Origin of the sequence: Demequina litoralis, assembly GCF_030418455.1 — a bacterium.
GTDB lineage: Bacteria > Actinomycetota > Actinomycetes > Actinomycetales > Demequinaceae > Demequina > Demequina litoralis.
Map to the genome: position 1 here is coordinate 1 of NZ_JAUHPW010000011.1, position 56,537 is coordinate 56,537.

Consider the following 56,537-nt stretch of genomic DNA (forward strand, 5'->3'; position numbering starts at 1 on the left):
GGCCGGGGGGGTCCCCTGGGGGGGGGGGGGGGGGGGGCGGCGCGCGCGGCGCGCGCCGCGCGGGGCCTCCGTGGAATTTACATCGTTTACCGAGGCGGCACAAAAGCGGAGGGACCACGGTCCTCCCACGCATGCGCCGCGGCACGCCCGGCCGCCTCGAGCCACCGGTCCGGCTCCCGCATCGCGGCCTCCCGCGAGCCCGCGAGCGCCGTCAGCGACGCGGACCACACCCCGGGGTCGACCGCCACCTCGCCGGCCACGACCGCCACCCGTGGGAAGGCCGCGAGCGCATGCCCGGTCACCTTGCCCAGCGAGGACTGCGAGTCGAAGCGCCCCTCCCCCGTGACCACCAGGTCCGCGTCCCGCCCCGCCTCCTCGAGGCCCGTCAGGCGCGCCATCTCCGGCGCGCCCTCGACGAGCGCGGCGCCCCACGCGAGCAGCGCATAGCCCACGCCTCCGGCGGCGCCGGCGCCCGGCACCGTCGGGTCGGCCCCCAGCCGCGCGGCGACCGCCTCGAGGCGCTCCTCGAGCACGGCCACGTCGAGAGCGGACGCGCCCTTCTGGGGCGCGAAGACGGCGGCCGCGCCCGCCGGTCCGAGCAGGGGCGCGCGCACGTCGCACAGCACCGTGGCGCCGCCCGGGGGCGGCCGCCGGTCGCCGAGCGCCTCGAGCACGGGCAGCCCTCCGTCGGTCGACGCCGATCCCCCGAGGGCGACGACGAGCCGCGTCGCACCCGCGTCGAGCGCGTGCGCCATCACCTCGCCGAGCCCGCGCGAGGTCGCGCGCAGGGCGTCGAGCTCCGGCATCAGGTGCATCCCCGCGACCACGGCGAGCTCGCACAGCGCCGTGCCGTCCCCGAGGTCCAACCATGCGCCCACCACGGGAGCGCCCGCGGGACCCGTGACGAGGCCGCGGCTGCGCAGCTCCGCCTCGGGCCGCGCGTGTCGCACCCCGGCGAGCGTCCCCTCGCCGCCGTCGGCCTGCGGGATCTCGACCACCGCATCGTCCGGCCGCACGGACCTCCAGCCGCGCGCGATCGCGGCGGCCGCACGCTCGGCGGGCCACGTCCCCTTCAACGTGTCCGGCGCGACGACGACGCGCATCGTCACGCCTTGCCGCGCGCCCGGGCGACCACCCGCCCGCGCTGCGAGCGCGGGAAGCGGTCGAGCATCGCGCGGATCTCCGCGGCGGTCGCGTCGGAGCCGAAGATCTCGGTCGGCGGCTCGAACATCACGCCCGCCGCGAGCGGGCCCGCGTCCACCGGGTCGAAGCCGAGCGCGTCGACGAGCGCCGCCACGGCCGCCCTGGCACCCGCATCGTCCGCCGCGACCGCGATGCCGCGGCGGTCCGGGTCGCCCGCGGGCCGCCCGAGGTTCTCGAGCTCCCACACGCTCGCATGGTTGAGCGCCTTGACGACGCGCGCGCCGTCGAGGAAGGCGGCCACGGTCTCGGACGTCGAGGTGGTGGGGTCCTCGAGGTCGGGACGGGCGCCGTCGATCTCCCACCAGTGGTTCATCACGTCGACGACGATCCGGTCGCGCAGCAGGTCCGCCGGCAACGACCGGTAGCGGCCGAGCGGGATCGCGAGGATCACCACATCGGCGGCGCACGCAGCCGCCGGGTCATCGCCGGACGATGCGACGGTCACCTCGATCCCCGCGTCGCGGCACAGCCGCGCGATCGCCGCGCCGAACCGGCCGGCGCCCAGGATGCCGACGGCGCGGTGCGCCGAGGGTGCCACCTCGTCGCGCGCATCGTCCACGCGCACGAGGCTACCGATCCCGGGTCAGGGACGCTCGACCTGGATCACCGCGTAGATGCCGTCCTGCGGCACGAGCGCGAGGGCGTCCTCGCACGGGACGCCGGCCGCCGCGAGGAGCTCCGCGACACCCGCCATGTCCAGGGTCGGCCCCGTGGGCCATCCCAGCGCCGCGCAGCCCGCGCACGGCGGACGGTCGTCGAGCATCACGGAGAACACGAGCGTCCCACCCGGGCGTACCAGGGCATACGCATCCGCGAGCGCGGAAGGCGCCTCGTCCGGCGAGACCGTGGACAGCAGCGCCAGAGCCTCGACGAGGTGCTGCGTGCCCGCCTCGACGACCGCCGCGGGCGAGGCAGGCTGGTCCTCGACGCTCACGAACCGGTGCGCGCCGGGGTCGATCCCGTGCGCGAGCGCCACCCGACGGCTCGCGTCGAGCGCATCCGTGCAGGTGTCGACGAAGGTCGCGGACACGTCCGCCCCGACGCCCCGCGCCCCGGCCATCGCGGCCACGAGCGGGAACGCCGGACCGCACGACAGGCTGGCCCAGCGCAGCGTGCCTGCCACGTCGACGGCCGAGCGCTGCGCGATCCACTGCAGCACGCGGCCGCGGACCCGCAGGGCGCGGGCGTCGGTCGCGGCCGTGAGGTAGCGGCGCGCATGCGCGTCGAGCTCCGGTCCGGTGAACATGTCGTCGCCGTCGGGCCGCGACAGCCGCGGCTCGGACGGCAGGTAGACGTTGGGCAGCGCCCCGGGCGTCCCCAGGCGCGCGACCCACTGCGCGAACGCGCCCGGTGAGACCGGCGAAGGATGCTCGTCAGGCCCCAGCGGCATCGCGTCGTCGGACTCGTCCGACACGTCCAGCCGCACCATCCTCAGCCCCGACGGATCCAGCGCGGCCCCTACTGCTCGCACGTCGCGCGCGATGAAGCGACGAGCGGCCCCCTCAGCCGTGTGCACCATCAGAACCTCCGCATCCTCCGCCGGTCGACGGTCCCCCCAGGACACTTTCCGGCGGGGTGCACCGCCGGCTCAGCATGACGATGTTAGGCACGCCGGGCGAGATCAGGCAATGACTGAGTTATCCACGGTAGTGAGGGCACCCTCACAAGTGGGGGCTCACGCGATGTCCGAGCCCCGCGTCACAATGGAGACCATGTCCGACGACCTGGCGACCACCCCGACCCCCTCCGCCGCGCCCGCGGAGGCCGCTACGAACCCGGCGGACGACGCGGCCACCGTGCGCCGCAACTCGGTGGTGATCTGGGTCCTCATCGTCTCGGCGTTCGTCGTGATCCTCAACGAGACCATCATGGGTGTCGCGCTGCCGCACCTCATGACCGACCTCGGGATCACGGCGGTCGCGGCGCAGTGGCTCACCACGGCGTTCCTGCTGACCATGTCGATCGTCATCCCGGTGACGGGCTTCCTGCTGCAGCGCTACCGCACCCGGCCCGTCTTCCTCAGCGCGATGGCGCTGTTCACCGCGGGCACCCTGATCGCGGCGCTGGCCCCCGGATTCGAGGTGCTGCTGCTCGCGCGCGTGGTGCAGGCCGGCGGCACCGCGATCATGCTGCCGCTGCTCATGACCACGGTGATGCAGCTCGAGCCGCCCGCGACCCGCGGGCGTCGCATGGGCTCGATCTCGGTGGTGATCGCGGTCGCGCCCGCGATCGGCCCGACCATCTCGGGGCTGATCCTCTCCGCCTTCTCGTGGCGGTTCATGTTCGTGTTCGTGCTGCCCATCGCGGCGGCGGTGCTCGTGCTCGGCTGGCGCCTCATGCGGGACGTCAGCGAGACGCGCGAGGCACCCATCGACGGCCTCTCGGTCGTGCTGTCGGCGCTCGGCTTCGGCGGGATCGTGCTGGGGCTGAGCCAGATCGGCGAGGCGCGCGGCGACGGGCTGCCGCTGTCGACGGTGCTCGCCGTCGCGGTCGGCGCGGTCGCGCTCGCGCTGTTCGTGTGGCGCCAGCTGGTGCTGCAGCGCATCGACGACGCCCTGCTCGACCTGCGCACGTTCCGCGCGCGCACGTTCTCGGTGTCGATCGCGATGTTCGTCGTCATGATGATGTCGCTGTTCGGCATGATCATCCTGCTGCCCATCTTCATGCAGGAGGTGCTCGGCCTGTCCGTGCTGCAGAGCGGCCTGCTGCTCCTGCCCGGCGGCCTGCTCATGGGCCTGTGCGCGCGCCCCGTGGGCCGGGCGGTCGACCGCTTCGGGCCGCGGCCGCTGCTCATCCCGGGCTCGGCGATCGTCGCGGCGACGCTGTGGACCCTGTCCGCGATCCTGGACCCGGGCACGCCGTGGTGGGCGCTGCTCGCGTGCCACGTGGCGATGAGCGCGGGCCTCGCGCTGATGTTCACGCCGCTGTTCGCCGCGAGCCTCGGCGCCCTCCCGCGACACCTGTACTCGCACGGCTCGGCCACGGTGTCGACGGTCCAGCAGGTCGCGGCCGCAGCCGGCACGGCGCTGTTCGTGTCGACCATGGCCGCTGTCGCCGCGGGCGAGGTCGCGACCGGCGCCGCGGAGGCCGAGGCCATCGCCGCCGGCATCCGCGCGGCGTACCTCATCTCCGCCTCGCTCGCCACGACCCTCGTGATCGGAGCGTTCTTCATCGAGCGGCCCATCGACTCGCCCGAGCCGGGGCACGCCGCGCACTGAGCGGCGCGGAGCGGGCGGGCACCCTCGGGTCCCGCCGTCCACCAGCTCCCCGCAGGAGTCGCGGATCCCCCGGAACCGTCCGCCAGCTCCCCGCAGGAGTCGCGGATCCCCCGGAACCGTCCACCGGCTCCCCGGAAAGGGCGCGAGCGGATGAAGGGCAAGCGTGCGGAGCCCACCGCCGACGCTCAGACCTCGAAGCGCGTGACCTCGCCCGCCTCCAGCACCGCCGCCACCCGTGCGGTCATCTCGGCGCTGAGCCGCGGCAGGTCGTCCTCGTCGAACCAGCGGACCTCGAGGTTCTCGCCGTCGGCCGGGAACGGCTCCCCGCTGATCCAGCGGAACCGGAAGGTGAGGTCGAGGAACTGCACGTGATCGCCGTTGGGATAGACGGCGGGATCCTGCACATGCACCCACGCGAGGGTCTCGGGCTCCGCCTCGACTCCCGCCTCCTCACGGAGCTCGCGCGCGGCGGCGACCGCGGGCTGCTCGCCGGGATCGATGATGCCGCCGATCGTCGCCCACGTCAGGAAGTCCGCACGATGCGCAAGCAGCACCTCGCGCACGCCCGGCCGCGAGGACGAGGGCCGCACCACCACCGCGGTCGCGCTCATGAGCCACAGCGGAGCATGACCGACCTTCGCCCGCAGCGCGTGGATGAAGTCGGGCGTCGCCATGCGGTCACGCTACCCGGCGCGCCGGGCCTGGACCAGGGGCCCGACCAGGGCCGATGCCCGACGGCCCGTCAGAACGACCAGCGGCACACGTCGCCGGGCGCGAGGCCCGCGGCGACGCGGTTGGCCATCTCCTCCGACATCTCCGGCAGGTCGTCCTCCTCGTACCAGGCGGCCTCGAGGTTCTCGCCGTCAGCGGGGAACGGCTCCCCGCTGACGTAGCGGAAGCGGAACGTGAGGTCGAGGTACTGCGACCGGTCGCCGTTCTCGTAGCGCATCTCGGGCAGCGAGTGCACCCACACGAGCGCCTCGGGCTCGGCGACCACATCGGCCTCCTCGAGGCACTCGCGCGCGCCCGCCACGGCCGGCTCCTCCCCGGGATCGACGATGCCCGTCACCGGCGTCCATGCGCCGTTGTCCGCGCGCCGCACCAGCAGCACCTGCCGCGAGCCGGGCCGCGCGGGCGAGGGCCGCAGCACCACGGCGGTCACGCCGGGCAGCCACAGGAGGTCGGTGCCGATCTTGGACCGCAGGTCGAGGATGAACTCGGGGGTCGCCATGGCGTCACGCTACCGTGCGCCAGCGATGGTCCGGCCGCCGCGCGGCGCCCGCCGCGACCCGCACACCGGGCGGTGGAACGACGGCCCGCACACGGGGATCGCCCCTCTCAGGCAGAGGGTCCCTCGACGGTCGTCCAGCCCGGATGCTTGGGCAGCCGGCCGTCGCCCGACGAGCGCCCCGTGAGCCGGCGGCCGATCCACGGCAGCACGTAGCGCCCCACGTAGGCGGCCTCCGCGAGGACCCCCGGACGGCCCGCGTCGCCCTCGGGCGCGACGGGCAGGTCGGTCTCGACGTCCAGCGCGGCGAGCACCCGCGCGGCGACGCGCGAGTGGCCCAGCGGGTTGAGGTGGATGCGGTCGGTGTCCCAGTAGGCGGCGCGGCGCATCTCGGGGTCGCGGTAGTTGTCGACGAACGTCACGTGGTCGTGCTCGGCCTCGAGGCGGTCGACGATCGCCATGAGCTCGTCCGCGCGCTCCGAGAAGGAGCGCCCGCGCGGGAGCCGCTCGGTCGGGTCGGGACCCGAGAGGATGACGAGCCGCACCCCCGCATCGGCGGTCCGGTCGACGACCCGTCGGGTGAGCGCCTCGACGCGCGCGCCGTCCCAGCCGGGCCGCATCATGTCGTTGCCCGAGCCGTTGAACGTCAGCACGTCCGGCCGCGGGTCGAGCGCGAGCGCGGCGTCGAGCTGCTCGGTGGCGATCGGCTCGATGAGGCGGCCGCGGATCGCGAAGTTCGCGTACTCGACGGAGCCGTGCGCGGCCGCGAGGCCGAGCGCGACGAGGTCGGCCCACCCGCGCATCGTCCCGTCGGGCTGCGGGTCCCCGACCCCCTCCGTGAAGCTGTCGCCGATCGCTGCGTATCTCACGACCATCGACCCTAGACCCTTCCCGCCGGGTGTCCGCGCCCGCCCGAGGCACGGACCCGCGGCGAGGGGTGGGGCGGCGACGCCTCGCGCCACCCCACCCCGCCGCTCACGCGCCGGAACCGTGCTCCGCGGGCTCGCCCACCGCCCGGTCCACGGCGCCCTCGACTGCCAGCTCGGCGGCGCGGGCCGCGGCATGGCGCCCGGCCAGGTAGCCGAAGACGAGCGCCGGGCCGAGCGTCGAGCCTGCTCCCGGGTACGTGCGCCCCACCACCGAGGCCGAGCAGTTGCCGGCGGCGTAGAGGCCCGCGATCACGGCACCCTCGGTGTCGAGCACGCGGGCGTGCTCGTCCGTCAGCAGCCCGCCCTTGGTGCCGAGGTCGCCGAGCACGATCTTCACCGCCACGAACGGACCCTTCGCGATCTCGCCGAGGTTCGGGTTCGGGCCGTGCGTCGGGTCGCCGTAGTACTGGTCGTACGCGTCCTTGCCGCGCCCGAAGTCCTCGTCGACCCCGGAGCGCGCGAACGCGTTGAAGCGCTGGATGGTGCGCTTGAAGGTCGGCTTGTCGACGCCCATCTTCTCGGCGAGCTCCTCGAGCGTGTCCGCCTTGACCGCGACGCCCTCCTCGTAGAGGTGCTTGGTGCCCATGAGGAACGGGTTGTTGAGGTAGCGACGCCGGTGGCGCACGTCGAGGACCATCCAGCTGTGGTTGGTGCGCTCGAGGCCGCGCTCGATCATGGCGTGGCCGAAGTCGACGTAGCTGGTCGACTCGTCGACGTAGCGGCTGCCCTCCTGGTCGACGACCATCGAGAACGGCATCGAGCGCTCGGAGACGATGAAGATCGGCCCGGACTTGCTGCTCGGCGCGACGGAGGGACCCCACCACGCGTCGTCCATCAGCGCGACGTCCGCTCCGTGACGCATCGCGACCTCGATCGCGCCGCCCGTGTTCGCGGGGTTGCCGGACGACTGCTCCTGGTCGAGCCCCTGGTACTCCGCGCGCCATGCGGCGTTGTGGTCGAAGCCGCCGGCGCCGAGGTGCACGCCGACGCGGGTGCGGATGCGGCGCTCGCCGCCCGGCCCACCGACGACCGCCCCGAGGCACACGCCGTCCTCGATCACGAGGTCGACCACGGGCGACTCGAGGCGCACCTCCGTGTGCTGCTCGAACTTCGCGATGTACATGAGGCGCGCCGCGAGGGACATGCCCAGCCCGGTGAGCCGCTTCCCGGTCGCCAGGCCGCCGAGCGCCCGGAACACCAGCGTGGCGCCCCCCACGAAACCGCTCGGCGTCGACCATGCGCGCGCGAGCAGGTACGTGTCGCCCGCGAACAGCGGCAGCCCCGGCGGCAGCGTCTCCCTGGCGTGGCCGTACCAGTCGCCCAGGTCCTTGACGTCGAACGGTGCAGGCTCGACCGTGCGCCCGCCCGCGATGCCGCCGGGCAGGTCCGGGTAGTAGTCCGGGTACTTCTTGGCGGTCTTCCACACCAGGCCGTGGCCCTCGAGCCAGGTGTGGACGGTCGGCGCCGTCCGCACGAAGGCGTGGCGGCGCTCGAGGGACGATGCGGGCCCCACCTCCTCGGGTGTGCCGACGCATGCGTCCAGGTAGGTGAGCACCTTCTCCTCGGAGTCCTCGACCCCGATCTCCTTCATGCCCGGGTGGCCGGGCAGCCAGCACCCGCCGCCGCTCATCGCCGTCGAGCCGCCCCACTCGGGCGAGCCCTCGACCACCAGCACCTCGAGCCCGTCGTCGGCCGCCGCGATCGCCGCGGACATCGCCGCCGCACCCGTCCCGGCGACCAGGAGGTCGACCTCCTCGTCCCACTCCGCCATCGTTCTCCCCTTCGAGTCGGAACCGGACAGCGTTGTCCGGTAGCGAGGTCGACATTACCGGACAACGCTGTCCGGATGAAGGGTGCGACGGCCGCGCGGGGCGCGCGCCGCAGCGATGCGAGGCGGGCTCGCGGAGACCCCGGGTCGAGCCGGTCGGGTGGGGACGCCCGCGCCTCAGCCCATGCGAATCACGAGCGAGCCGCCGGCGCGGCCGGCACGCAGGTCCATCAGCGCATCGTCCACCCCGTCGAAGCCGTACGTGGTGACGGCGGGCGCGAGACGCAGGTTGCGCGCGAGGGCGAGGAACTCGGCGCCATCGGCCCTGGTGTTGGCGGTGACGGAGCGCAGGTCGCGCTCGAAGAAGAGCGACCTGTCGTAATCGATCCCGGGGATCGGCGACATGTGGATCCCCGCGCTCACCACGGTGCCGCCGCGCACCGTCGCATCGAGGGCCTGCGTGAGGATCGCCCCCACCGGCGCGAACACGATGGCGGAGTCGAGCGGCTCGGGCGGGGCGGCATCCTCTCCGCCGACGAAGTCGACCTCGAGCTCGCGAGCGAGCGCCTGATTGCGCTCGCCGCGCGTGATCGCGACCACGGTCGCGCCTGCCGCCTTGGCGAGCTGCGCGGTGATCGACGCGCTCGAGCCGAAGCCGTAGATCCCGAGCACCCCGCCCGGCGGGAGGTTGGCGCGGCGCAGCGCACGGTACCCGATGATGCCGGCGCACAGCAGCGGCGCGAGGCCGAGCGCCTCCTCGTCGCGCGGCAGCGGGTACGCGTACGCCTCGGGCACCGTGAGGAGCTCCGCATAGCCGCCGTCGTGGTCCCAGCCGGTGAACGTCGCCTCGGGGCAGAGGTTCTCGCGGCCGGACCGGCACCAGCGGCACGTCCCGCAGGTCCGGTGGAGCCACGCGACGCCGACCCGGTCGCCCTCGTCGATCGACCGCACCGCCTCGCCCGCGCCGACGACCGTCCCCACCACCTGGTGGCCGGGGATCACGGCGGGACGATGCACGGGCAGGTCGCCGTCGATGACGTGCAGGTCGGTGCGGCACACACCGCACGCCTCGACGCGCACGAGCAGCTCGTCGGCGGCGGGCACCGGGTCGGGCACGGACTCGCGTCGCAGCGCGCCGTCGCGGACCTTCCAGGCGTCCATCGGCACCTCCCCCACCAGTGAAGCACCGCGCCGAGGACGCCGCCCGGGCACCCGGAGGCACCCGCACGCACCAGGCGGGACGCTCCCCGGCGTCGCGCCCGCCACGGATTGCGCGCCCATCTACATCGTTGTACAGTCGCGTCGGCGAGGTCACCGACGTCCTCGCAGCAGTCTCTGTCCAACGATGAACAGGAGATGATGTGGCCCTCAGCCGCAGCACACGCCTCACCTTCGGGGCGATAGCCGCCACCGCCGCCCTCACCGGCGCGGCCGCCGCGACACCCGCGTGGGGCGACCAGCCCGCCACGCCGCCCGTACCGACCTTCGACGAGGTCACCGTCCACGACCCGTCGATCGTGACGTCGGGCGACGAGGTCTGGATCTTCGGATCGCACGGCGCGTCGGCGTACACGACCGACCTCATGCACTGGACCCAGAACTCGATCGACCTGAGCCAGGACGCGGACAACCCGCTGTTCGAGGACATCTACGCGGAGCTCGAGGAGACCTTCGCGTGGGCGCAGACCAGCACCCTGTGGGCCTCCGACGTGATCCAGCTCGCGGACGGCCGCTACTACCTGTACTACAACGCCTGCAAGGGCGACTCCCCGCGGTCGGCGCTCGGCGTCGCGGTCGCCGACGACGTCGACGGCCCGTACGAGGACCTCGGGATCCTGCTCAAGTCCGGCATGTGGGACGAGGAGTCCGAGAACCCCGGCGAGATCTACGACGCCACCGTGCATCCCAACGCCGTCGACCCCGACGCGTTCTTCGACGCCGAGGGCGACCTGTGGATGGTCTACGGCTCGTACTCCGGCGGCATCTTCATCCTGCAGATGGACCCCGAGACCGGCCTCCCGCTGCCCGACCAGGGCTACGGCACGCACCTCGTCGGCGGCAACCACGCCCGCATCGAGGCGCCGACCATCCGCTACGACGAGGAGACCGGCTACTACTACCTCTTCCTGTCGTACGGCGGCCTCGGCGCCGACGGCGGCTACGAGGTCCGCGTCGCCCGCTCCGAGAAACCCGACGGGCCGTACCTCGACGCCAACGGGCACGACATGTCGACGGTCGCGGGCGCGCCCGGCACCATCTTCGACGACGACTCGATCGAGCCCTACGGCGTCAAGATCATGGACGGCTACCTGTTCACGCGCGAGGTCGGCGACCCCGGCACCGGCGAGGGCACCGGGTACGTCTCCCCCGGCCACACCTCCTGGTACGACGACCCCGCCACGGGCGACTCGTACATGGTGCTGCACTCCCGCTTCCCCGGCACCGGCGAGATGCACAACGTCCGCGTCAACAGGATGTACATGAACGCCGATGGCTGGCCCGTCGTGTCGCCCTTCCGCTACGCGGGCGAGACCGACCGCAAGATCAAGCGCGACGAGGTCGTGGGCACCTGGCAGGTGGTCGACCTCGGCACCGAGGTCAGCGCCGCGCCGGATCTGCCGGTCGACGTCACGCTCACCACCAACGGCAAGCTCACGGGTGGCCTCACCGGCACGTGGAAGCTCACCGGGCACGACCAGGCCGAGCTCATCACGCCCGATGCCACGTACACGGGCGTGTTCGCGCCCGTGTGGGACGACCAGCGCGAGACCTGGACGGTGGGCCTCACGGTCCAGTCCTCGGAGGGCGTCTCGCTGTGGGGCCGGCAGGTCGACGTGCTGAGCGGCCAAGCCGCGGTGGACGCCGTCGTCGCCGACCTCACGCTCGGCGACACGTCCGCCGTGGTCGCGGACCTCGACCTGCCCACCACCGGGACCGGCGAGACCACCATCGCGTGGACCTCGTCCGACCCGGCGCACGTGTCCGCCACCGGCGACGCCACCCGGCCCGGCGTCGGGGAGGACGATGCGACGGTGACCCTGACCGCGACGATCGCCAACGGCGCTGCGGTCCAGGCCGTCCCGTTCTCGGTGGTCGTCAAGGCGCGACCCGAGCCCAGCCTCGTGGGCGCATGGTCCTTCGAGGGCACGCTCGCCGACGATGAGGCCGCCCTCGGCACGCCGTGGGTCACGGGCGACCGGGCCGACAACACCGGCGGCAGCGTCTCGTACGCGCCCGACGGCGTCGACGGCGCCGCGCTCCACCTCGACGGCACCTCCGGCGTGCGCCTCCCCGACGGGCTCGTCCAGGGCGACACGTACTCGGTGTCGATGTGGCTCCGTCCCGAGAAGCTGACCGGGTTCACCACCGCCTTCTTCGCCGCGAGCGCGTCGAACAGGTGGCTCAGCGTGGTCCCGCAGGGCTGGAACGGCGAGACGATGCTGTGGTCCAACGACGGCGCCGGCTGGTACGACGGCATCACGGGGCAGCTCGTCCCGGTCGGCGCGTGGACGCACGTGGCGTTCACGGTCGACGCCGGCGAGGTGGCGCTGTACGTCGACGGCACGGATGTGGGCGCGAACCCGGCGTTCACCGATGTCCTCACCAGCCCGTCCGCCACCTTCGCGCTCGGCGTGAACTACTGGGACACCCCGTTCCAGGGCGACATCGACGAGCTCGCGGTGTGGACGTCGGCACTCTCCCCGGAGGACGTCGCCGCGCTCGCCGCCGGCTGACCCCTCCCTTCCCAGGAGCGGGGGCGCCCTACCTTCCCGGGGCGCCCCCGCTTCGCCGTGTCCGGGGACGATGCGCGGGCCGGGGGCGGGTTTGGAGCGCGTGTTTACAACGTTGTACAGTTGCGACCACGTCGGCGCCCCGCGCCGCCCGCTCTGTCCAACGACGCACAGGAGTACCCGCATGAACCGCACCCGTGCCGCCGCCGCGGCGGCCACCCTCGCGACCGCCACCCTCGCGCTCAGCGCGTGCAGCGCATCGTCCGGCGGCCTGCCCGACCTGCCCGCCCCGACCTTCGACGAGGTCACCGTCCACGACCCCTCGGTGGTGACGGCGGGCGACGACGTCTGGGTCTTCGGCTCGCATGCCGCGTCCGCGCACACGACCGACCTCATGAGCTGGACGCAGAACAGCATGAGCGTCGGCGACGCGGACGCCGCGGGGCTCTTCGACGACATCCGCGCCGAGCTCGCGGAGACCTTCGCGTGGGCCCAGTCGGACACCCTGTGGGCGGCCGACGTGGTGGAGCTGCCCGACGGCCGCTACGCGATGTACTACAACGCCTGCGAGGGCAGCTCCGCGCGCTCCGCGCTGGGCCTCGCGATCGCGGACTCGGTCGAGGGCCCGTACGTGAACCAGCAGATCCTCCTCCGGTCCGGGATGTGGGACGAGGAGTCCGAGAACGCCGGCGAGGTCTACGACGCGACGGTCCACCCCAACACCGTCGACCCGGACGCCTTCTACGACGAGGACGGCGACCTGTGGATGGTCTACGGCTCGTACTCGGGCGGCATCTTCATCCTCGAGATGGACGAGGAGACGGGTCTCCCCGTCGAGGGTCAGGGCTACGGCGAGCACCTGGTCGGGGGCAACCACTCGCGCATCGAGGCGCCGTCCATCCGCTACGACGAGGAGACCGGCTACTACTACCTGTTCCTGTCGTTCGGCGGGCTGGACGCCTCCGGCGGCTACGAGGTGCGCGTCGCGCGCTCGGAGAGCCCCGACGGGCCGTACGTGGACGCCGAGGGCAACGCCATGGCGGACGTGGCCGGCGCGCCCGGCACCGTCTTCGACGACGCGTCGATCGAGCCGTACGGCGTCAAGCTCGTGGGCGGCTTCGAGTGGGCGGACGGCCCCGGCATGGGCGGCGATCAGGGCTACGTCTCCCCCGGCCACAACAGCTGGTACGACGACCCCGAGACGGGCGAGTCCTTCCTGGTCTTCCACTCGCGCTTCGCGAGCACCGGCGAGATCCACGAGGTGCGCGTGCACCAGATGTACATGAACGCCGAAGGCTGGCCGGTCCTCGCGCCCGCCCGCTACGCCGGGGAGGGCCTCGCCGCGGTCTCGGCCGACGACGCGGCCGGCACGTACCAGGTGGTGCTGTTCGACAAGGTGATCTCGCCGTTCGTGCCGACCTCGGTCGCGGCGACGCTCGAGGCCGACGGCACCGTCTCCGGCGGCCTCGAGGGCACGTGGGAGCTGGGGGACGATGCGGCGGTCACCGTGACCACCGCCGCCGCCACCTTCTCCGGCGTGGTCGCGCCGGTGTGGAACCCGACCGCGGCCGCGTGGACCTGGGGCCTCACGGTGGTGTCCGAGGGCGGCGTCCCGCTCTGGGGACGGCAGGACGGGGCCGGCGCCTAGGCTGGTCGGCGTGACGGACCCCGCCCCCGCATCGTCCCGCCGCGCGATCTTCCTCGACGTCGACGGCACCTACGCCCACCACGGCCGCGTGCCGGAGGCGCACGCGGAGGCCGTGCGCGCCGCCCGCCGCGCCGGACACCTCGTGCTGCTGTGCACCGGGCGCCCGGTGTCGCTGCTCCCCGAGCACATCACCGCGGCCGGCTTCGACGGCTTCATCGCGGGCGCGGGCGCGTACGCGATCCTCGGCGACGAGGTGCTGCTCGACACCCGCTTCCCCGCCGCCCTCGCCGCCCGTGCCATCGAGGCGCTCGACGCGCACGGCGCGCTGTACTTCCTCGAGGCGCCGGACGCGACCCACGCGCGCCCCGCGACGATCGAGGCGATGTCCGCCTTCCTGCCGCGCCGGAGCGTCCACTCCGACGCCGAGGAGCGCGGGCGTCGCGACGTGACGTCCGCGCTGCGTCCGAGCGAGGAGCTCGCGGGGGTCGAGTTCGGCAAGATCACGAGCGTCCACGCCGAGGTGCCGCTGCCGGAGATCGCCGCGCTCGTCGGTCCCGACGTCGCGGTGATCCCGAGCTCGATCCCCGACCTCGGGCCGGGCGCCGGCGAGATGTTCCTCGCGGACGTGCACAAGGCCGTCGGCATCGCCGCGGTGGTCGAGCGGCTGGGGCTCGAGCGCGCGCAGGTGGTGGCGTTCGGCGACGGCCCGAACGACCTCGAGATGCTCGAGTATGCGGGTGTCGCGGTCGCGATCGAGGGCTCGGACCCGGAGCTGCTGGACCTCGCCGACCACGTGGCCGGACCGCCCGACCGGGAGGGCCTCGCCGCGGCGTTCGCGGAGCTCGGCCTGCTGGGCTGAGCTCAGCCCTCGGCGTGCCGGGCCTCCCGGATCCAGCGCGCGACGTCCTCGGGCGCGTCGCACATGGGGAAGTGGTTGCCGCGCGGGACCACCTCCTGACGCGCGCGCGGGAAGCGGTCGCGCCAGCGGCGCTGGAAGCCGAAGTAGTCGTTGCGTGCGCCGAAGACCGTGGTGAGCGGACGGTCCGCGAGCGCGTCGAGCGCGCGGTCGGCGGCGGCTGGCACGTCGGTCCGAAGGCCGTCACGGAAGTAGTCGTGGGTCGCGCGGGACGCGTCGGCATCCATGAGCCGCAAGAACGCGGCGCGCGTGGCCGGATCCCATCGCCGGCCGGCGCCGAGCCCGGTCGCGGTGGCGCGCGGCAGCCACCTGGACGCGCCGTCGAGCGCGCGCATCGGCGCGGATCCCATCGCGGCGAGGCCGATGCGGAGCAGGGCCGAGTCCGGCGCCCAGCCGAACGTGTTGACCGCGACGAGGGCGTCCACGCGATCGACCCGCTCCCCCGCCGCCGCGAGGGCGGCCGGCCCGCCGAGGTCGTGGAACACGAGCGTGAGATCGTTCAGGCCGAGCCCGTCGATCACGTCGCCGACGGCGCGCGCCGCGCCCGCGAGCCCGGGCGGCCCGCCCGACGAGGCCCCGGTGAGGCCGTTGCCGGGGGCGTCGAGCGTCACGCAGCGGTGGTCCGTCGACAGCAGCGCGATGACGTCGCGCCACACCAGGCTGGTCATGCCGGCATGGACGAGCAGCACGGTCGGGCCCTGGCCGACGTCGGTGACCGCGATCCGTCCGGTCGGGGTGGCGAGGGAGGCGACGGGCCACGGCCAGGCGCCCCCGCGCAGGTGCTCGGGTCGGATGTCTGTGGTCGGGGACATGGTGCCCTCCGTGATTACGGCCGACGTGCGTGGGGCGTCGCGGCGGGCGCGCCGACGCCGCCCGCCGCGAAGGAGACGAGCCGGCGCACCTGCTCGTCGAGGGTGTCCGCGCCGAGGAGCGCGGGCCCGTCGAGGTCCGGCGCCTCGGCGAAGAGGCCCTGCACCACGGCGACGACGAGCCCGAGGCGCAGGCGCAGCTCCGCCGGGGGCACCTCGGGAAGGCACCCCGCCAACCGCGCGAGGAAGGCCTCCGCGACCGGATGGAACTGCGCCGCCATCAGCGCGGCGACCTCGGGCGTGGGGCGGGCGTAGGCCTCGCCGAGGAAGCGCGTGAGCGAGGCGCGCCCGTCGCGGCGCAGGCGGTCGATGAGCTCGAGGTCGGGTCGCAGGAAGGCCTCGAGCACCGCCGCCGGGCCGGCCGCCTCGTCGAGGCCGTCGAGCAGCGCGAGCCGTCGCGCGTTGAGCGGCGCGACGTGACGGTCGAGCATCGCCCGCATGAGGCCGTCGCGCCCACCGAAGTGGTAGTGGATCGCCGCGACGTTGACGCCCGCCTCGCGCGTGATGGATCGCAGCGACAGCGCGTCGGTGCCCCCGCTCGCGGCAAGGCGTTCGGTCGCGTCGAGGATGCTCTCGCGAGTGCTGGACGATGTCATGACGCCACCGTATCAAACACCGTTTGAAACATCGATGGGATTGCGTGTGAACGCGTGCTTACCAGGAAGGTCCCGCCCGCAGCGCGGGCGCGCGACCTCTCAGGACTCCTCGGCGGCCGCCCTCACGAGCGCCGCGAGGGCCTCCGGGCCGAGCCCGAGCGCGCGGCCCCGGGAGGCGAGCGCCTCGGCCTCCGATCGCAGCTCGGCAAGCGCATCGGCGCGCGACGAGACCACGGCGCCGCGCCCGCGGCGCATCTCGAGCAGCCCCTCGTCGCGCAGCAGCTGGTAGGCCTTGAGCACGGTGTGGAGGTTGACGTCGAGCGCCTCGGCGACCTCGCGCGCGGACGGCAGCCGCTCCCCCGCGCCGAGGCGGCCGACCGCGACCTCGCGCCGCACCGAGGCTGCGATCTGGTCGTAGAGCGGCGCGGCCGAGTCGGGGTCAATCCTGAGCAGCATGGGCGTCCTCCGCGACGGCGGCGAGCACGGCGGCGGCCGTGGTCGGGTCGTCCACGGTCACGACGAAGCGGCGTCCGCCGCGACGGGTGACCTCGAGCGCGGGACCCGAGCGCATGATGACGCCCGTCGCCCCGGGGACCGAGCGGATCCCGTAGCCGCCGTACTGCGCCAGGCCGGAGACCTCGGTGGGGGCGGCGACCTCGACGTCCGCGGCGGGCACGCGCATGCGCACGATGCGCGCGGCGGACCGCACGGTGAGGCCCGTGGGATCGATCCGCACGTGGAAGACGGTGAACGATGCGGCGAGGAACGCGAGCAGCACGGCGAGCCCCGTGACGATCCACGCCACGGCCTCGTCCCCGACGAGCCAGTTGGCGACGGCCGCGACGACCGCGACCAGGACCCCCGCCACGATCGCGGCGAGCGCCGGCGGGCTCAGCTCGGCCCTCCCCACCCACACCGTGCGCTCGCCGGGCTCGCGCGACAGCGGGCGTGCGGCCACCGCCTCGCGGCGGCGCTCCTCGTGGCGGGGCTGGACGAGCCAGCCGAGCGCGCCGACGACCAGCGCCGAGCCGAGCCCCCACCACATCGTCGGCAGGACGGACGGCGCCTGCGCGGCGTCGTCGAGGCCGCGCTGGATCAGCAGCGAGCCGACCATGAGGACGGCCATGAGGGTCGCGAGGCCGGCCGCCACCGCCGGCATGAAGCGGAGCACGAAGCCGCGCTCGCCGCGCCGGATCGAGCGCAGGCCCGAGGCGCCGAGGACGATCGGGAGCACGCCGCCGACGACCACCGTCATGACCGGCACGAGCGCCGGGGACGCGAAGCCGTCGGGCGAGCTGCCGCTCCAGTGGGTCGCGACCGGGTCCGGGACGTCCCCGATCACCGCGAGCTCGAGCCCCACCGCCACGGCGCACAGCACCGCCGGCGTCACCACGCCCACGGCCGTCGCGCGGCCCAGGGCGCCATCGTTCGTCGTCATCGCCACTCCTCGGCAGTTGTTATAGATGAACTATAACACTAGGCGCGCCCCGTTCCCCCGACAGTGCGCACGGATCTCGCCCCGACACGCCGTGGAACTCGGCCGATGCGCGGCCTCGGCGCGGCGTGTCGCCGCGGATTCCGTGCGGAGTGTCGAAGGGCGGCGCTCAGGACACCGCGAGCGCCTCGCGCGCCATCTCCGTCACGACCGCGAGGTCGAGGTCCTCGAGCCGCCGGAACGTGACCGCCGCCGCGCCGGTCCTCACCTTGCCGAGCCGATCGGCGTACCGGTGCGCGAGGTACGCGCCGTCCGCGACCGCGTTGACGTAGAGGCTCACATGGCCCTTCTGCTCCGCGAGCCCGATGAGGAACCACTCGACGTCCTCGCCGCGCGGGCGCGGCTGCGAGATGTCGCCGTAGCCCACGATCGCCTGCTCGGTACCGCCCCAGAAGACGCCGCGCCACAGGGTGCGGGACACCCCCGGCATGCCGGCGCGCAGCGCCGCGTCGACCGCGACCAGCAGCTCCGCGCGCGGGCTCGCGGCGAGGAACGCGTCGACGTCGTCGTCGGTCCGCCGCATCGAGTCGGGGCCGGCCATGGCACACCTCCTGTACCGCCGCATCGTCCCACGCGACGGCTCCCGCCGCCCGGGAAACACGAAAGGCCGCTCCGAAGAGCGGCCTTTCGCCAAGTGCTGTCTCAACACTTCGTGGAGCTGAGGGGACTCGAACCCCTGACCCCCTGCATGCCATGCAGGTGCGCTACCAGCTGCGCCACAGCCCCGTCATCCTTGCGGATTCCGTGCTCCTGAGAGCGAGATAGATACTAGCCCAGATTCTTGGCGAAGTGTTAATCGGCGTCGGCCGACTCGTCTACCAGCGACGACGCGATGGATAGGCCGTAGCGGGCGACGGACCAGCGGTCCCCCGTGGACTCGAGCACGTTCCAGTGGGCGTGCGGAAGCTTCCCGAGGACGGTCGAGTGGACGTCGAGCCCGAGCAGCGCGAGCGAGCCGAGCATGATCGCGGAGCCGTGGCTCACGGCCACGACGAGGCGCGCCCCCTCGCAGGCCTCGGCGAGCCCCTCGGCGACGCGGGCGGCGACGTCGGTCGCCTTGCCCCAGCCCTCGATGCGCGGGTCGAGGCCCTGGTGGCGCCGGTCGTACTCGCGGGGCCAACGCTCGCGCACCTCGTCGAGCGTGAGGCCCTCCCACTCGCCGTACGAGCGCTGCGTGAGGCGCGCATCGGGGCGGGCGGGCACCCCGGTGAGGGCGGACAGCTCCGCGGCGGTGTCGGCGGCGCGCAGCAGCGGCGAGCAGACGATGCGGTCCGGCGTGCCGTAGGTGCCGTGGAGCACCCCGGCGGCCTCGCGGGCCTGGAGCCGCCCCTCCTCTCCCAGCGGCACGTCGAGCGAGCCCTGGAGGCGGCCCTCGGCGTTGTAGCCGGTGCGCCCGTGGCGCATGAGGACGAGGACGGTCACGACGCCACCTCGACGGCCGGCGCGCCCACGTTGTGGCTCTCGAGCGACCAGCCGCCCGCGGCGGACGGGACGAGGCGCGACCACGCGGCGTTGTGGAGGCTGCCGAGCGTGCGCCCCTCGAGCGGGAGGCCGAGCATCGCGAGCAGCAGCATGCGGCCCGACGAGCCGTGCGCGACGAGCACGAGGTCGCCGGGCGTCCGCGCGACCCACTCCTCCACGGCGGCGGTCGTGCGGGCGGCGACCTCGGCGTGGGTCTCGTAGCCGTCGAAGTCGGGCTCGTAGCCGGCCTTCCAGGCGGCGTGGTCGTCGGGGAAGCGGGTGGCGCGCTCATGCGCGTCCAAGCCCTCCCACGGGCCGTAGCGGCGCTCCCCCAGGCGCGCGTCCTGATGCATCGACGCGGGCCGGTCGCCCACGATGATGCGCGCCGTCTCGACGGCGCGGCCGAGCAGCGAGGAGACCACGACGGGCTCGCCCTCGAGGGCCGGCCACAGGGACGATGCGGCGGCCCGGGCCTGCGCGCGCCCCGTGTCGTTCAGCGGGATGTCGGTCGAGCCCTGGAGCCGCCCCTCGCGGTTCCAGTCCGTCTGTCCGTGCCGGACGAGGAAGACGCGCGTCACTCGCCGAGCTGCAGGTCGATGACCGGGCAGTCCTTCCACAGACGCTCGAGCTCGTAGTAGCCGCGCTCCTCGTCGTGCATGACATGGACGATCACGTCGTTGAAGTCCAGCAGCGCCCAGCGGCCCTCGCGGATCCCCTCGCGGCGGATGGCCTTGGCGCCGTGCTGGTGGAGCTCGTCCTCGACGGCCTCGGCGATCGCGGCGACCTGGCGCTCGTTGGACGCGGACGCGATGACGAAGGCGTCGGACAGCGGCAGGTGCGCCGAGACGTCGAGCGCGAGGATGTCCTCCGCCTTCTTCGCATCGGCCGCGTGCGCGGCGGCCCGGACCAGCTCGAGGGCCCGCTCGGTGGCGCTCATCAGGCGTTCCCCGTGAGGTGCCACACGAGCACGCCGAGCAGGAACGCGACGGCACCGATCACCGCGAGGTGCGCCCACGCGAAGTGGTGCGCGCCCTCCTCGGGGGCCTCGGGCTGCGGGCGGCGCGGGTACTCGTCGCCGGGAGCGCCGGGCAGGTCCGTGCCGGACGGCTCGTCCCCGACCTCGCCCGCGGGGGCCGTGCCCGCGGAGGACGACGTCGACGCGTAGCCGTGCATGATCTTGGTGAAGTCCGGGATCGGGATGTCCTCGGACGGGGCGTAGTCGGCGACCTCGCGCGTCTGGGCCTGCGCGAGCGGGTGGGCGTCCCACCGCGTGGGCGCCGACGCGCTCGCCTGCGCGACGTGACGCATGCCCGCCGGCACGATCGCGGAGCCGCCCGACGGCGTCGCCGACGTGGCGGTCTCGGTCGCGGCCTCCGCCTCGACGGGCGCGGGGGCCTCGGTCACGGCGGTGCCCCGCTGCGGGAGGCCCTGGGCGGCCGCCTCCGCGGCCAGGGCGGGCGCGTAGGTGTCCTCGAGGTCGTCGGCGGCGTCCTCATCGGGGGCGCTGGCCGACTCGGCCTGCGCGTAGACCTCGGCGGGGTCGAGCACCTCGGTCTCGACGTCCTCCTCCATCACGCCGGGCTCGGCGCCCTGCGGCTCCACCTCGGGGGAGGACACGGCCTCGGGCTCCGCCTCCGGGGCGGCGTCCTCCGCCGGCACGTCCTCGGGCGCCTCCGCAGGCTCCGGCGCCGGCGCGCGCCGGGCCTGCTGCGCGCGGGTGATGCCGGCCATCGCCTCGGCGGTCAGCCGGCGGATCTCCGCGGCCGGGTCGTCGGCGTCGGGCTGGGGCGCGGGCGTCTCGGGGGTGCCGCCGGGAGGCGTCACGGTCTCGCCGCGGGCCACCCGCTCCTCGAGGCGACGCGCCTGCAGCGAGCCCGGCGGGAACAGGTGACGGTACTCCTCGGGGATCGTGTCGATCGCACCCGTGGGCGTGGGCTCCTCGGCGACGGGCTCGGGCTCGGCCTCCGCGACCGGCTCGTCCCCGGCCTGCGGCTCGAACGCCTCGGGCTCCGGCTCGGCGGGCTGCTCCGGCTCCGGCTCCGGCGCGACGGCCTCGACCATCGGCTGGGTCTCCTCCTGAGGGATCACCTCAGGCTCCCAGGCGTCCTCGGGCGCGGGCTGGGCCTCGGCGGCCGGCTTCGGCTCGGGCTCGGGCTCCGTCATGACGGGCTCGTCGACAACGTCCTCGGGCTCGACGGGCGCCTCCGCAGCAGCCTCGGCCTCCGGCTCCGGCTCTGCCTCCGGCTCGGGCGCCTCCACGGCTGCCGCCTCGGGCTCGGCCTCGGGCACAGCCTCGGCCTCCGGCTCCGCCGCACGTTCCGCACGACGGCGGGCCACCATCTCCTGCGCCTCGAGGAGGTCCGGCGTCATCGCGGGCAGCTGGCCCGTGGCGATGAGCTCCTCCTCCTGGGTCCACGTCTCGACGCCGCGCTCGCCGCGCTCGAGCGCGCGGCGCTCCTTGCGGGTGAGCGGCGTGCCGTCGGGATGCGTCGGCGGACCCGGGACGGCTGCGGTGATCGGCGTGGTGGGCTCCTCGGGGGCGGCCTTCCTGAGCTCGGCCTCTCGACGCTCTCTGCGCGACAAAGGCCTGCCCTGGTCAGTCATCAAGTCCTCCGTAGTAGAGCCCGTTCATGGCGATGTAGTCGGCCACGGATCGGGGTACAAGGTAGCGGATCGGCAACCCGGCCCTCACCCGGCGACGCACATCGGTCGACGATATCGCCAGCGAAGGGGTCTCCACCAGGATATGTGGCCATTCCGACTCCTCCAACGAATGACCGGGCCGTGTCACTCCCACGAAGTTCGCCAGACCCGGCAGCCGGTCGGCGTCCCGCCACTCGTCGAGCCGTGCCAGCGCATCGGCCCCGGTGATGAAGAACAGCTCGGCGTCGGGCCGCTGCTCCCGCAGATCGACGAGGGTGTCGACCGTGTAGGTGACGCCGCCGCGCTCGATGTCGACGGGCGACACCGCGAAGCGCTCGTCCTCCGCGGCCGCGAGCTCGCACATCGCGAGCCGATGCGCGGGCGACGCGGCGTCGATCCCCTGCTTGAACGGCTGCGAGTATGCGGGCGTCAGCAGGATCTGGTCGAGCCCCAGGCGCGCGCACACCTCCGAGGCCGCCGCGAGGTGGCCGTGGTGGATCGGATCGAACGTGCCGCCGAGCACGCCCACTCGCGCGAGGGGCGACCCCACGTCAGTGGCGCGTGCCGACGCTCCGGAACGCGTACGTCACGAACAGCAGCGCCATCAGGCCCGTGAAGGCCAGCAGCCCGATCGCGGGCGCGCTGATGGGGAGCTCGTTGACGACGTGCGACGTGGTCTCGACGGCCTCGGTGATCATGGGGGGACTCCTCCTGATGTTGTCTCCCGCGATTATGGCACCGCCGGGGACGATGCGGGGACGGCTCAGCCGCGGATGTGGCCCTCGCCGTACGCGACCCACGTCGTCGTGGTGAGCTCGCCCAGCCCCATCGGGCCGCGAGCATGCAGCTTCTGCGTGGAGATCCCGATCTCCGCGCCGAGGCCGAACTCGCCGCCGTCGGTGAACCGGGTCGACGCGTTCACCATGACAGCGGCGGAGTCGATGTGGGCCACGAAGTGCTGCGCCGCGTCGATGTCGTTGGTGACGATCGCCTCGGTGTGGCCCGTCGAGTAGCGCGCGATGTGCGCGATCGCCTCGTCCATCGAGTCGACGACCTTGACCGCGAGGTCGAGCGACAGGTACTCGGTCGCCCAGTCCTCCTCGGTCGCCGCGACGGTGGGGACGTTGGCCGGCGCGAGGTCGGCCGCCGCATCGTCCGCGTGGATGGTCACGCCCGCCTCGTGGAGCTGCTCGAGGATCACCGGAAGGTAGTCGGCCGCGTCCTTGTGGACCAGCAGCGTCTCCGCCGCGTTGCACACGCCCACGCGGTGGGTCTTGGAGTTGAGCACGATCGCCGCCGCACGGTCGAGCGGCGCGGACGCGTCGAGGTAGACGTGGCAGTTGCCCTCGCCGGTCTCGATCGCGGGCACCGTGGACTCGCGCACCACGGTCTGGATGAGGTCGCGGCCACCGCGCGGCACGAGGACGTCGACCAGCCCGCGGGCGTTCATGAGGACGCGCGCGCCCTCGCGCCCGTACGCGTCGATCGACTGCACCGCGTCGCGCGGCAGGCCCACCCCCTCGAGCGCGTCCTGGAGGACCTCGACGATGACCTCGTTCGAGCTCGCCGCCGCCGATCCGCCGCGCAGCACCGCGGCGTTGCCGGACTTCAGCGACAGGCCCGCGGCGTCGACCGTGACGTTGGGTCGCGCCTCGTAGATCATGCCGACCACGCCCATCGGCACGGCCTTCTGGATGAGGCGGATGCCGTTGGGCAGCGTCGAGCCGCGCTTGACCTCCCCCACGGGGTCGGGCAGCGTCGCGACGTAGCGCAGCGCCTCGGCGATCGTCGCGATCCGCCCCTCGTCGAGCGCGAGGCGGTCGAGCAGGCCCGGGCTCATGCCGTTCGCGCGGCCGCGCTCGAGGTCCTTCGCGTTGGCCTCGACGATGCGCGCGCCCTGGGCGACCAGCGCATCGGCCATGGCGTGGAGCGCATCGTTCTTGACGGTCGTCGTGGCGGTCGCGAGCGCGCGCGAGGCGAGCTTGGCGCGACGGCAGGCCTCGAGGACGGCGGACTCGACATCGGTGGGGATCGCGGTCTCGGTCATGGCACTCGAGTCTAGGAGCCTCGAGGGTGCCTGCCCAGGGGTGGCTGGCACCTTCCCCCTGCCGCCGGGGGACGATGCGGGGGCTCAGCGGCCCCGGGCGGGCGCCACCGCCTCGGCGACGGTCGGCGCGACGGCCGGAGCGACGGCCGCCTGGCGACGTCGGCGGACCGCCTTGTCGACCTCGACGACGACCATCACCGCGAGGGTGAGGCCGAGGCAGGCCAGCCACTCCCAGCCGGTGAGGGACGACGTGTCGAGCCATCGCTGGAGGAAGTCCAGCTCGGTGGCGAGGACGATGAAGGCGATCGGCCACAGCAGCATCCGGGGGCCGCGTCCCCACGGCCCGGTGAGCCCGGTCTCGGGGTCGCGGCGCAGCTGCAGCCCGGTCGTCAGCGTGCCGAGCGCGACGATGACGAAGGCCATCGTCATGGGCTGCGAGGCCTCGTCGGGCGAGAGCTCGTCGCTGCCGACGAGCAGGGGCACGAGGGCGGCGAGGAACAGCGCGCCGCCGTAGACGAGCCAGCGCCCCACGTTGCGCGGCGACGCGATGCCCGCCGACGGGTCGCGGGGCGGCCGCTGCATGAGGCCCGGCGGCTCGGGCTCGAAGATGATGACGAGCACCGAGAAGATCGCGACCGCGAAGTTGAGGACGAGGACCATGACCGGGGTGAGCGCGACACCCTCGTTGAGGTTGATGAGGCTCGCGACCACGAACAGCAGCAGCAGGGCGATCAGCTGCGACAGCTGGAAGGTGAGGTACGAGGTGATCTTCGCGTAGACGACCCGCCCGAGCTTGACCGCCCCAACGAGCGTCGCGAAGTTGTCGTCGGTGAGGACCAGCTTCGCGGCCTGCTTGGTGACCTCGGAGCCCGACCCCATCGCCACCCCGATGTCGGCCTGCTTGATCGCCGCCGCATCGTTCACCGCGTCGCCCGTCATGGCGACCACCTCGCCGCGCGCCTGCAGGCGCTGGACGAGCCGGAGCTTGTCCTGAGGCGTGACGCGTCCGAACACCGACAGGTCGTCGAGCCTCGCGTCTACCTCGTCGTCGCTGAGGGCGGCGAACTGGGCGCCCGACAGCCCCTCCCCCGGCAGGTCCAGCTCGCGCCCGATGGCGGAGGCGGTCACCACGTGGTCGCCGGTGATCATCCGGACGTCGATGCCGGCGGCGTGCGCCTCGTCCACCGCGACCTTCGCCTCGGGACGCAGCGGGTCGACGATGCCGACCACGGCGACGAATCCCAGCTCGCTCACCGCCGCCATGGGATCCGCGAGGACCGCCGCCTCCTCGGCGACCTCGAAGACCCGCAGCGCGAGCGCGAGCGTCCTCAGCCCCTGCGACGAGCGGTGCTCGATCTCGGCGGTGACGTCGTCCGCGAGCTGCGCGACCGGCACGGAGTCCCGCGTCGGCAGGTAGGCGTGCGACGAGCGCGCGAGCAGCACGTCGGGGGCACCCTTGACCACCGCGACGAGCCGCCGCTCCCCCTGCCACTCCACGTGGTGGAACGTGGCCATGAACTTGTAGTCCGAGTCGAACGGCACCTCGGCCTCGCGCGGGAAGCGCCGCTGCGCCTCGGGCACGTCGACGCCGAGCTTCTGCGCGAGCACCACGAAGGCCGCCTCGGTCGGGTCGCCCACGACCACCCCGTCCGCGCTGACCGTCGCATCGTTCGGCAGCGCGAGGGCGTAGGCGATCGGGGCGCCCAGCGGGATCTCGTCGCCCTGCGTGCGCCGCACCCGGCCCTCGAACGAGTACCCCGAGCCGTCGACCGTGAAGGTCTCGCCGCCCACCCACACGCTGCGCGCCATCATCTGGTTCATCGTGAGCGTGCCGGTCTTGTCCGAGCAGATCGCGCTGGTCGCGCCCAGCGTCTCCACGTCGTTGAGGGACGCGACCACCGCCTTGGCCTCCGCGAGCCGCGAGGCGCCCCACGACAGCAGGCCCTGGACGAACGTGGGCAGGCCCGTCGGGATCGCGGAGATCGCGACGGCGGTGCCGAGGAACATGAGGTCGGAGAACGACTGCCCGCGCGTGATGCCGAGGCCGACGATGAGCACCACCGCGCCCCACGCCACCGCGCCGATGATACGGGTGAGCGCGGACAGCTCGCGCTGCAGCGGCGACTTCACGCGCTCGACCGTCGACAGCATCGTCGCGATCGCGCCCATCTCGGTCGCCATGCCGGTGGCGACCACGAGAGCGGTGGCGGTGCCGCGCGTCACGGACGTGTTCTGGAAGAGCATCGCGGTGCGGTCGCCCAGCGCCGTCTCGGGGTCGGGCAGCGCCGCCGCGTTCTTCTCGATCGGCGCGCTCTCGCCCGTGAGCGCCGACTCCTGCGTCTCCAGCGTGCTCGCGCGGACGATGCGCGCGTCGGCGGGGACGATGTCGCCCGCCTCGAGCTCGATGACGTCGCCCGGGACCAGCTCGGGCGCGGGGATCGCCGCCACGGCGCCGTCGCGGCGGACGCGCACCTGCGGCACCTGCATCGTCGCGAGGGCGTCGACGCTCGCCTGCGCCTTGCGCTCCTGGCTCGCGCCGGACCACACGTTGAAGACCACGAGGAGGCCCACCATGATCGCGGTCGACACCTCGCCGATCGCGGCCGAGATCACGGTCACCGCGATGAGCATGAGGTTCATGGGGTCCGCGAGCTGGCGCAGCGCGAGCTGCCACAGGGTCGCGGCCTGCGCCGCCGTCAGCTCGTTCGGACCGTAGCTCGAGTAGCGTTCGCTCGCCTCGACGGCGGTGAGTCCGTCGAGCCCGACGCCCAGCTCCGTCGCCGCGTCCGCGGGCTCCATGGACCACCACGCCGTCGCTGTCCGCTCGGCCGATTCCGTGCTCATACCAGGCCCCCTGTCTCGCTCCCTCGAGTCTAGGGACGGGTGCGACGGCGCGCACGGGGAGCCCGCGCGACCGCGATTCCCAATGACATGGGTGCAAGAAGTGACGCGTGGGACCGGTGTGACGGCTCCGAGCTCACCAAGGATTCACATGCGTCACATGTGTGATGGGGAACCGACTACAGGACCACCAGGTGGTCGATGTGGATGAGCTCGCGCGCGTACGCGTCGCCCAGCACCTCGCCCAGCGCCTCGGTCGACAGCCCCTTCATGCGGTCGGCCTCCTCGGAGGAGAAGCCCGCGAAGCCGCGCGCGACCAGCGAGCCGTCCCGCGCCACGAGGTCGACGGGCTCCCCCGCCTCGAAGTCGCCGCGGATCTCGACCACGCCGGCCGCGAGCAGCGAGGCCTGCCGGCCGCGCAGCGCGCGCACCGCGCCGTCGTCGAGCACGATGCCGCCGCGGGTCTTCGCGGCGTCGGCGAGCCACTGCAGGCGGGTCGTCTCGGGCTTGCCCGTGGGGAGGAACAGCGTGCCGACGTCCTCGCCCGCGACCGCCCGCTCCGCATCGTGCGCCGAGGCGAGGACCACGTGGACACCGGAGTTCGTGGCGAGCGACGCGGCCTCGATCTTGGTGATCATGCCGCCCGTGCCGACGGCGGAGCCGCGTCGGGAGATGTCGATGCCGTGGAGGTCGTCGGGCCCGTGCACCTCGACGATGCGACGCGCGCCCGGGGTGTCGGGCGCGGCCGTGTAGAGCGCGTCGACGTCGGTGAGCAGCACGAGCGCGTCCGCGCGCACGGCCGTGGCGACGAGCGCGGCGAGGCGGTCGTTGTCGCCGAAGCGGATCTCGTCGGTCGCGACCGTGTCGTTCTCGTTGATGAGGGGCACGACGCCGAGCGCCAGCAGCGACTCGAGCGCGCGGCGCGCGTTGCCGTAGTGGGCGCGGCGGACCATGTCGTCCGCGGTGAGCAGCACCTGGCCCACCGTGAGCCCGTAGCGCGCGAACGCGACGGTGTAGGCGTGGACGAGCTTGCCCTGGCCCACCGAGGCGGCGGCCTGCTGCAGCTCGAGGTTCGTGGGGCGCGCCACCAGCCGGAGGGGCCCGATGCCCGCGGCGATCGACCCGGACGTCACGAGCAGGACCTCGCGGCCGTCGGTGCGCGCCGCTCCCAGCACGTCGACGAGCGCGCCGAGACGTCCCTCGTCGAGCTGACCGTCGGGTCCCGTGAGCGACGACGACCCGACCTTGACGACGATGCGCCGTGCCTGCGCCACGACCGCGCGCGCCTCGCTCACATGACCTCCCGGGGGACGGATACCTGCGAGAAGGCTACTCGTCGTCCTTGGACGGATCGGTCCAGTGGCCCGCATCGCGCTCGGTCCACAGCTCCTCGCGGGCCGCGGCGCGGGCGTCCATGGTCTCCTTGTGCTCCTGGCGCTTCTCCGCGCGGGTGGCGCGGTGGTGGCGCTCGTGCTGCTCGATGCGCAGGTCCGACCCGCGCTGGCCGAGCAGCTCGGCGCCTGCCATCATCGTGGGCTCCCAGTCGAAGATGATGCCGCCCTGGCGCGGGCCGATGACGACCTCGCAGCCGGGCGTCGCGCCGGCCTTGAACAGCCTCTCCTCGACGCCGGCCTTGGCGAGGCGGTCGGCGAGGTAGCCCACGGCCTCGTCGTTGGCGAAGTTGGTCTGCTTGACCCAGCGCTCCACCTTGGTGCCGCGCACCTGGTAGTAGTCCTCCGCGCCGTCGCGCACGTGGGTGACGGTGAAGCCGGACTCGTCGACGGCCTTGGGGCGGATGACGATGGGCGCCTTCTCGAGGACCGGCACCTTGGCGCGCTCCTCGTCGACCATCTTCGCGAGCGCGAAGCCGAGCTCGCGCAGGCCCTCGTGGCTGACCGCGCTCACCTCGAAGATGGGCATGCCGCGCTCCTCGAGGTCGGGGCGCACGATCTCCGCGAGGTCGCGGCCGTCGGGCACGTCGATCTTGTTGAGGATGACGATCTGCGGGCGCTCGGCGAGCGGGACGCCGCTGATGGCCTCGTCGCCGGAGTAGGCGCGCAGCTCCTTCGAGATGATGTCGAGGTCGCGCAACGGGTCGCGGTCGCTCTCGAGGGTCGCCGTGTCGAGCACGTGCGCGATGACCGAGCAGCGCTCGATGTGGCGCAGGAAGTCGTGGCCCAGGCCCTTGCCCTCGGAGGCGCCCTCGATGAGGCCGGGCACGTCCGCGATGGTGAACTTGGTGCCGCCCGCCTCGACGACGCCGAGGTTCGGCACGAGCGTGGTGAACGGGTAGTCCGCGATCTTGGGGCGCACGCGGCTCATCGCGGCGATGATCGAGGACTTGCCCGCGCTGGGGAAGCCCACGAGCGCGACGTCCGCGATGGACTTGAGCTCGAGCACGACGGAGGCCTCGTCGCCGGGCTCGCCCAGCAGCGCGAAGCCCGGGGCCTTGCGCTTCTGGGTCGCGAGGGCCGCGTTGCCGAGGCCGCCGCGTCCGCCCTGGGCGATGACCAGCTCCGCGCCGTCGCCGACGAGGTCCGCGAGGAACTCGCCCTCGCGCGTCTTGACGATGGTGCCGTTGGGCACGCCCAGGCGCAGGTCGGCGGCGTTGGCGCCGTGGCGCAGGTCGCCCGCGCCCTGCTTGCCGTTCTCCGCGGTGCGGTGCGGCGCGTGGTGGTAGTCCAGCAGCGTGGTGACCTGCGGGTCGACCACGAGGACGACGGAGCCGCCGCGGCCGCCGTTGCCGCCGTCAGGACCGCCGAGCGGCTTGAACTTCTCGCGGTGGACGGAGGCGACGCCGTGGCCGCCGTTGCCCGCCGTGACGTGAAGCGTCACGCGGTCGACGAACGATGCCATGGGTGCCTCCTGAAGGCGGCCGTGCCGGACGATGCGCGGGATCCGCTCCCCCGCATCGTCCCCAGCCTAGATATGAGTCAGGGGCGTCGCCTCGCGGCGCCGCCCCTGACTGGAAAACCTGTGTACGAGTGCTTACGCCTCGACGATGTCGACGACCTTGCGGCCACGACGCTGAGCGAACTGGACCGAACCGGCGGCCAGCGCGAACAGGGTGTCGTCCTTGCCGCGGCCGACGTTGTTGCCGGGGTGGAAGTGGGTGCCACGCTGACGGACGATGATCTCGCCCGCGTTGACGACCTCGCCGCCGAAGCGCTTCACGCCCAGGTACTGGGGGTTCGAGTCGCGACCGTTGCGCGAGGAGCTCGCGCCCTTCTTGTGTGCCATGAGTGTCTCCTCGCTTACTTGATGCCGGTGACCTTGAGGCGCGTGAGGTCCTGGCGGTGACCAATGCGCTTGCGGTAACCAGTCTTGTTCTTGTACTTGAGGATGGTGATCTTCGGGCCGCGCTCGTCGCGCACGACCTCGGCGGTCACCTTGACCTTGGCCAGCGACTTCGCGTCGGCGGTCACCTTGTCACCATCGACGAGCAGCACCGGGGCGAGCTCGACGGTCGAACCGGCGTCGGCCTTCAGACGGTCAACGACGACGATGTCGCCAACGGAGACCTTCTCCTGGCGGCCACCGGCCTTCACAATCGCGTACACCATGATCTATTCCTCGTGAAACTCGTTGTTGTACCCCGCGAGGGGGTCAGATTCCTGCCGCAGCCGCTCCCGATGAGGGCGCAGGCAGGGCCTCAGCGCTCGGCGCGCCGACGTACAAATGTACCCGCTCGACCCGTCTCGGGTCAAACCGGGAGCGTCGCGCACCCCTCCCCTCCCGACAGTGCGCACGGACGCGGCCGCGACACGCCGAAGGAACGGGGTACCTGAAGGATCCTACCCGGCGTGGCGGGCCGGATTCCGTGCCTGCTGTCCCGGGTGGACGATGCGGCGCGGGCACCTGTCCACGCGCGTGAGGCGCTGCTCCACACGAGGACCCCGATGTGAACGTCACCATGAGCGGATCGGGACGGTCGCGGTGGGGCCCGCGTGGACAGGTCACCGGGAGGCGGCTAGACCCGGGCGCGCGCCTCGATGGCGGCGCCCCAGCGGGCCATCTGGGCGGCGAGCTGGCGCTCGAACGACCGGGCGGTGCGGGGCTCGAGGGCGCGCTGGAGCAGCCGGCTGAGCGGGTCGCGCAGCGACAGCTCGGCGCGCACGTGCCACGCGACCCCGGTGAGCCCGTCGGCGCCGCGCCTGGGCTCGACGAGGGTCGTGGAGGTCTGGACGAGCGCCCCGTCGCGCGCCTCGCTGCGGACCACGACGGGATCCGCGGACACGAGCGTCGAGACGTTGCGCTGCCGGAGGATCCCCGCCCTCACCACCGTCGTCCACGTGTGAGGGAACCCGGGCACCGACTCGATGAGGTCGCGGACCTCGTGGCCGGCCGCGCTCCCGGACCACGCGACGTCGAGGGAGGCCGCACGGATCTCGTCCGGAGACGCGTCGAGGCGCGCCGCATGGCGCGCGTCGAACACGAACTGCTGTCGCGTCACCCCTGCTCGGAGTCCTCGCGCGGTGCCTCCTCGGCGGCCGGAGCGCCGTCCGTCGCGGGCTCCTCGTCCGCGCCCGGCTCGGGCAGCACGATCGGCACGTCGATGACCTTCTCGGCGTCGCCGGCGTCGGTCACGACCTCGTCGTGGTCGTCGTGGTGGTGCGCCTTCTCGGCGGCCGCGGCGATCGAGGCCAACGTCGCCTTGACGGCGGCGCGGGCCTCCTCACGGTCGTCGAGCGCGTGGGTCTCTCCCTGCACCGGGGTGTGCGCGTGCGCGTCCTTCTCGGGCTCGGGCTTGTCCTGCTTCTCCTGCTGCGGCTTCTGCTGCTGCTGGTTCTGCTGGTTCTGGCCCTTGTTCTGCTGGCCACCTCGCGAGCCGCGCGAGCGGCGGTTCTCGGGCTGCTTCTCGCTCGCCTCGGCCACGGGCTCGCCGTGGACCAGGAAGCCGCGGCCCTTGCAGTGCTCACAGGTCTCGGAGAACGCCTCGACCAGGCCCTGGCCCACGCGCTTGCGGGTCATCTGCACCAGACCCAGCGACGTGACCTCGGCCACCTGGTGCTTGGTGCGGTCGCGGCCCAGGCACTCGATGAGGCGGCGCAGCACGCGGTCGCGGTTCGCCTCGAGCAGCATGTCGACGAAGTCGATCACGATGATGCCGCCGATGTCGCGCAGGCGGAGCTGGCGGACGATCTCCTCGGCGGCCTCGAGGTTGTTGAGCGTCATCGTCTCCTCGAGCGTGCCGCCCTTGCCGACGAACTTGCCCGTGTTGACGTCGATGACCGTCATCGCCTCGGTGCGGTCGATGACGAGCGAGCCTCCCGAGGGCAGCCAGACCTTGCGGTCCATGCCCTTCGCGAGCTGCTCGTCGATGCGGGACTCCGCGAACACGTCGCGGTCGCCCGTGAACTTGTGCAGGCGCGCCATGAGGTCCGGAGCGACCTGGCCGACGTACATGGACAGCGAGTTCCACGTGTCGTCGCCCTGGATGGTGAGCGAGTCGAAGTCCTCGTTGAAGATGTCGCGGACCACGCGGATCGCCATGTCGGGCTCGCCGCGCAGCAGCTTCGGCGCCTTGGTGCCGGGCTTCGACTCGTCGAGGATGGTCTGCCACTGGCGCTTGAGACGCTCGACGTCGGCGCGCAGCTCGTCCTCCGAGGCGCCCTCGGCCGCGGTGCGGACGATCACGCCGGCGTCGGAGGGGATGACCTCGCGGAGCAGCTTCTTGAGACGGTTGCGCTCGGTGTCGGGCAGCTTGCGGCTGATGCCGGTGACGCCGCCGCCGGGCACGTAGACGAGGAAGCGGCCCGCGAGCGAGATCTGCGAGGTGACGCGTGCGCCCTTGTGGCCGATCGGGTCCTTGGTGACCTGCACCATGACCGTGTCGCCCGGCTTGAGCGCGAGCTCGATGCGCTTGGCCTTGCCCTCGAGGCCCGCGGCGTCCCAGTTGACCTCGCCGGCGTACAGCACGGCGTTGCGGCCGCGGCCGATATCGACGAACGCGGCCTCCATGCCGGGCAGGACGTTCTGGACGCGGCCCAGGTAGACGTTGCCCGCCATCGACTGCTGGGCCTGGTGCGAGACGTAGTGCTCGACCAGCACATCGTCCTCGAGCACGGCGATCTGGACCCGGCCGTCCTTCTCGCGCACCACCATCGAGCGCTTGACGGACTCGCGGCGGGCGAGGAACTCCGCCTCGGAGATCACGGGGCGGCGGCGCTGGCCGTCGCGGGAGTCGCGGCGGCGCTGGCGCTTGGCCTGCAGGCGGGTCGAGCCCTGGAGCTGGTCGTCGCCGGAGGACGACGACGAGCCGGACGACGAGGACGAGCGCGAGCCGCGGCTGCGGCTGCGGCGGCGACGGCGCGAGCCGCCCTCGCCCTCGGAGTCGTCGGAGGAGTCGTCGTCGGACGATGCGTCGGACGGGGTCTCGCCCTCGTCCTTGGCGGCACCCTCGTCGGACGATGCGTCGGCCTCGGCGCCCTCGGCGCCGTCCGTGCCGTCGGTGGACTTCTTCTTGCCGCGTCCACGGCCGCCGCGGCGGCGGCGCCGGCGCGGCGAGCCGCCCTCGGAGTCGTCGCCGTCAGGCTCGCCGGACTGGTCGGCGCCCTCGGCGGGAGCGGCGTCGTCGGCCGCGGGCTCGTCGGCGCGGCCGTCCGAGGCGGCGCGACGGCGCTGCCTCGACGCGGGCTTGGTGCCCTCGCCGTCCTTCGGCTCGGCGTCCTGCTTCTGCTCGGCGGCAGCGTCGGCCTTGGGCTCGGCGTCCGCGGCCTTCTTGGCCTTCTTCTTGGCGCCCGAGCCCTTGCCGCCGGAGCGCTTGGCCTTGGGCGCCTCGTCGACGGAACGGTCCTCGGCGGGCGCCGCGGGCGCCTCCGGGGCGGAGAAGGGGGATGCGGGCGGCGGGGTCGCGGACGCCGGCGGACCGGCGGGCGCGGAGGCGCGGCGCGAGCGGGTGGGCTCGGGCGCCTGGAAGATGGGGGCGGAGACGGTGCTCTCGGGTGCTGCGGTGCTTTCCTCGCTCAAGGCGGGTACCTCGAATCGGGACCGCCCACACGCGGTCCCGACCTCATCGTCGTTCGCGGCTCACGATCCGTGGCCACGGAAGTCTGCTGGTCGCGGCGGACAGCGGCGATCTCGAGCGCCCATCCCCGTTTTCTCCGCTCGTGGCCTGTAGGCCTGCGGGATCGGTCGGGACTGGCAGCTGCGTCCTCGCTGCGTCTGTCGCGCGGTGGGCGTCCGGTGTGGCTGGGCGCCTGACCTATGGGACATTGTGTCACAGCGCAGGCCGAAACCCCGAAACCATGCGCCCGCCAGGCGCGTCGCGGACCGTCGAGGCGCCCCGACGACGGCGCTGGTCCGATGCCGTTCCGTGACCTCGGCGGGGACCTAGGTCCTGGTGCGCGAAAACGCGCGCCCGAGTAGGTTTTGCGCTTAGAACACCTAGGAGGTCCCCGTCCCATGGAAGCTCTCGAGCTTGCACGGTGGCAGTTCGGCATCACCACCGTCTACCACTTCGTCCTCGTCCCCCTCACGATCGGCCTGTCGGTCCTCGTCGCGATCATGCAGACCGCATGGGTCCGCACCGGCAACGAGAAGTGGCTCCGCCTCACGAAGTTCTACGGCAAGCTGCTGCTCATCAACTTCGCGCTCGGCGTCGCGACCGGCATCGTGCAGGAGTTCCAGTTCGGCATGAACTGGTCCGAGTACTCGCGCTTCGTCGGCGACGTGTTCGGCGCGCCGCTGGCGATGGAGGCGCTGCTCGCCTTCTTCCTCGAGTCGACCTTCCTCGGCCTGTGGATCTTCGGCTGGGACCGGCTTCCCAAGAAGCTGCACCTGCTCACGGTGTGGGCGTTCGCGATCGGCTCGACGCTGTCCGCGTACTTCATCATCGCCGCGAACTCGTGGATGCAGCACCCCGTGGGCGCGGAGTACAACGCCGAGACCGGGCGCGCCGAGATGACCGACATCGGCGCCGTGCTGACGAACAACACCACGCTCGTCGCGTTCCCGCACGTCATCGCGACCGCCTTCCTGGTCGCGGGCACGTTCGTGGCCGGCATCGCCGTGTACTGGATGGTCCGCAGGCACCGCGAGGACGCCGGCCACAAGGACCTCGGCATGTACCGCACCGCCGCCCGCTTCGGCGCCGGCGTGATGATCCTCTCGGGCATCGCCGTCATCATCACCGGCGACCTGCAGGCGAAGCTCATGTTCGAGCAGCAGCCCATCAAGATGGCCGCCGCCGAGGGCCTCGTCGAGACCGAGCAGCCCGCACCCTTCTCGCTGCTCGCGATCGGCAACCTCGCGGGCGACGACCCCGCATCGGTCCAGCACCTCATCGAGATCCCCGGCCTGCTGTCCTACATGGCGACCGGCGACTGGAACGCCGAGATCGAGGGCCTCGAGGAGCTGCAGGAGCAGTACGCCGAGCGCTACGGCGCCACCACGCCCGACGGCGAGGAGATCGAGTACCGCCCCAACCTGGCGGTCACGTACTGGTCATTCCGCCTGATGATCGGGCTCGCGGCGTTCTCCGCCGCGCTCGCGCTCGGCATCCTGTGGTTCACGCGCAAGAAGCGGACCGAGATGCCGGGCTGGATGAAGACGCTCGCGGTCGTGTCGCTGCCGATGCCGTACCTCGCGGCGAGCTTCGGCTGGATCTTCACGGAGATGGGCCGCCAGCCGTTCGTGGTCGCGCCGAACCCGACCGGGTCCGACCAGATCATGCTGATGACGATGTTCGGCTACTCGACGTCGGTCAGCGCCGGCGAGGTGCTCACCTCCATGATCGTCTTCACGATCGTCTACGCCGTGCTCGGCGTGTTCTGGTTCCGCCTCATCCAGCGCTACGCGGTCGAGGGCGCTCCGGTGGTCGAGGAGCCCGTGGTCCGCAAGGACGACGACCAGTCCACGCCGCTGTCCTTCGCGTACTAAGGAGTCCCCGCTCATGGATCTCGCACTCGTCTGGTTCATCCTCATCGCGGTCCTGTGGACCGGCTACCTGGTCCTCGAGGGCTTCGACTTCGGCGTCGGCATGCTCATGCCGATCATCGGCCGGTCGAACAAGGGGCGCCGCGTGGTGCTCAACACCATCGGCCCTGTGTGGGACGGCAACGAGGTGTGGCTGCTCACCGCGGGCGGCGCCACCTTCGCCGCCTTCCCCGAGTGGTACGCCACGATGTTCTCCGGCTTCTACCTGCCGCTGCTGCTCATCCTGCTCGCGCTGATCGTCCGCGCGGTCGCGATCGAGTACCGCGGCAAGATCAACGACGAGACGTGGCGCTCGCGCTGGGACTACGTCATCATCGGCTCGGCCTGGGTCCCCGCGATCCTGTGGGGCGTCGCGTTCGCCAACCTGGTCCGTGGCGTCAACCTCGACGCCGACCACCAGTACGTGGGCAACTTCTTCGACCTGCTCAGCCCGTTCGCGCTCCTCGGCGGCGCGGTGACGCTCGCGCTGTTCCTCTCGCACGGCGCGATCTTCCTGTCGCTCAAGACCGACGGCGAGATCCGCGAGCGTGCCGAGGCCTTCGCCCGCAAGGCCTCCCTCGCGACGGTCGCGGTGGCCGGCGTGTGGGCCGTGTGGGCGCAGCTCGCCTACTCGCGCAACACGTGGACCTGGGCGGCCGTCGCGCTCGCCGCGGTCGCGCTGGTCGGGGCGTGGTTCTCGACGCTCAAGGGCCGCTTCGGCTGGGCGTTCATCGCCAACGCCGTCGCGATCGTCGGCGCCGTGGTGCTGATCTTCGGCGCGATGTACCCCAACGTCATGCCCGCGATCAACGACCCGGCGAACTCGCTCACCATCGACAACGCGTCCTCCACCGACTACACGCTCACCGTGATGACGTGGGTCGCGGTCATCATGACCCCGATCGTCCTCGCGTACCAGGCGTGGACGTACTGGGTGTTCCGCAAGCGCCTGTCGATCGAGCACATCCCGGAGCACAACGAGCTCACCTTCTCGAAGGGCTGACCGCCTCGATGAAGCCTCTCGATCCGCGGCTCGTCCGCCGGATCGGCCCGGCCCGCCGCCACATCCTCGTGACGGCGGGCCTGGGCTTTGTCACGGCCCTGCTCATCCTCGTGCAGGCCCTGGTCATCGCCCGCCTCCTCGCGCCGATCCTCTCCCCCGTCCCCCTCGCCGACGACGGCCTCCACTGGTGGGGCCGCATCGTCCCCGAGGGCGCCCGCACGCTCGCGACGGGCCTCGCCGTCCTCGCCGCCGTCGTGCTCGCCCGTACCGCGGTCGCGTGGCTGCAGGAGCGCCTCGCGCACCGCGCGGGCGTCCGCGTCATCTCGCAGCTGCGCGAGATGGTCGTCGACCACGTCGCGACGCGCGGACCGCGATGGTCCGCAGGCGGCCGCACCGCCGAGGTCGCGACGCTCGTCACCCGCGGCCTCGACGACCTCCTCCCCTACTTCGTGCGCTACCTGCCGCAGCTGGCCCTCGCGGTGACGGTGACGCCGGTCATGCTGGTCGTGGTGCTCGGCCTGGACTGGCTCTCCGCGGTCATCGTGTTCGCGACGCTGCCGCTCGTGCCGGTGTTCATGATCCTCGTCGGCCTGGTCACGCAGGAGCGGTCCGCGCGCCACCTCGCGGCGATGCAGCGCCTCGGCGCGCGCACGCTGGACCTCATCGAGGGCCTCCCCACGCTCAAGGCGCTGGGTCGCGAGCGCGGTCCCGCGGCGCGCGTGCGCGAGCTCGGCGACGCGCAGCGGCGCGCCACGATGGGCTCGCTGCGCGTCGCGTTCCTGTCCGGCATGGTGCTCGAGCTGCTCACGACCCTGGCCGTCGCGATCGTCGCCGTCACCATGGGCTTCCGGCTCATCGCCGGGGAGATCGGCATCGAGACCGCGCTCGCGGTGCTCGTCCTCGCACCCGAGGTCTACCTGCCGCTGCGCAACGTCGGCACGCACTTCCACGCCTCCGCCGACGGCCTCGCCGCCGCGGACGCCGCCTTCACCCTGCTCGACGAGGAGGACCCGGCGCGGGCGCGCCGACCGCTCGGCACGGCCCCCGACGCGCGCGGCCGCGTGCTCGAGGTGTCCGGCCTCGCGGTGGCCACTCCCGACGGCACGCGTCTCGCTCCCGCCGCGCTGAGCTTCGCCGCGGCCCCCGGAGCGATCACGGCGCTGCGGGGCCCCAACGGCGAGGGCAAGTCGACGGCGCTGCTCGCGCTCACGGGCCTGCTCGCGCCCGATGCGGGCACCGTCGCCGTGGGCGGCACCGCCGTGCTGAGGGACGATGCGGCGGTCGACGAGGCGTCCTGGCTCGCCCAGGTCGCGTGGGTGCCGCAGCGGCCCGACCTCGGGCCCGCGGGCCGCACCCTGTCGCTCGGGCAGCGCCAGCGGCGCGCCCTGGCGCGGGCCTTCGAGTCCGGCCGCCCGCTGATCCTGCTGGACGAGCCCACGTCCCACCTCGACCGTGCGTCGCGGGCCGACGTGATCGCCGGGATGCGCGCGCTCGCCGAGGCGGGCGCGACGGTCGTCGTGGCGACCCACGAGGCCGAGGTGCTCGCGGCCGCCGATGCGGTGGTCGAGGTCACCGCGGCGCGCGCGGAGGCGGCGTCATGACCCGCCGCACGTCCGACCTCTCCCTGCTGCGCGAGGCGATCCGCGACACCGGCGTGAGCCGGTGGGCGATCACCCGCGCGATCCTCGCGGGCACCATGGCGCTCGGCTCCGCGGTCGGGCTCGCGGCCGTCGCCGCGTGGCTCATCGCCAAGGCCGCGCAGATGCCCTCGCCCGCGGACGTCGCCCTCGCGGCGACCATCGTCCGCTTCTTCGGCATCTCCCGCGGGCTCTTCCGCTACCTCGAGCGGCTCGCGTCGCACGATGCGGCGCTGCGCGGCGTGGTGACGCTCCGCGAGCGCGCCTACGACCGCCTCGCGCGCTCGGGCGCCCGCACGGTGCTGGGCCTGCGCCGCGGCGACATCGTCGCGCGCATGGGCGCCGACCTCGACGCGATCGGCGACGCGGTGGTGCGCGCGATCGTCCCGCTCGGGGTCGCCGCGACGGTGTCCGCGATCTCGGTCGCGATCGTCGCGATCCTGCTACCGACCGCGGGCCTCGCGCTGGCCGTGTGCCTCGTGCTCGCGGGCGTGGTGCCGGCCGTGCTCACCGCCCGCTCGGCGCGCATCGCCGCGGTGGCGGGCGCGCGGGCGCACGCCGAGGTGTCCGCTGCCGCGCTGTCCGCCATGGACGGTGCGACCGAGCACCGCGTGTGGGGCACGCTCGACGACGCGGCCGGCGCGCTGCGGGACGCCGACCGGGACGCCGAGCACGCCCACGAGCTGGCGGCGCGGCCCGCCGCGTGGGCCGCGGGCTTCCAGGCGCTGTTCTCCGGTGTCGCGCTCGTGGCGCTGGTCGCGCTCGGCGTGCTCGCGGTGCGGTCCGGCGACCTCGACGGCCCGTCCGCCGCGGTGGTCGCGCTGCTCCCGCTCGCGGCCTTCGAGGCGGTGGGCGCGGTGCCCGCCGCGATCATGCAGTACTTCCGCTCGGCGGCGGCGGCGCGCCGCCTCGCCGAGCTCGTCGACGAGCCCGGCGAGGACCCGGCGACGGCGCCGCGGGAGGCACCCGCCGCATCGTCCCTCGCGCTCGACGCCCTCAGCGTCGCCTGGCCCGGGATGACCCCCACCCCGCCGGTGAGCGCGCGCGTCGCGCCCGGTCAGGTGCTGGCGGTCGTGGGCCGCTCCGGGGTGGGCAAGACCACGCTGCTCACCACCATCGCGGGCGCCCTGGCGCCCGCCTCCGGCGACGTGACGCTCGACGGGCGGCCCTCCTCCCCCGCCGACACCGGCACGGTGGTGGCGATGACCGCGGAGGACGCGCACGTGTTCGGCACCACGGTCCTCGAGAACCTGCGCGTGGCTCGCGGCGACGTCACCGAGGCCGAGGCATGGGACGCGCTCGCGCTCGTCGGGCTCGACGCCTGGGTGCGCGGGCTGCCCGACGGGCTGCACACCGAGCTGGGCGCCGGCGGACGGTCGGTCTCGGGCGGCGAGCGCCGCCGCCTGCTGCTCGCGCGGGCGGGCCTCGCGCCCGCGCCGGTCGCGCTGGTGGACGAGCCCGCGGAGCACCTCGACGACGCCGGCGCGGACGCGCTGCGGGCGTTCGTGTCACGGATGCGGGCGGAGGGCCGTACCGTGGTGCTCGTCACCCACGACCTGTCGCTCCTCGACCTTGCGGACTCGGTGGTGAGCCTCGATGACTGAACCTGCCCCCCGGAAGGAGTCGCGCTTGTCGGACGCGATGACCGACGCGATCGTCTCGCTCAACCAGGAGCTGGACCTCGCGCACACGCTCGACATGTTCCTCACCGCGCTGATCGACCAGACCGGCGCGAAGTACGCCGCGATCAACGTGCTCGACGAGGAGGGCATCAGCGTCGAGTTCCACTACAAGGGCATCCCGTCCGGCGTGTGGGAGCACATCCAGCGCGCGCCCAACGCCGTCGGCGTGCTCGGTCAGATCCCCGACGAGGGCACCCTCGTCCTCGCGGACCTCACGCAGCATCCGGCCTTCCAGGGCATGCCGAAGCACCACCCGCCCATGGGCTCGTTCCTCGGGACCTCGCTCAAGGTGCGCGGCAGCGTGTTCGGCTACCTCTACCTCGCGAGCAAGCCCGGCGAGTTCACGGCCGAGGACGAGGCCTCGGTCGAGGCCCTGGCCGCCGCCGCATCGGTCGCGATCGACAACGCGCAGCTGTACGAGAAGGCGCTCGCGCGCGAGCGCTGGCTGACCGCGTCGCAGGACATCACCACCGCGCTCCTCGCGGACCCGGGCGACGAGGAGGTCTTCGAGACCATCGTGGAGTCCGCGAAGGACCTCGCGGGCGCGGTCAACGCCGCGCTCGTGCTGCCCGGCGTCGACGGCAGCTGGACCATGGAGATCACGTCAGGGCCGCGCGCGGGCGAGCTGCTCGGCCTCGAGCTGCCGGCCGAGGGGCGCGCGATCGAGGTGATCCGCTCCGGTCGGGGCGTGACGTCCACGGAGCCGCCCGGGTCGATCGTGCTCGACGCCGTGCAGTCCTTCGGGCCCACGATGTACGCGCCGCTGAGCGCCGAGCACCGCCCGGTGGGTCTGCTCATGCTGTGGCGCGATCGCGGCATGGCGTCGTTCACCGCGGAGGACCTCGAGATCGCGCAGCGCTTCGCGACGCAGGCGGCCATGGCGCTGTCCGTCGCCGAGCTGTCGCATGTGAAGAGCAAGACGACGCTGCTCGAGGAGCGTCAGCGCCTCGCGGACGACCTTCACGACTTCGTGTCGCAGGAGCTGTTCGCGACGGCGATGCAGCTCGAGTCCGTCTCGCACGACGTCGAGCCGCGCATCGCGACGCGGCTCATGCGCACGCTCGACCACGTCAAGCGCGCGCAGCACGAGGTGCGGGGCGTCATGAGCTCGCTCGCGGGCCAGCGCACGTCCGAGCCGATCTCGGAGCGCATCCGCCGCGAGATCGTCATGGCCACCGACTCGATGGGCTTCGCGCCGCGCGTCAAGGTCGACTGGGCGGAGGTGTCGCACGCGATCGCGGGCGAGCCGTCCCTGTCGGACGACGTGGTCGCGGTGGTCCGCGAGATGCTCTCGAACGTGGCCCGCCACGCGGAGGCCACCTCGGTCTACATGGAGATCTCGGGCGCCGAGGGGCGCCTCGTGGTGTCGGTCGTCGACGACGGCATCGGCCCCGTCGGCGCGACCAACCGCCACTCCGGCACGTCGAACCTCGCGAACCGCGCGCTGCGCCGCAACGGCACCTTCACGCTCGCGCCGTCGCGGCCCGGCGCGTCACGCCCCGGCACGTACGCCGAGTGGAACGTCGAGGGCCAGGGGTAGCCGCCCGCTGTTCGCCTCTCCACACAGAGGTGCCCGGATCCGCAGGGATCCGGGCATGTCCTCGTTCACATCGGGGTCTCGTGTGGAGCAGTGCACCGCTCGCGTGGAGGGGTACCCGGCGCGGGGCGGCTGTGGGCCGCCGCAGGCTAGCCGCGGAAGGAGTGCGCGCGCTTGGCGGTCGCCCACGCGACCACCTGGGTGCGGCGCTGGAGGCCCATCTTCGCGAGCACGCTCGTGACGTGGTTCTTGACCGTCTTCTCGGCGATGCCGAGCTTCTCGGCGATCTCGCGGTTCGCGAGGCCCGCGCCGACGAGGTCGAGCACCCGGCGCTCCATCGGCGTGAGGCGGGCGACCACGTCGTCCTCGTGCACGGAGATGTGCTGGCCGTGCTCCCGACCGCTCGCGGCGTCGCGGACGGCCTTGAGGACCTCGTGCGAGTCGGCGGTCTTGGCGAGGAACACGTCGGCACCGGCGTTGCGGGCCGCGGCACGCGCCTCGTCGTCGTCGTAGCTGGTGAGCACCACGATGTGGGTCTCGGGCAGCTTGGCGCGCACGTGGTTGATCACGTCGAGGCCGGTGCCGTCGGGAAGGCGCAGGTCAGACAGGATCACCTGGGGTCGGACTGCCTCCGCGCGGCGGACCGCCTGCGCGACCGTCGACGCCTCGGCGACGACGGCGATGCCGTCCGCCCGCTCGAGGATGTCGCAGATGCCACGACGCACGACCTCGTGGTCGTCGAGAACCAGCACGGTGATGTCAGACATAAGCAGAATGCTACCCCGGTCCTAGGACCCGGGACCCTTGCGACGCGCGCTCCACCGGCGCTGGCAGCGGGGGCACCAGTGGGTCGAGCGCCCGCCGATCGTCTCGCGGCGCAGCGGTGAGCCGCAGCGGGTGCACGGCTCGCCCGCGCGCCCGTACGCCTCGAGCGAGCGCGAGAAGTAGCCGGACTCGCCGTTGACGTTGACGTACAGCGCGTCGAAGGACGTGCCGCCCTGGGCGAGCGCCCGGGACATCACCTCCCGACCGGCGTCCAGCAGCGTGCGGGCGGACGATGCGGTGACGGCGTGGGCGGGACGCTCGGGGTGGACGCGGGCGAGCCACAGGGCCTCGTCGGCGTAGATGTTGCCCAGCCCGCTCACCACGGTCTGGTCGAGCAGCACCTGCTTGATCCCTCGGGCGCCGCGCCGCAGGGCCCGGGCGGCCGCCGCATCGTCCAGCGCCGGGTCGAGGGCGTCGCGGCCGATGTGCGCGACCGAGGCCGGCAGGACCGGCAGCGGCGTGCCCTCTCCCCCGGGGCCGCCGTCGGGCGCGGCGACGAGCGGCTCGACGTGCAGGTAGCCGAACGTGCGCTGGTCGAGGAAGTCGAGGGTGAGCGCGGGTGCGGCGAGGGTGAGGCGCGCGCGGCAGTGACGGTGCGGCTCGGGGACATCCGTGTGGACGCGGAACTGGCCCGACATGCCCAGGTGCGCGGACAGCGCGAGGAGGGGCGCATCGTCCCCCTGCTCGGGGGCGAGCTCGGCCCACAGGAACTTGCCGCGGCGGACCCAGCGCGACAGCACGAGACCCTCGGTCTCCGCGGAGAACTCCGCGGGCCCGCCGGGCAGGAGGCGCACGCACGAGTCGCGCAGGACGTCGGCGCGTGCGATGCGGGCGCCGGTGACGAGCGACGCGAGTCCGCGGCGGACCGTCTCGACCTCGGGAAGCTCAGGCAACGGCGTGCTCGGGTGACGGCGGGCGTCAGGCGTCGGTGAGGACCGCGTACGCCTCGGCCGCGGCATCCTGCTCGGCGTGCTTCTTCGCGGTGCCGGTGCCGGAGCCCTTGGGCTCGCCCGCGATGAGGACGGTGGCGGTGAAGCGGCGCGCGTGGTCGGGGCCCTCGCCCGTGACCTCGTAGACGGGGCTGCCGAGGCCGCGCTCGGCGCAGGCCTCCTGGAGCGACGTCTTCCAGTCGAGCGCGACGCCGGAGGTCGCGGCGGCCTCGAGGCTGGGGCCGACCAGGCGGAGCACCACCTCGCGGGCGGTGTCGATGCCGTGCGTGAGGTAGACGGCGCCGAGGATCGCCTCGAAGGCGTCGCAGAGAATCGAGTCCTTGTCGTTTCCGCCGGTGGCCTTCTCGCCCTTGCCCAGCAGGATGCAGGGGCCGAGGCCGATGTCGCGCGCGACCACCGCGAGGGCCCGCTGCGAGACGCAGGCGGCCCGCATCTTCGCGAGCTCGCCCTCGGGGAGGTCGGGGTGCGCGTGGTAGAGGCGGTCCGTCACGACGATGCCGAGGACGGAGTCTCCCAGGAACTCCAAACGCTCGTTCGTCGGGAGGCCTCCGGCCTCGTAGGCGAACGAGCGGTGGGTGAGCGCGAGCACCAGCAGGTCGGGGTCCACGTGGACACCCAACCTGCTGATCAGGGCGTCAGCTGCCTGCTGCCCTGGAATGCTCATGCTCGTCATTCACGCCGTGAGGCGTGGTGCCTCAGCCAGCGTGCTCGGTGCGCAGCGCCTCGACGTACTGGCGCCCGTTGTAGGCACCGCACGACGGGCACGCGGTGTGCTGCAGCTTGTCGGCCTTGCACTGGGGGCACGTCGAAAGGTTGGCAGCGGTCGTCTTCCACTGCGAGCGACGTGCACGCGTGTTGCTGCGCGACATCTTGCGCTTCGGAACAGCCACGGCTAACTCTCTTTCTCGTCGGTCAAACTCTTGAGTGCGGCCCACCTCGGGTCCAGCACCTCGTGCGCGTGATCCGGGTCGTCCGCGAGGCGTGCTCCGCACTGGTCGCACAGCCCCGGGCAGTCCGGGTCACACAGCGGCGTGAACGGGAGGTTCGTCACCACCGCGTCTCGCACCACCTCTTCGAGCTCGAGGTTCTCACCGTCGAACTCGAAGACGTCCTCCGAGTCCTCGTCCTCGCCCGCGGTACGCGAGTCGGGGTACTCGAACAGTCCTTGGACCGGGGCGGCAACCTGCTGCCGCACCTCGTCCAGGCACCGTCCGCACTCCCCGATCGCCGTCCCGTGGACGGTTCCGGAGACCCAGATGCCCTCCTGCACGGATTCGAGGCTCAGCTCGAGCCTCACCTCCGCGCCCTCGGGCACTGCGATCAGATCGGTGCCGAGGACCGCGGGGGCCGGGAAGACCTCGGAGACAAGCCTCTGCGCACCCGGGCGCCGCACGATGTCTCGAACAGAGAAGGTGTACGGCGAGGGAGCAGGGCGTGAAGTGTGAGCCACACGCGCCTCCTGGTCGTTCCGGTCCGCGGGGACCTCGGCCCGCGCCTGTCGGCAGGGCCAGCCCACAACTGTACGCGATGCGGGCGGATTCGGCCAACTCGTCGAGCGGACCGAGGCTCCATTCTCGCACGCGCGTGAGGGCGGGCGTCGCCTGGCCGCACCACCGCCGCCTGCGGTGCCCCACCCTCACCGCCTGCGGTGCCCCACCCTCACCGCCTGCCGTGCCCCACGCTCACCGCCTGCTTCCGGGGAAGTGAGCGACGGTTTCAGGCGGTCTCCGACTTCTGCGGGGAGCTGGTGGACGGCACCGTCCGCGAGCTCCCCGTGGGAGTCGAGGACTCCTCAGGACCGCCGCTCAGCTCCCCGAAGCGCCAACGACCGGCGTCGATCCTGGTCGCGGCGTCTCTCAGCGGGCGCGCTCGGCCGCCAGCGCCGCCGCGACCGCGTCCACGACGCCGTCCGGCACGTAGCGGCCGATCGAGCCGCCGTGGCGCGCGACGTCGCGCACCAGCGACGAGGCGACGTGGCTGAGCGCGTTGTCGCCCGTGATGAAGACCGTCTCGATGCCGGTGAGCGACCGGTTCATGAGCGCCATGGGCCGCTCGTAGTCGTAGTCGGCTCCGCCGCGCAGGCCCTTGACGATCACGCCGGCACCGATCCCCTTGCAGAAGTCGACGAGCAGCCCCTCGACCGGGACCACCTCGACCCCGTCGAGCGGCTGCGTGGCCCGCTTGGCGAGCGCGACGCGCGTCTCCAGGTCGAGCAGCGGCGTCTTGGTGGAGTTGTGGGCGACGGCGATGACGACCTTCGAGAACATCGAGCGGGCCCTCGTGGCGATGTCGACGTGCCCCCAGGTCATCGGGTCGAAGGAACCGGGGAAGACTGCCGTTGTCATGGCTCGACGCTACCGCCGTCGGCATCGTCGGCCAACTCCGGCGCCGCGCGCCGCGCGTAGTGGATCGCGGTCTCGCCGTAGGCCTTGGAGGCGACCGGGACGAGCGACGCGGGCCAGGGCGCCGCTCCGGCCCGCGAGGCCCACTCGAGGACCGCGACGCCGTCCGGTGCGAGGCGCTCCCCCACCCCCGCGAGGACCGCGGCGAGCTCGGACGGCGCGATGTCGTACGGCGGGTCGAGCAGGATCACGTCCCACGGCTCGTCGCCGCGCGACAGGAAGGGGCGCACGCGCTCCTTGACGACCCGCGCATCGGCCCCCGCCGAGAGGTCGCGTGCGTTCGACCGCAGCACGCCGACGGCGCGCGCGTCGGCCTCCACGAGCGTCGCGTGGGCCGCCCCGCGGCTGAGCGCCTCGAACCCGAGCGCGCCCGAGCCCGCGAACAGGTCGAGCACGCGCGCGCCGCGCAGGTGGTCGCCGTGGTCGAGGCGGCTGAACACCGCCTCGCGGACGCGGTCGGTCGTGGGGCGGGTGCCGCGGGGCGGCACCGCGAGGCGGCGACCTCCCCAGCGGCCCGCGATGATCCTGGTCACGCCCCCAGCCTAGGGGTCACGCCTCGATGCGGCGGAGGACCTCCAGGCATGCGCGAGCGTTGTGGTACGGGCACTTCCAGGGGCCCATCTTGAGGTCCCCGGTGCCACCCGACCGCGGCCGGTTGTCCGGTCCCAGCCGCGCGAACCACTCGCCGTGCGCGTGGTCCTTCATGTGCGTCTCGATGAAGTCCCAGGTCCGGATGGCCGCGCGACGGTCCTCGGCCCGGCCGCCGAGCTGGAAGGCGTTGAGCCACCCCACCACGCCCTCGGCCTGCGGCCACCAGTGGCGGTCGAGGTCCGTGGGCCCGTCGGGTGTGCCGGCGTAGAGCACCGCGCCGTCCGCGTCGACGCCGCGGGCGCGCACGGCCTCCGCGAGGTCGAGCGAGGCCTCGCGGGTCCGCCACTCGAGGTCGGGGTCGGCGACGCCGTGCAGCGCGAGCGCCTCCCACGCGTCCCACAGCAGCCACGAGGTCTCGATGTCGTGCCCGTACGACACGCCGTCCGAGCACGGGTCCCACGTCTGGTCGAAGTACAGCCGGCAGTGCGTGAAGGGCGCATCGGCGAGGATGCAGTCGAGGGTGGTGCGCAGGAGCGTCTCGAGCGACTCGCGGATCGCGAGGGCGGCGGACGAGCGCAGCAGCTCGGTCAGCCCCTCGAGCACGTGGAGGTTGGTGTTCATCGACTTCGGCACGTCGGGGTCCAGCTCCGACAGCGCGAGCCGCGCGGTGGGCGACCAGTCGCGCGCGAGCGCCTCGACGTAGCCCCCGTACTCGAGGTCGCGGGCGGAGGCGTCGAGCGCACCGGCGAGCCATAGCGCCCTGTCGAGCGCCTCCCCGTCGCCGGTCGCGCGGGACCAGCGCGCGAGGCCGTAGATCGCGAACGCCTGCGCGTACACCTGCTTGCGGTCATCCAGCACGGAGCCGTCGGGGGCGAGCGACCAGAACACACCGCCGTGCTGCGGGTCCCACATGGGACCCACGAGGACGTCGAGCGCGCGGCGCGCGGTCGCGAGGTGGCGCTCGCGGTCCGCGGGCAGGGCCTCCGCCGCCGCGGAGAAGGTCCACAGGATGCGGGCGGCCAGCACCGCGTGGCGCGGCAGGTCGTCCAGGTAGTCGAGATCGTCGCTGACGCCGCCGCGGAGAGCCCCGTCCTCGGCGAAGGCGTGCGCCTCCCAGAAGGGCAGGATGCCGCGGGCGAGCTCGCGCTCGGCGAGGTCGCGGAGGGCGGACAGCTGACGATCGGCGCTTATGGCTTCCGTCATACGCAGAACTGTAAACGCTCTCAGGCGGGACCTCGGCACCGCGCCCACCGGGCGCGACGGCGTCCCGCCGAGGTACCTGGCCGGACGCCGACGCTCAGGTCCCGGGCACCTCGAAGGGCGCGAGGATGTCGAGCAGCAGCGCCTTGGCCGCGCGCCGGATCCCGGGCGCCTCGGACTCGCGCGGGCCCGCGATGTCGAGGCTCGGCGGTGTCCCCGGCACCTCGGCGAGCAGCTCGGCGAGCGTGTCGCGCGCGGCCTTCGCGCCCTCGAGCGGCCGGCGCGGGTCGATCGGCACGATCGCGGTCGGGCGGTCGAGCCGCTCGGCGGCGCGCAGCGTGATGCCCGTCCCCGGCGAGGTCGAACCCTCGGTCAGCACGACGAGCACGGCACCAGCCTCGCGCACGTTGAGCGACGTGCGCTCCGCCGGGTCGGCCGACAGCGTCTCGCGCAGCAGCGGATACGAGCCGCGCACGCCAGGGGCGGTCGGCATGTCCTCGGCCCAGCCGCCGGCCGGGCACCAGCCGCCGTACTCGAGTCCCAGCTCGACCGCCACCTCGAGGGCCGCGCGGTCCACGCCGCTCTGGCCGCCGGACACGATCCGGAGGCCGCGCGAGGCGTCGAGGCGACGCGTCACGATCGCGATAGGAAGTCCTCGCGCTCTTCGTCCAGCATGTCCGCGATCGTATCCGCGAGGGCGGCATGCGCGCCCAGCGACGGGTCCGCGGCGACCAGCGCGGCGGCCTCCGCGCGCGCCTCCTCGATGAGCCCCGCGTCCCGCACCACGCGCAGCAGCCGCAGCGAGTTGCGCCCGCCCGACTGGGCCGCGCCCAGCACGTCGCCCTCGCGCCGCAGCTCGAGGTCCTTCTCCGCGAGCTCGAAGCCGTCCGTGGTGGCCGCGAGCGCCGCGAGCCGCTCGTGCGCGACCGTGCCCTCCTCCGCGTGCGACACCAGCAGGCAGATGCTCGCCCGGTCGCCGCGTCCCACGCGGCCGCGCAGCTGGTGCAGCTGGGAGATCCCGAAGTGCTGGGCGTCCACGATCACCATCGCGGTCGCCTCCGGCACGTCGACGCCCACCTCGATCACGGTCGTCGCCACCAGCACGGGCGCCTCGCCCGACGAGAACCGGCTCATCGCCGCGTCCTTCTCGTCGGCGGACAACCGCCCGTGCATCACCCCGATCCCCACGCCCGCGAGCGCGGGGTTCGCGCGCAGCGCCTCGGCGACCTCGAGGACCGCCGCGAGCGGCGGACGGGACGATGCGTCGCCCCCGGCCGCCGCATCGTCCCCCTCGAGCGCGTCGAGCGGGACCTCCTCGGCCTCCTCCTCGGTGTCGCCGTCGATGCGCGGGCACACGACGTACACGCGGCCCCCGCGGTCGACCTCCTCGCGGACGCGCGACCAGACACGCTGGACCCAGGCCTCGTTGCCGGCCGGTACGAGGTGCGTGACAGTGTCCTGGCGGCCGGCGGGCCGATCGCTCAGCACCGAGGTCTCGAGGTCGCCGAACACCGTCATCGCGACGGTGCGCGGGATGGGCGTCGCGGTCATGACGAGCGTGTGCGGGACGCGCTCGCCGCGGGCCCGCAGCGCGTCGCGCTGCTCGACGCCGAAGCGGTGCTGCTCGTCGACCACCACCAGCCCGAGGTCGGCGAACTGCACGGTGTCGCTCAGCAGCGCATGGGTGCCGACGACGATGCCCGCGGCTCCCGAGGCGGCCTCCGCGAGCGACGCGCGGCGCTCGCGCGAGCCCTGCGATCCGGTGAGGAGCGTGACGCGCGTCGCGTGGTCCGCGGCGGTGAGCATGCCCCCGTCCGCGAGGGGGCCGAGCAGCGCGCGCAGCGACCGGGCGTGCTGGGCCGCGAGCACCTCGGTGGGCGCGAGCAGCGCCGCCTGCCCCCCGGCGTCGACCACCTGGAGCATCGCTCGCAGCGCGACCACGGTCTTGCCCGCGCCGACGTCGCCCTGGAGCAGGCGCAGCATCGGCGTCGCGCGCGCGAGGTCGGCGGCGATCGACTCCCCCACCTCGCGCTGGCCGGCGGTGAGGTCGTACGGCAGGCGCGCATCGAGCGCCTCGACCATCCCACCGGCGCGGGCCGGACGCGGCACGGAGGCCAGCGCATCGTGGTCCGCGCGCCGCCGCGCGAGCGCCGTCTGGAGCACCAGCGCCTCCTCGAAGCGCAGGCGGGCGCGCCCGCGGCGGTGGTCCGCCTCGGTCTCCGGGACATGCACGAGGCGCAGCGCCTCGAGCAGCGTGGGCAGTCCGCGGCGCGCGCGGATCTCCTCGGGGATGGGATCGGGCACGCCGGCCTCGACGAGCGGGTCGAGCGCCGCGCGCACGGCACGGCCGATGCGCCACGTGGGGACCGCCGCCGCGGCCGGGTAGATCGGGATGGGACGGGACGCCTCGGCGAGGGCCTCGTCCTCGTCGGCCGCGTCGACGCCGACGATCAGATAGTCCGGATGCGTGAGCTGGCGCCGCCCGCGGTAGTCGCCAACCGTGCCGGTGAAGAGCCCGCGCCGGCCCGGACGGAGCTTGTCCTCGTGCATGCGCAGCACGCCGGCGCGCTTCGCGAAGAACGTGAGCTGGAGGCTGTCGCGACCGTCGGTGACCACGGCCTCGAGCATCGCGCCGCCGCGCGAGCGCATCTGGCGGACGGTGGCGGTGCGCACCTCCGCCATCACGGTGACGTGCTCGCCCTGGCGCAGCTGCGCGAGCGGCGTGAACTCGCCGGGTGCGCCGTAGCGCCGCGGGTAGTGGCGCAGGAGGTCGCCGACGGTCTCGAGTCCCAGCTTGCCCAGCGATCCCGCGGTGCGCGCGCCCAGCACCTTCGTCAGCGGCTCCTCGAGGCGGTCGGTCATGCGGGCGCGGACTCCACGCCGATGAGGATGGGCGGCCACTCCTGGCCGCCCGGGTAGACCGCGACGTCCGCGCCGGGCGAGCGGGCCTCGATCGAGACGCGTGCCTCGTCGCCCACCGACTCGTCGATGCCTCGCGCGAGCACCAGGGTCACCACCTCGGTGCCTGGGCCGACGAGGCCGTCGAGGTCCTCGTCGAGGGCGTCGCCGGTGCTCTGCCCGACGGTGGTGGCCGCCACGGCCACGCGCATGAGCGCGGCGACGTCCTCACCGGGGGTCGCGAGCGCGGACGCCGCGACCGCGGAGATGACGTGGGCCTCGTGCGAGGCCTCGATGACCACGAGGCGGGGCTTGCCCCGCTTCTCCGCGAGCGCACGGGCGGTCGCGAGGAGCGCCGGGTTGCCCGCGACAACGATCGCCTCGGCGCCCGAGGCGTCGCGCACCGCGCGGTTGAGGTCGCGCTTGCGCAGCGAGGACGGCTCCGGGACGACGAGCACGACGGCGCCGGCATCGGCGAGCGGCTCCGCGAGGCCGGGACAGGTGGTGAGGGCGACCACGCCCGTCGCGGCGCGGTCGTGGACCATGCTCAGCGTGATCGACCGCACGACGATCTGGTGGGCGTCGAGCTCCTCCGCGATGGTGACCGCGAGCGCGGGGTGGTCGGTGTGGACGTGCGCGTGCAGGAGCCCGTGCGCGCTGGTGACGGTCACCGAGTCGCCGATCCCGCCGAGACGCTCGACCACTCCGGCGCGCTCGTCCTCCTCGCGCTCGGCGACGAACATCACCTCGTAGGCGCCGCCGTCCTCCTCGCCGTGCGCGGGATGGCCCGGCTGGACCACGTGGTGGTGGCGCCCCGGCAGCTCCCACGCCACGGCCGGATGGTCGACGAGGGCGTCCTTGCCGGCGATGGTCTCGGCGAGCATCTCGAGCTGGAGGACAAGCGCGGCCGCCCCGGCGTCGACGACTCCCGCCGCGCGGGCGCTGGGGAGCTGCTCCGTGGTGCGGGCGAGGCCCTGGCGGGCGCCGTCGACCGCGGCGACGATCACCTGCTCGCGGGTGCCGCCCTCGTTCGCGACGCCGTTGGCGGCGCGGGCCGCGGCGCGCGCGACGGTGAGGATGGTGCCCTCGACGGGAGCACCCACCGCGGCGTACGCGGCCTCCGCGGCGCGCCCGAGCGCGAGCGACAGCCCCCGCGCGTCCACGCTCTCGAGGCCGCCCTTGGTGTCGATCACCCGCAGGAGGGCGCTGAGGTACTGGCTGACGATCACGCCGGAGTTGCCGCGCGCCCCCATGAGGGCGCCGCGGGCGAAGGCGGCCGCGACGTCGCGATGCGAGGCATCGGCGGGCAGGCGCGCGATGGCACGGTTGCCCTCCTGCAGCGTGAGGAAGACGTTGGTGCCGGTGTCCGAGTCCGCGACCGGGAACACGTTGATGGCGTCCAGGTGGCCGCGCGACCGGTGCACGGCGTCGAGCCCGGAGCCCAGCCAGCGGCGCAGCGCATGCGCTTCGCTCACGGGTCACCTCCGGCACTGGAACGGCCTCGGCTCGCCGCTCGCGTACTATCGTGTCACGCCCCGCCGACAGCGCGGGCACCCCGCCCGGCCATGGCCCCGCAGCACGTGGGTTTGCCGCATTCGCGGGTTCTCGGTTACCCTAGTGCGGTTGCCCGAGCACCCGGGCCCTCAAGCTTTGCGGATCGATCACACCGGTCCGCGCCGGAAACTAGGAGAACTATCGTGGCTGCAACCTGCGACGTCTGCGCCAAGGGACCGTCCTTCGGTCACAACATCTCGCACTCGCACCGCCGCACCAAGCGCCGCTGGAACCCGAACATCCAGCGCGTCCGTGCCGTGGTCGCGGGCACCCCGAAGCGCCTCAACGTGTGCACCTCGTGCCTCAAGGCCGGCAAGGTCCAGCGCGCCATCTGATGGATGCGCGCTGACGCGCGCATCGGCGCGGCTGACAGCCGACCCACCCAGAGACGGACGTCCTCCTCGGAGGGCGTCCGTTTTCGCATGCCCGGACGATGCGACGAGGGGCGGCCACCGGGAGCCTTGGCCGTCCACGCGTGACCGCCCGAGGACCGAACTCTCCAGGAACGACGGGAAGGCCCGCCTCATGCGGAGTGGACACCCGTCTGGTTTCGGGTGATGCTGACAAGGTTGGACGCTGAAAAAGGGGCAGTACAAGGGGGTCCGCCCGTGAGCGACGACGACCAGAGCATCCCTGAGAACGCTTCGGAGCGCGCGAGTGCTCTGCCGGACGTCGTGCGCGAGAACCTCAAACGGGGCATCGCCGCGCTCGTCGCATTCATCGTGGCGGCCGTGGTCACCTCGCTACCCTCCATCGGGCTGGGGTTCAAGATCACGGCCGCAGCCCTTGCGCTCGTGTCCCTCATCGCGGCGTTGATCTGGCTTGGCGACTCCTGGGAGCAGTGGCGCGCTCATGTCGGCCAGCGATCAGTCGTCCTCGGCGCGCCGGCCGCGTTGGCGGTGGGCTCTCTCGCGCTCGGCGCGCTTCTCTGGGTCGAGCCGCTCAGTCTGGACTCACCGGCCCACATGATCGTCGTGGACTCGTCCGCCTCGATGGCCGAGGCGTTCGACGGCGGCGAGTCCAAGCTGTCAGCCGTCCAGGAGTCGATCGGGCGGCACACCGCCGACACAAGCTTCCAGACAGGCTTGACCGCGTACGCCGCGGACGACTGCGATGACAGCGCCGCGGGCGTCGAGGAGATGGTTCCGCTCGGCTACGGAACTGGGGATGCGATCACGAGCGCAGTATCGGGTCTGTCCGCGCACGGAGCCGCCAACCTGGTGAGCGCCGGAGACCAGGCGCTGGACGCGCTCGAGCCATTCGCCGACGGCGTCAGGAAGAAGATCACCTTCGTGGTCGGGTCGCTGCTCGACGAATGCGGCGGGTCGATCGAGAGCCTCATCACCAAGCTCGAGCGCGAGGGCATCTCGACCGAGATCGACGCAGTCGGCATCAACGTGGTCGCCGTTGGCGTCGGAGACGGCGAGCAACAGCAGGAAGCCGCCGAGAAGCTGGCAGGCATCAGCGTGAACGTCACCTTGGCCGACGACCCCGAGGAGCTCGAAGCCGCCATCGAGGAGATCCTCTACATCCAGGCGATCCAGGATGGGCTGGACCACATGGACGAGCAGGTCCGGGCCGTGCACGAGAGCGGCAACGCGGTGCTCGACGCAGTCTGGGACGGCGAACCGATCGAGACGGTCGAGACGCTGATCGGCGACCTGCAACGCACCGTCCGCGTCGGCCGCGCGAGCTTCGAGGCGATGTCGGGCTCCGACGAGGATGCCATCCTGGCTACTGCCGAAGAGGGCTTTCTGCGCTTGATGGGCATGATCGAAGGGGACATCATTCCTGCAGCACAGCGTGCTTCCGAGACCAACCTCTCGCTCGGCGAGGAACCATCCGACGCCGACGTGACGAGACGCGACGATGCATTCGACGCTCTCGGCGAGAAGGTCGACGAGTACAACCTCGCCTTCGGTGAGGTCTCCGAGGAGATCTCGATCGCGATCGAAGGTTGGGCGGCCCAGCTCTGAGATCGCGAGGCGCCGAGCGTCGAGACGCGCAGACGCGGTCGCAGCCCGCCCCGGCTCAGCCCCCGAAGTGGTCCCAGCCGAGGTCCTCGGGCACCTCGCCGTCGACGCGGACGCCCGCGAACGCGTCCGTCGTCTCGCCGATGACGGTCCACCCCGCCGGCACCGCGGACCCGCGCGGGAAGACCGCGAGCATGTGATGGTCCTCGCCGCCCGTGAGTGCCCACGGCCGCGGGTCGATCTGCAGCTCGAGAGCCGCGAAGCGCGCACCCTCGTGCACCGGGACGTCCGCGGCGCGGATCGCGATCCCCACCTCGGAGCGGCGCGCGATCCGCGCGGCGTCGCGCAGCAGCCCGTCGGAGATGTCCATGAGCGCGGTCGCGCCGTGGAGCGCCGCCTCGAGACCGGCGCCGATGCGCGGGCGCGGGCGCAGGAACAGCCCGATCGTCTCCTCGTCGATGCGCCGACCCTCCGTGAGCTGCACGTAGCCCGCCGCGGCCGCCCCGAGCGGCGCGGACACCGCCACGACCTGCCCGGGCAGCGCATCGTCCCGCGTCACCGGCTCGGTGCCGTGCGTCTCCCCCAGGACCGTGACGCACACGGAGACCTCGCGCGCGCCGGAGAGGTCTCCGCCGATCACGCCGACGCCGTGCGGCTCGCACGCCTCGCGCAGCCCGTCGGCGAAGCGCAGGACCCAGTCGGCGTCGAGCGACGGCGGCGCCGCGAGCGTGACCTGGAGCGCGGTGGGCACGGCGCCCATCGCGTCGATGTCCGCGAGGTTCTGCATCGCGGCGCGCCAGCCCACGTCCTCGGGGCCGGACCAGTCCATGCGGAAGTGGCGGTCCTCCATGAGGATGTCCGAGGACACCACGAGGTCGCCGTCGACCGCGAGCACCGCCGCGTCGTCGCCGGGGCCCAGGATCTCGGAGTCGGTCACGGGAAGCCGCGGGGCGAAGGCCGCGATGAGCGCGTCCTCCCCCATCTCGCCGATCGTCGTCATGGCGTCAAGCGTAGGGCGGGACGATGCGGGACCCCGCCACACGCCCGGGTCGCGATCGCGCCGGGGTTGCGCGAGCATCGTGCCATGGAGATGCCCCGACCGACCGACGCGCAGAAGGACGCCTTCCGCGCGCTCGTGCCCGACGTCCCGGGCGTCGAGGTGCGCCCCATGTTCGGACAGCTAGCCGCGTTCGTGGGCGGGCACATGTTCATGTGCCTGTTCGGCGACCGCGTCGCCTTCAAGCTCGCGTCCCCCGACCTCGAGGCGGCGCGCCGCCTCCCCGCGGGTGAGCCGTTCGCCCCCGGCGGGCGGACGATGCGCGAGTACGTCGCGCTGCCGCTCGCGGCCCCCGGCCCCGACGACCTGGTCGGGCAGGCCCTCGCCTACGTATCGACCCTGCCGCCGAAGCCGGGGCGCTGAGCCGCCGGCGTCACGCGACCGCGACCACCACCTTGCCCGCGACATGCTGGGCCTCGAGCGCGGCGAGCGCCTCGGCGGTGCGGTCGAGCGGGTAGGTCCGCTGGATGATCGGGCGGACGCGGCCCTCCGCGAGCCAGCCGGCCATGCGCGTGAGGTTCTCGCGGGACGGCTCGGTGCCGACGACGACCACGCGGCGCCGCACGAACGGACCGAGCGCCTTGGCGCTGAAGATCGCCCAGGCCGGGCCCAGCAGGGGCCCGCCGCCGAGCCCGCCTGCGCCCAGGTAGACGCCGTCGGGCTCGAGGATGCGACGCAGGCGCACGAGCGAGGTGGTGCCCACCGTGTCGTAGATGACGTCGAACGTCTCGCCGCAGTCGAGCACGTCCTCGCGGGTGTAGTCGATGACGCGGTCCGCGCCCAGGAGCGACACCATGGACGCGTTGCGGCCCGAGCACACCGCGACCACGCGGCTCGCGCCCAGCACGCGCGCCACCTGCACCGCCATGTGGCCCACGCCGCCCGAGGCGCCGATCACGAGGACGCTCCTGCCCTCGCAGCCGCCGCCGTCCTCGAGCCCGCCGAGCGCGGTGATCGCGCCGATCGGCACGGCGGCCGCCTCCTCGTCGGTCACGCCGTCGGGGGTGCGGGCGATCTTGGAGGCGTCGGCGACCGCGTAGTCGGCGCACGCGCCGAAGCCGAGGAAGCCGAACACCCGGTCCCCCACGGCGAGCCCGTCGACGCCGGGGCCGAGGGCGTCCACGGTGCCCGCCGCATCGGCCCCGACCACCCGCTCGCCGGGCGAGAAGAGGCCCTGCGAGAAGCGCGCGAGCCACGGGTCGCCGCGGTAGAGGTGCCAGTCCCACGGGTTGAGGCCTGCGGCGTGGACGCGGATGCGCACCTGACCCTCGCCCGGCTCCGGGATCGGGATCTCGCGCAGCTCGTGCGTCTCGGGTCCCGCGTACCTGTCGTAGGTCACCGCCTTCATGGCTCGACCACCACCTTTCCTGCAGCATGCCGGGATGCCACCCGGCCCATGGCCTCCGCCGCCCGGTCGAGCGGGTGGACGGAGTCGATGTGGGGACGGAGCGAGCCCGCGGCGAGCATCGCCCCGAGCTCCTCCAGGTCGGCCCGGTCGGCCGTCGAGAGGTAGGTGACCACGCGGCGGCGGGTCACCAGGTCGAGCCACCGCGCACGTAGGACGCGACGCAGCCCGCCGCCGTCCGGTCCGGGCTCGCCCGAGTTGGGCAGCATCACGCCGCCCTCGCGCACCAGCGCGAGCATGTCGCGCAAGGCGTGGTTGCCGACGTTGTCGAACACCACGTCGAACCGCTGGTCGAGGTCGAGGACCGGCTCCCG

Annotated in this window: 52 protein-coding genes, 1 tRNA gene and 1 pseudogene (1 of these 54 running past the window's edge); 12 read left to right on the forward strand and 42 right to left on the reverse strand. The window is 73.2% G+C overall.

All coding sequences use genetic code 11. The annotated features are described in order from the left end of the window. Window positions 1-86: 86 nt before the first annotated feature. From QQX09_RS12620 to QQX09_RS12630, 3 genes are read right to left on the reverse strand one after another with little or no spacing between them, the layout of a single operon-like run. Window positions 87-1,103 (reverse strand): glycerate kinase, encoded by a 1,017-nt coding sequence (locus QQX09_RS12620; RefSeq protein ID WP_301135312.1) that lies wholly within the window; start codon window positions 1,101-1,103, stop codon window positions 87-89. Window positions 1,104-1,105: 2 nt separating this feature from the next. After that, window positions 1,106-1,762: an NADPH-dependent F420 reductase gene (locus QQX09_RS12625; protein ID WP_301135314.1), complete on the reverse strand. Its 657-nt coding sequence runs from the start codon at window positions 1,760-1,762 to the stop codon at window positions 1,106-1,108. A 24-nt stretch (window positions 1,763-1,786) separates the two neighbouring features. Then, window positions 1,787-2,722: a hypothetical protein gene (locus QQX09_RS12630; RefSeq protein ID WP_301135316.1), complete on the reverse strand. Its 936-nt coding sequence runs from the start codon at window positions 2,720-2,722 to the stop codon at window positions 1,787-1,789. A gap of 193 nt (window positions 2,723-2,915) precedes the next feature. Between QQX09_RS12630 and QQX09_RS12635 the strand changes: the two genes are divergently transcribed. After that, on the forward strand, window positions 2,916-4,421 hold the full coding sequence (locus QQX09_RS12635; RefSeq protein ID WP_301135318.1) for a DHA2 family efflux MFS transporter permease subunit: 1,506 nt from the start codon (window positions 2,916-2,918) through the stop codon (window positions 4,419-4,421). Between the two features lie 185 nt (window positions 4,422-4,606). Here QQX09_RS12635 and QQX09_RS12640 read toward each other — a convergent pair whose 3' ends face one another. From QQX09_RS12640 to QQX09_RS12660, 5 genes are all read right to left on the reverse strand, one after another. Continuing rightward, window positions 4,607-5,095 (reverse strand): NUDIX hydrolase, encoded by a 489-nt coding sequence (locus QQX09_RS12640; RefSeq protein ID WP_301135320.1) that lies wholly within the window; start codon window positions 5,093-5,095, stop codon window positions 4,607-4,609. 68 nt (window positions 5,096-5,163) lie between these two features. Continuing rightward, a complete protein-coding gene (locus tag QQX09_RS12645) occupies window positions 5,164-5,652 on the reverse strand; it encodes an NUDIX hydrolase (protein WP_301135322.1) in 489 nt (162 codons plus the stop codon). Window positions 5,653-5,759: 107 nt separating this feature from the next. Next, complete coding sequence (locus tag QQX09_RS12650) at window positions 5,760-6,524, reverse strand: SGNH/GDSL hydrolase family protein (RefSeq protein ID WP_436969072.1); 765 nt, start codon at window positions 6,522-6,524, stop codon at window positions 5,760-5,762. 100 nt (window positions 6,525-6,624) lie between these two features. Further along, window positions 6,625-8,349: an FAD-binding protein gene (locus QQX09_RS12655; RefSeq protein ID WP_301135326.1), complete on the reverse strand. Its 1,725-nt coding sequence runs from the start codon at window positions 8,347-8,349 to the stop codon at window positions 6,625-6,627. A gap of 174 nt (window positions 8,350-8,523) precedes the next feature. Further along, window positions 8,524-9,507, reverse strand: a complete 984-nt coding sequence (locus QQX09_RS12660) for a zinc-dependent alcohol dehydrogenase family protein (protein ID WP_301135328.1) — start codon at window positions 9,505-9,507, stop codon at window positions 8,524-8,526. Window positions 9,508-9,707: 200 nt separating this feature from the next. On the opposite strand from QQX09_RS12660, the gene QQX09_RS12665 reads away from it, so the two are divergent. The 3 genes from QQX09_RS12665 (at window position 9,708) to QQX09_RS12675 (ending at window position 14,584) form a co-directional block, all read left to right on the forward strand. Then, window positions 9,708-12,080: a LamG-like jellyroll fold domain-containing protein gene (locus tag QQX09_RS12665; RefSeq protein ID WP_301135330.1), complete on the forward strand. Its 2,373-nt coding sequence runs from the start codon at window positions 9,708-9,710 to the stop codon at window positions 12,078-12,080. 181 nt (window positions 12,081-12,261) lie between these two features. Continuing rightward, entirely contained in the window at window positions 12,262-13,725 is a 1,464-nt protein-coding gene (locus QQX09_RS12670; protein WP_301135332.1) for a glycoside hydrolase family 43 protein, read from the forward strand. 10 nt (window positions 13,726-13,735) lie between these two features. Next, window positions 13,736-14,584 (forward strand): HAD hydrolase family protein, encoded by an 849-nt coding sequence (locus QQX09_RS12675; protein ID WP_301135334.1) that lies wholly within the window; start codon window positions 13,736-13,738, stop codon window positions 14,582-14,584. Window positions 14,585-14,586: 2 nt separating this feature from the next. Here QQX09_RS12675 and QQX09_RS12680 read toward each other — a convergent pair whose 3' ends face one another. The 20 genes and pseudogenes from QQX09_RS12680 to QQX09_RS12775 all read right to left on the reverse strand — a co-directional run. Beyond that, window positions 14,587-15,453: an alpha/beta fold hydrolase gene (locus QQX09_RS12680; RefSeq protein ID WP_301135338.1), complete on the reverse strand. Its 867-nt coding sequence runs from the start codon at window positions 15,451-15,453 to the stop codon at window positions 14,587-14,589. A gap of 14 nt (window positions 15,454-15,467) precedes the next feature. Then, the gene (locus tag QQX09_RS12685; protein WP_301135341.1) at window positions 15,468-16,106 is read right to left on the reverse strand and encodes a TetR/AcrR family transcriptional regulator; all 639 of its coding nucleotides are present in this window, start codon (window positions 16,104-16,106) and stop codon (window positions 15,468-15,470) included. 99 nt (window positions 16,107-16,205) lie between these two features. Then, window positions 16,206-16,562, reverse strand: coding sequence for a GntR family transcriptional regulator (locus QQX09_RS12690; protein ID WP_301135344.1), 357 nt, complete (start codon window positions 16,560-16,562; stop codon window positions 16,206-16,208). Next, window positions 16,546-17,544 carry a DUF1648 domain-containing protein gene (locus tag QQX09_RS12695; RefSeq protein ID WP_301135347.1) on the reverse strand — a complete coding sequence of 333 codons (999 nt, stop codon included), beginning with the start codon at window positions 17,542-17,544 and terminating at the stop codon, window positions 16,546-16,548. Before QQX09_RS12695 ends, QQX09_RS12690 begins: the two co-directional genes overlap by 17 nt. Before the next feature lie 166 nt (window positions 17,545-17,710). Further along, a complete protein-coding gene (locus QQX09_RS12700; protein ID WP_301135349.1) occupies window positions 17,711-18,142 on the reverse strand; it encodes a DUF1801 domain-containing protein in 432 nt (143 codons plus the stop codon). Window positions 18,143-18,254: 112 nt separating this feature from the next. Beyond that, window positions 18,255-18,327 (reverse strand) — tRNA-Ala (locus QQX09_RS12705). Between the two features lie 66 nt (window positions 18,328-18,393). Continuing rightward, window positions 18,394-19,023, reverse strand: a complete 630-nt coding sequence (locus tag QQX09_RS12710; protein ID WP_301135351.1) for a histidine phosphatase family protein — start codon at window positions 19,021-19,023, stop codon at window positions 18,394-18,396. Further along, window positions 19,020-19,640: a histidine phosphatase family protein gene (locus QQX09_RS12715; RefSeq protein WP_301135353.1), complete on the reverse strand. Its 621-nt coding sequence runs from the start codon at window positions 19,638-19,640 to the stop codon at window positions 19,020-19,022. The genes QQX09_RS12710 and QQX09_RS12715 overlap by 4 nt, the downstream gene beginning before the upstream one ends. After that, window positions 19,637-19,999, reverse strand: coding sequence for a ribosome silencing factor (rsfS, locus tag QQX09_RS12720; protein ID WP_301135356.1), 363 nt, complete (start codon window positions 19,997-19,999; stop codon window positions 19,637-19,639). Before rsfS ends, QQX09_RS12715 begins: the two co-directional genes overlap by 4 nt. After that, entirely contained in the window at window positions 19,999-21,666 is a 1,668-nt protein-coding gene (locus tag QQX09_RS12725) for a hypothetical protein (RefSeq protein WP_301135359.1), read from the reverse strand. The genes rsfS and QQX09_RS12725 overlap by 1 nt, the downstream gene beginning before the upstream one ends. Continuing rightward, entirely contained in the window at window positions 21,659-22,234 is a 576-nt protein-coding gene (gene nadD / locus QQX09_RS12730; RefSeq protein WP_301135361.1) for a nicotinate-nucleotide adenylyltransferase, read from the reverse strand. The genes QQX09_RS12725 and nadD overlap by 8 nt, the downstream gene beginning before the upstream one ends. Window positions 22,235-22,256: 22 nt before the next feature. Then, window positions 22,257-22,403 (reverse strand): hypothetical protein, encoded by a 147-nt coding sequence (locus tag QQX09_RS12735; protein WP_301135363.1) that lies wholly within the window; start codon window positions 22,401-22,403, stop codon window positions 22,257-22,259. A 65-nt stretch (window positions 22,404-22,468) separates the two neighbouring features. Beyond that, on the reverse strand, window positions 22,469-23,752 hold the full coding sequence (locus QQX09_RS12740) for a glutamate-5-semialdehyde dehydrogenase (protein ID WP_301135364.1): 1,284 nt from the start codon (window positions 23,750-23,752) through the stop codon (window positions 22,469-22,471). Window positions 23,753-23,836: 84 nt separating this feature from the next. Continuing rightward, window positions 23,837-26,596 (reverse strand): cation-translocating P-type ATPase, encoded by a 2,760-nt coding sequence (locus QQX09_RS12745; RefSeq protein ID WP_301135366.1) that lies wholly within the window; start codon window positions 26,594-26,596, stop codon window positions 23,837-23,839. Between the two features lie 176 nt (window positions 26,597-26,772). Then, window positions 26,773-27,888 (reverse strand): glutamate 5-kinase, encoded by a 1,116-nt coding sequence (proB, locus tag QQX09_RS12750; RefSeq protein WP_301135368.1) that lies wholly within the window; start codon window positions 27,886-27,888, stop codon window positions 26,773-26,775. A 34-nt stretch (window positions 27,889-27,922) separates the two neighbouring features. Continuing rightward, complete coding sequence (obgE, locus tag QQX09_RS12755) at window positions 27,923-29,449, reverse strand: GTPase ObgE (RefSeq protein ID WP_301135370.1); 1,527 nt, start codon at window positions 29,447-29,449, stop codon at window positions 27,923-27,925. 132 nt (window positions 29,450-29,581) lie between these two features. Next, complete coding sequence (rpmA, locus tag QQX09_RS12760) at window positions 29,582-29,833, reverse strand: 50S ribosomal protein L27 (RefSeq protein WP_062466776.1); 252 nt, start codon at window positions 29,831-29,833, stop codon at window positions 29,582-29,584. A 14-nt stretch (window positions 29,834-29,847) separates the two neighbouring features. Further along, window positions 29,848-30,156: a 50S ribosomal protein L21 gene (gene rplU / locus QQX09_RS12765; protein ID WP_301135374.1), complete on the reverse strand. Its 309-nt coding sequence runs from the start codon at window positions 30,154-30,156 to the stop codon at window positions 29,848-29,850. Between the two features lie 407 nt (window positions 30,157-30,563). Beyond that, on the reverse strand, window positions 30,564-31,046 hold the full coding sequence (locus QQX09_RS12770; RefSeq protein ID WP_301135376.1) for a hypothetical protein: 483 nt from the start codon (window positions 31,044-31,046) through the stop codon (window positions 30,564-30,566). Beyond that, a pseudogene (locus QQX09_RS12775) lies at window positions 31,043-33,562 on the reverse strand (Rne/Rng family ribonuclease); the annotation flags it as partial. The gene QQX09_RS12770 and the pseudogene QQX09_RS12775, both read right to left, overlap by 4 nt. Before the next feature lie 435 nt (window positions 33,563-33,997). Here QQX09_RS12775 and QQX09_RS12780 point away from each other — a divergent pair. From QQX09_RS12780 to QQX09_RS12800, 5 genes are read left to right on the forward strand one after another with little or no spacing between them, the layout of a single operon-like run. Continuing rightward, window positions 33,998-35,473 carry a cytochrome ubiquinol oxidase subunit I gene (locus QQX09_RS12780; RefSeq protein ID WP_301135379.1) on the forward strand — a complete coding sequence of 492 codons (1,476 nt, stop codon included), beginning with the start codon at window positions 33,998-34,000 and terminating at the stop codon, window positions 35,471-35,473. Window positions 35,474-35,486: 13 nt separating this feature from the next. After that, complete coding sequence (gene cydB / locus QQX09_RS12785; RefSeq protein ID WP_301135381.1) at window positions 35,487-36,512, forward strand: cytochrome d ubiquinol oxidase subunit II; 1,026 nt, start codon at window positions 35,487-35,489, stop codon at window positions 36,510-36,512. A gap of 8 nt (window positions 36,513-36,520) precedes the next feature. After that, complete coding sequence (locus QQX09_RS12790; protein WP_301135382.1) at window positions 36,521-38,113, forward strand: ABC transporter ATP-binding protein/permease; 1,593 nt, start codon at window positions 36,521-36,523, stop codon at window positions 38,111-38,113. Then, entirely contained in the window at window positions 38,110-39,753 is a 1,644-nt protein-coding gene (gene cydC, locus QQX09_RS12795; protein ID WP_301135384.1) for a thiol reductant ABC exporter subunit CydC, read from the forward strand. The genes QQX09_RS12790 and cydC overlap by 4 nt, the downstream gene beginning before the upstream one ends. A 25-nt stretch (window positions 39,754-39,778) precedes the next feature. After that, window positions 39,779-41,371 carry a GAF domain-containing sensor histidine kinase gene (locus QQX09_RS12800; RefSeq protein ID WP_301135386.1) on the forward strand — a complete coding sequence of 531 codons (1,593 nt, stop codon included), beginning with the start codon at window positions 39,779-39,781 and terminating at the stop codon, window positions 41,369-41,371. A gap of 146 nt (window positions 41,372-41,517) precedes the next feature. Here QQX09_RS12800 and QQX09_RS12805 read toward each other — a convergent pair whose 3' ends face one another. The 11 genes from QQX09_RS12805 to QQX09_RS12855 all read right to left on the reverse strand — a co-directional run bounded on the left by QQX09_RS12805 (window position 41,518) and on the right by QQX09_RS12855 (window position 51,709). Next, window positions 41,518-42,135, reverse strand: a complete 618-nt coding sequence (locus QQX09_RS12805) for a response regulator (protein ID WP_062299823.1) — start codon at window positions 42,133-42,135, stop codon at window positions 41,518-41,520. 21 nt (window positions 42,136-42,156) lie between these two features. After that, window positions 42,157-43,086: a bifunctional DNA-formamidopyrimidine glycosylase/DNA-(apurinic or apyrimidinic site) lyase gene (mutM, locus tag QQX09_RS12810; protein ID WP_301135390.1), complete on the reverse strand. Its 930-nt coding sequence runs from the start codon at window positions 43,084-43,086 to the stop codon at window positions 42,157-42,159. Between the two features lie 25 nt (window positions 43,087-43,111). Beyond that, window positions 43,112-43,816, reverse strand: a complete 705-nt coding sequence (rnc, locus tag QQX09_RS12815; protein ID WP_436969073.1) for a ribonuclease III — start codon at window positions 43,814-43,816, stop codon at window positions 43,112-43,114. Window positions 43,817-43,838: 22 nt separating this feature from the next. Further along, on the reverse strand, window positions 43,839-44,033 hold the full coding sequence (gene rpmF / locus QQX09_RS12820; protein WP_042216516.1) for a 50S ribosomal protein L32: 195 nt from the start codon (window positions 44,031-44,033) through the stop codon (window positions 43,839-43,841). A gap of 2 nt (window positions 44,034-44,035) precedes the next feature. Further along, on the reverse strand, window positions 44,036-44,440 hold the full coding sequence (locus QQX09_RS12825; RefSeq protein WP_367307566.1) for a YceD family protein: 405 nt from the start codon (window positions 44,438-44,440) through the stop codon (window positions 44,036-44,038). A 559-nt stretch (window positions 44,441-44,999) separates the two neighbouring features. Beyond that, a complete protein-coding gene (gene coaD / locus QQX09_RS12830) occupies window positions 45,000-45,488 on the reverse strand; it encodes a pantetheine-phosphate adenylyltransferase (protein WP_301135398.1) in 489 nt (162 codons plus the stop codon). Beyond that, a complete protein-coding gene (rsmD, locus tag QQX09_RS12835) occupies window positions 45,485-46,078 on the reverse strand; it encodes a 16S rRNA (guanine(966)-N(2))-methyltransferase RsmD (RefSeq protein WP_301135401.1) in 594 nt (197 codons plus the stop codon). Before rsmD ends, coaD begins: the two co-directional genes overlap by 4 nt. Window positions 46,079-46,094: 16 nt before the next feature. Beyond that, on the reverse strand, window positions 46,095-47,339 hold the full coding sequence (locus tag QQX09_RS12840; RefSeq protein WP_301135404.1) for an AGE family epimerase/isomerase: 1,245 nt from the start codon (window positions 47,337-47,339) through the stop codon (window positions 46,095-46,097). A 94-nt stretch (window positions 47,340-47,433) separates the two neighbouring features. Next, window positions 47,434-47,973, reverse strand: a complete 540-nt coding sequence (locus QQX09_RS12845; protein WP_301135407.1) for a YpsA SLOG family protein — start codon at window positions 47,971-47,973, stop codon at window positions 47,434-47,436. Then, window positions 47,970-50,198, reverse strand: a complete 2,229-nt coding sequence (locus QQX09_RS12850) for an ATP-dependent DNA helicase RecG (protein ID WP_301135410.1) — start codon at window positions 50,196-50,198, stop codon at window positions 47,970-47,972. Before QQX09_RS12850 ends, QQX09_RS12845 begins: the two co-directional genes overlap by 4 nt. Further along, window positions 50,195-51,709 (reverse strand): DAK2 domain-containing protein, encoded by a 1,515-nt coding sequence (locus tag QQX09_RS12855; RefSeq protein ID WP_301135413.1) that lies wholly within the window; start codon window positions 51,707-51,709, stop codon window positions 50,195-50,197. The genes QQX09_RS12850 and QQX09_RS12855 overlap by 4 nt, the downstream gene beginning before the upstream one ends. 222 nt (window positions 51,710-51,931) lie before the next feature. On the opposite strand from QQX09_RS12855, the gene rpmB reads away from it, so the two are divergent. Beyond that, window positions 51,932-52,123 carry a 50S ribosomal protein L28 gene (rpmB, locus tag QQX09_RS12860; protein ID WP_062299851.1) on the forward strand — a complete coding sequence of 64 codons (192 nt, stop codon included), beginning with the start codon at window positions 51,932-51,934 and terminating at the stop codon, window positions 52,121-52,123. Between the two features lie 273 nt (window positions 52,124-52,396). Next, entirely contained in the window at window positions 52,397-53,764 is a 1,368-nt protein-coding gene (locus QQX09_RS12865; protein WP_301135418.1) for a hypothetical protein, read from the forward strand. Between the two features lie 55 nt (window positions 53,765-53,819). Here the strand turns inward: QQX09_RS12865 and QQX09_RS12870 are convergent, their stop codons facing one another. Next, the gene (locus tag QQX09_RS12870; RefSeq protein WP_301135420.1) at window positions 53,820-54,761 is read right to left on the reverse strand and encodes a thiamine-phosphate kinase; all 942 of its coding nucleotides are present in this window, start codon (window positions 54,759-54,761) and stop codon (window positions 53,820-53,822) included. Between the two features lie 84 nt (window positions 54,762-54,845). On the opposite strand from QQX09_RS12870, the gene QQX09_RS12875 reads away from it, so the two are divergent. Next, window positions 54,846-55,181, forward strand: a complete 336-nt coding sequence (locus QQX09_RS12875) for a TfoX/Sxy family protein (RefSeq protein WP_301135423.1) — start codon at window positions 54,846-54,848, stop codon at window positions 55,179-55,181. A 10-nt stretch (window positions 55,182-55,191) separates the two neighbouring features. On the opposite strand, the gene QQX09_RS12880 is transcribed toward QQX09_RS12875, so the two are convergent. Together QQX09_RS12880 and QQX09_RS12885 are read right to left on the reverse strand one after the other, a co-directional pair. Then, window positions 55,192-56,166: an NAD(P)-dependent alcohol dehydrogenase gene (locus QQX09_RS12880; RefSeq protein ID WP_301135425.1), complete on the reverse strand. Its 975-nt coding sequence runs from the start codon at window positions 56,164-56,166 to the stop codon at window positions 55,192-55,194. Further along, window positions 56,163-56,537: the end of an NAD(P)-dependent alcohol dehydrogenase gene (locus QQX09_RS12885; protein WP_301135427.1), read on the reverse strand. 612 nt of this gene lie beyond the right edge of the window; 375 of the gene's 987 nt are visible here — the last part of the coding sequence; the start codon falls outside the window, past its right edge — the gene reads right to left on this strand; the stop codon is at window positions 56,163-56,165. Before QQX09_RS12885 ends, QQX09_RS12880 begins: the two co-directional genes overlap by 4 nt.

Excerpts from the sequence above, each read along its gene's own strand:
- QQX09_RS12620 (WP_301135312.1), bottom strand. The coding sequence starts at position 1,103 with ATGCGCGTCGTCGTCGCGCCGGACACGTTGAAGGGGACGTGGCCCGCC.
- QQX09_RS12630 (WP_301135316.1), bottom strand. The coding sequence starts at position 2,722 with ATGGTGCACACGGCTGAGGGGGCCGCTCGTCGCTTCATCGCGCGCGAC.
- QQX09_RS12635 (WP_301135318.1), top strand. The coding sequence starts at position 2,916 with ATGTCCGACGACCTGGCGACCACCCCGACCCCCTCCGCCGCGCCCGCG.
- QQX09_RS12640 (WP_301135320.1), bottom strand. The coding sequence starts at position 5,095 with ATGGCGACGCCCGACTTCATCCACGCGCTGCGGGCGAAGGTCGGTCAT.
- QQX09_RS12645 (WP_301135322.1), bottom strand. The coding sequence starts at position 5,652 with ATGGCGACCCCCGAGTTCATCCTCGACCTGCGGTCCAAGATCGGCACC.
- QQX09_RS12650 (WP_436969072.1), bottom strand. The coding sequence starts at position 6,524 with ATGGTCGTGAGATACGCAGCGATCGGCGACAGCTTCACGGAGGGGGTC.
- QQX09_RS12655 (WP_301135326.1), bottom strand. The coding sequence starts at position 8,349 with ATGGCGGAGTGGGACGAGGAGGTCGACCTCCTGGTCGCCGGGACGGGT.
- QQX09_RS12660 (WP_301135328.1), bottom strand. The coding sequence starts at position 9,507 with ATGGACGCCTGGAAGGTCCGCGACGGCGCGCTGCGACGCGAGTCCGTG.
- QQX09_RS12670 (WP_301135332.1), top strand. The coding sequence starts at position 12,262 with ATGAACCGCACCCGTGCCGCCGCCGCGGCGGCCACCCTCGCGACCGCC.
- QQX09_RS12680 (WP_301135338.1), bottom strand. The coding sequence starts at position 15,453 with ATGTCCCCGACCACAGACATCCGACCCGAGCACCTGCGCGGGGGCGCC.
- QQX09_RS12685 (WP_301135341.1), bottom strand. The coding sequence starts at position 16,106 with ATGACATCGTCCAGCACTCGCGAGAGCATCCTCGACGCGACCGAACGC.
- QQX09_RS12690 (WP_301135344.1), bottom strand. The coding sequence starts at position 16,562 with ATGCTGCTCAGGATTGACCCCGACTCGGCCGCGCCGCTCTACGACCAG.
- QQX09_RS12695 (WP_301135347.1), bottom strand. The coding sequence starts at position 17,544 with ATGACGACGAACGATGGCGCCCTGGGCCGCGCGACGGCCGTGGGCGTG.
- QQX09_RS12700 (WP_301135349.1), bottom strand. The coding sequence starts at position 18,142 with ATGGCCGGCCCCGACTCGATGCGGCGGACCGACGACGACGTCGACGCG.
- rsfS (WP_301135356.1), bottom strand. The coding sequence starts at position 19,999 with ATGAGCGCCACCGAGCGGGCCCTCGAGCTGGTCCGGGCCGCCGCGCAC.
- QQX09_RS12725 (WP_301135359.1), bottom strand. The coding sequence starts at position 21,666 with ATGACTGACCAGGGCAGGCCTTTGTCGCGCAGAGAGCGTCGAGAGGCC.
- QQX09_RS12735 (WP_301135363.1), bottom strand. The coding sequence starts at position 22,403 with ATGATCACCGAGGCCGTCGAGACCACGTCGCACGTCGTCAACGAGCTC.
- QQX09_RS12740 (WP_301135364.1), bottom strand. The coding sequence starts at position 23,752 with ATGACCGAGACCGCGATCCCCACCGATGTCGAGTCCGCCGTCCTCGAG.
- QQX09_RS12745 (WP_301135366.1), bottom strand. The coding sequence starts at position 26,596 with ATGAGCACGGAATCGGCCGAGCGGACAGCGACGGCGTGGTGGTCCATG.
- obgE (WP_301135370.1), bottom strand. The coding sequence starts at position 29,449 with ATGGCATCGTTCGTCGACCGCGTGACGCTTCACGTCACGGCGGGCAAC.
- rpmA (WP_062466776.1), bottom strand. The coding sequence starts at position 29,833 with ATGGCACACAAGAAGGGCGCGAGCTCCTCGCGCAACGGTCGCGACTCG.
- rplU (WP_301135374.1), bottom strand. The coding sequence starts at position 30,156 with ATGGTGTACGCGATTGTGAAGGCCGGTGGCCGCCAGGAGAAGGTCTCC.
- QQX09_RS12780 (WP_301135379.1), top strand. The coding sequence starts at position 33,998 with ATGGAAGCTCTCGAGCTTGCACGGTGGCAGTTCGGCATCACCACCGTC.
- cydB (WP_301135381.1), top strand. The coding sequence starts at position 35,487 with ATGGATCTCGCACTCGTCTGGTTCATCCTCATCGCGGTCCTGTGGACC.
- QQX09_RS12790 (WP_301135382.1), top strand. The coding sequence starts at position 36,521 with ATGAAGCCTCTCGATCCGCGGCTCGTCCGCCGGATCGGCCCGGCCCGC.
- cydC (WP_301135384.1), top strand. The coding sequence starts at position 38,110 with ATGACCCGCCGCACGTCCGACCTCTCCCTGCTGCGCGAGGCGATCCGC.
- QQX09_RS12805 (WP_062299823.1), bottom strand. The coding sequence starts at position 42,135 with ATGTCTGACATCACCGTGCTGGTTCTCGACGACCACGAGGTCGTGCGT.
- rnc (WP_436969073.1), bottom strand. The coding sequence starts at position 43,816 with ATGACGAGCATGAGCATTCCAGGGCAGCAGGCAGCTGACGCCCTGATC.
- coaD (WP_301135398.1), bottom strand. The coding sequence starts at position 45,488 with ATGACAACGGCAGTCTTCCCCGGTTCCTTCGACCCGATGACCTGGGGG.
- QQX09_RS12840 (WP_301135404.1), bottom strand. The coding sequence starts at position 47,339 with ATGACGGAAGCCATAAGCGCCGATCGTCAGCTGTCCGCCCTCCGCGAC.
- QQX09_RS12850 (WP_301135410.1), bottom strand. The coding sequence starts at position 50,198 with ATGACCGACCGCCTCGAGGAGCCGCTGACGAAGGTGCTGGGCGCGCGC.
- QQX09_RS12870 (WP_301135420.1), bottom strand. The coding sequence starts at position 54,761 with ATGACGACGATCGGCGAGATGGGGGAGGACGCGCTCATCGCGGCCTTC.
- QQX09_RS12875 (WP_301135423.1), top strand. The coding sequence starts at position 54,846 with ATGGAGATGCCCCGACCGACCGACGCGCAGAAGGACGCCTTCCGCGCG.
- QQX09_RS12880 (WP_301135425.1), bottom strand. The coding sequence starts at position 56,166 with ATGAAGGCGGTGACCTACGACAGGTACGCGGGACCCGAGACGCACGAG.